Annotated in this window: 43 protein-coding genes and 9 pseudogenes (2 of these 52 running past the window's edge); 31 read left to right on the top strand and 21 right to left on the bottom strand. The window is 56.6% G+C overall.

All coding sequences use genetic code 11. The features are described 5' to 3' along the window. The 4 genes in view from IPK59_06335 to IPK59_06320 are tightly spaced (at most 24 nt apart) and all read left to right on the top strand, a layout consistent with a single transcriptional unit that may run on beyond the window. On the top strand, positions 1 to 692 hold the 3' portion of the coding sequence (locus tag IPK59_06335) for a sugar ABC transporter permease (GenBank protein MBK8158394.1). It extends 208 nt beyond the left edge of the window; 692 of the gene's 900 nt are visible here — the last part of the coding sequence; its start codon lies off the left edge, out of view; it ends in the stop codon at positions 690 to 692. 12 nt (positions 693 to 704) lie between these two features. Further along, positions 705 to 1,826, top strand: coding sequence for a sn-glycerol-3-phosphate ABC transporter ATP-binding protein UgpC (ugpC, locus tag IPK59_06330; GenBank protein ID MBK8158393.1), 1,122 nt, complete (start codon positions 705 to 707; stop codon positions 1,824 to 1,826). A 24-nt stretch (positions 1,827 to 1,850) separates the two neighbouring features. Further along, positions 1,851 to 2,648, top strand: coding sequence for a BtpA/SgcQ family protein (locus IPK59_06325; protein ID MBK8158392.1), 798 nt, complete (start codon positions 1,851 to 1,853; stop codon positions 2,646 to 2,648). Positions 2,649 to 2,661: 13 nt separating this feature from the next. After that, the gene (locus tag IPK59_06320) at positions 2,662 to 4,170 is read left to right on the top strand and encodes a carbohydrate kinase (GenBank protein MBK8158391.1); all 1,509 of its coding nucleotides are present in this window, start codon (positions 2,662 to 2,664) and stop codon (positions 4,168 to 4,170) included. A 438-nt stretch (positions 4,171 to 4,608) separates the two neighbouring features. Here the strand turns inward: IPK59_06320 and IPK59_06315 are convergent, their stop codons facing one another. Genes IPK59_06315 through IPK59_06300 form a run of 4 tightly spaced genes read right to left on the bottom strand, consistent with a single transcriptional unit; the run spans position 4,609 to position 10,205 of the window. Next, positions 4,609 to 6,510 carry a TniQ family protein gene (locus IPK59_06315; protein ID MBK8158390.1) on the bottom strand — a complete coding sequence of 634 codons (1,902 nt, stop codon included), beginning with the start codon at positions 6,508 to 6,510 and terminating at the stop codon, positions 4,609 to 4,611. Next, the gene (locus tag IPK59_06310; GenBank protein ID MBK8158389.1) at positions 6,507 to 7,442 is read right to left on the bottom strand and encodes a TniB family NTP-binding protein; all 936 of its coding nucleotides are present in this window, start codon (positions 7,440 to 7,442) and stop codon (positions 6,507 to 6,509) included. Before IPK59_06310 ends, IPK59_06315 begins: the two co-directional genes overlap by 4 nt. Before the next feature lie 19 nt (positions 7,443 to 7,461). Further along, entirely contained in the window at positions 7,462 to 9,489 is a 2,028-nt protein-coding gene (locus IPK59_06305) for a transposase family protein (GenBank protein MBK8158388.1), read from the bottom strand. Positions 9,490 to 9,497: 8 nt separating this feature from the next. Next, positions 9,498 to 10,205 carry a hypothetical protein gene (locus IPK59_06300; protein ID MBK8158387.1) on the bottom strand — a complete coding sequence of 236 codons (708 nt, stop codon included), beginning with the start codon at positions 10,203 to 10,205 and terminating at the stop codon, positions 9,498 to 9,500. Positions 10,206 to 11,048: 843 nt separating this feature from the next. Between IPK59_06300 and IPK59_06295 the strand changes: the two are divergent. Continuing rightward, positions 11,049 to 11,725 (top strand): annotated as a pseudogene (locus IPK59_06295) (transposase family protein). Between the two features lie 132 nt (positions 11,726 to 11,857). Here the strand turns inward: IPK59_06295 and IPK59_06290 are convergent. Continuing rightward, entirely contained in the window at positions 11,858 to 12,613 is a 756-nt protein-coding gene (locus tag IPK59_06290; GenBank protein MBK8158386.1) for an SDR family oxidoreductase, read from the bottom strand. Positions 12,614 to 12,959: 346 nt separating this feature from the next. Further along, a complete protein-coding gene (locus IPK59_06285; GenBank protein ID MBK8158385.1) occupies positions 12,960 to 13,556 on the bottom strand; it encodes a helix-turn-helix domain-containing protein in 597 nt (198 codons plus the stop codon). Between the two features lie 276 nt (positions 13,557 to 13,832). Here IPK59_06285 and IPK59_06280 point away from each other — a divergent pair, with 276 nt between their 5' ends. Continuing rightward, positions 13,833 to 14,390, top strand: a complete 558-nt coding sequence (locus tag IPK59_06280) for a MarR family transcriptional regulator (GenBank protein MBK8158384.1) — start codon at positions 13,833 to 13,835, stop codon at positions 14,388 to 14,390. Here IPK59_06280 and IPK59_06275 read toward each other — a convergent pair. From IPK59_06275 to IPK59_06245, 7 genes and pseudogenes are all read right to left on the bottom strand, one after another. After that, positions 14,331 to 14,732: a response regulator gene (locus IPK59_06275; protein ID MBK8158383.1), complete on the bottom strand. Its 402-nt coding sequence runs from the start codon at positions 14,730 to 14,732 to the stop codon at positions 14,331 to 14,333. The genes IPK59_06280 and IPK59_06275 overlap by 60 nt on opposite strands. 120 nt (positions 14,733 to 14,852) lie before the next feature. After that, a pseudogene (locus tag IPK59_06270) lies at positions 14,853 to 16,041 on the bottom strand (IS3 family transposase). A gap of 110 nt (positions 16,042 to 16,151) precedes the next feature. Continuing rightward, positions 16,152 to 18,059, bottom strand: a complete 1,908-nt coding sequence (locus IPK59_06265) for a hypothetical protein (protein ID MBK8158382.1) — start codon at positions 18,057 to 18,059, stop codon at positions 16,152 to 16,154. Positions 18,060 to 18,061: 2 nt separating this feature from the next. Beyond that, positions 18,062 to 19,396, bottom strand: a complete 1,335-nt coding sequence (locus IPK59_06260) for an extracellular solute-binding protein (GenBank protein ID MBK8158381.1) — start codon at positions 19,394 to 19,396, stop codon at positions 18,062 to 18,064. 240 nt (positions 19,397 to 19,636) lie between these two features. Further along, positions 19,637 to 20,826: pseudogene (locus IPK59_06255) on the bottom strand (IS3 family transposase). 170 nt (positions 20,827 to 20,996) lie between these two features. Beyond that, positions 20,997 to 21,380 carry an XRE family transcriptional regulator gene (locus IPK59_06250; protein ID MBK8158380.1) on the bottom strand — a complete coding sequence of 128 codons (384 nt, stop codon included), beginning with the start codon at positions 21,378 to 21,380 and terminating at the stop codon, positions 20,997 to 20,999. A gap of 15 nt (positions 21,381 to 21,395) precedes the next feature. Further along, positions 21,396 to 21,821 (bottom strand): type II toxin-antitoxin system RelE/ParE family toxin, encoded by a 426-nt coding sequence (locus tag IPK59_06245; protein ID MBK8158379.1) that lies wholly within the window; start codon positions 21,819 to 21,821, stop codon positions 21,396 to 21,398. A gap of 216 nt (positions 21,822 to 22,037) precedes the next feature. Between IPK59_06245 and IPK59_06240 the strand changes: the two genes are divergently transcribed. From IPK59_06240 to IPK59_06230, 3 genes are all read left to right on the top strand, one after another. After that, entirely contained in the window at positions 22,038 to 23,051 is a 1,014-nt protein-coding gene (locus IPK59_06240; protein MBK8158378.1) for a DUF4143 domain-containing protein, read from the top strand. A gap of 450 nt (positions 23,052 to 23,501) precedes the next feature. Beyond that, positions 23,502 to 23,882, top strand: a complete 381-nt coding sequence (locus IPK59_06235) for a type II toxin-antitoxin system RelE/ParE family toxin (protein ID MBK8158377.1) — start codon at positions 23,502 to 23,504, stop codon at positions 23,880 to 23,882. Continuing rightward, positions 23,875 to 24,186 carry a DNA-binding transcriptional regulator gene (locus IPK59_06230; GenBank protein MBK8158376.1) on the top strand — a complete coding sequence of 104 codons (312 nt, stop codon included), beginning with the start codon at positions 23,875 to 23,877 and terminating at the stop codon, positions 24,184 to 24,186. Before IPK59_06235 ends, IPK59_06230 begins: the two co-directional genes overlap by 8 nt. Before the next feature lie 18 nt (positions 24,187 to 24,204). Here IPK59_06230 and IPK59_06225 read toward each other — a convergent pair whose 3' ends face one another. From IPK59_06225 to IPK59_06210, 4 genes are all read right to left on the bottom strand, one after another. After that, complete coding sequence (locus IPK59_06225) at positions 24,205 to 25,002, bottom strand: transposase (protein MBK8158375.1); 798 nt, start codon at positions 25,000 to 25,002, stop codon at positions 24,205 to 24,207. 8 nt (positions 25,003 to 25,010) lie between these two features. Beyond that, entirely contained in the window at positions 25,011 to 25,256 is a 246-nt protein-coding gene (locus tag IPK59_06220; GenBank protein MBK8158374.1) for a hypothetical protein, read from the bottom strand. A 238-nt stretch (positions 25,257 to 25,494) separates the two neighbouring features. After that, positions 25,495 to 26,073, bottom strand: coding sequence for a DMT family transporter (locus IPK59_06215; GenBank protein MBK8158373.1), 579 nt, complete (start codon positions 26,071 to 26,073; stop codon positions 25,495 to 25,497). A gap of 200 nt (positions 26,074 to 26,273) precedes the next feature. Then, positions 26,274 to 27,275, bottom strand: coding sequence for a LacI family DNA-binding transcriptional regulator (locus tag IPK59_06210; protein ID MBK8158372.1), 1,002 nt, complete (start codon positions 27,273 to 27,275; stop codon positions 26,274 to 26,276). Positions 27,276 to 27,340: 65 nt separating this feature from the next. On the opposite strand from IPK59_06210, the gene IPK59_06205 reads away from it, so the two are divergent. Genes IPK59_06205 through IPK59_06155 form a run of 11 tightly spaced genes read left to right on the top strand, consistent with a single transcriptional unit; the run spans position 27,341 to position 36,611 of the window. Next, positions 27,341 to 28,540 carry an ABC transporter substrate-binding protein gene (locus IPK59_06205; GenBank protein MBK8158371.1) on the top strand — a complete coding sequence of 400 codons (1,200 nt, stop codon included), beginning with the start codon at positions 27,341 to 27,343 and terminating at the stop codon, positions 28,538 to 28,540. 55 nt (positions 28,541 to 28,595) lie between these two features. Next, on the top strand, positions 28,596 to 30,122 hold the full coding sequence (locus tag IPK59_06200; protein ID MBK8158370.1) for a sugar ABC transporter ATP-binding protein: 1,527 nt from the start codon (positions 28,596 to 28,598) through the stop codon (positions 30,120 to 30,122). Beyond that, complete coding sequence (locus IPK59_06195) at positions 30,119 to 30,802, top strand: hypothetical protein (protein MBK8158369.1); 684 nt, start codon at positions 30,119 to 30,121, stop codon at positions 30,800 to 30,802. Before IPK59_06200 ends, IPK59_06195 begins: the two co-directional genes overlap by 4 nt. Further along, entirely contained in the window at positions 30,757 to 30,909 is a 153-nt protein-coding gene (locus IPK59_06190) for a hypothetical protein (protein ID MBK8158368.1), read from the top strand. Before IPK59_06195 ends, IPK59_06190 begins: the two co-directional genes overlap by 46 nt. Further along, positions 30,897 to 31,073 (top strand): hypothetical protein, encoded by a 177-nt coding sequence (locus tag IPK59_06185; GenBank protein ID MBK8158367.1) that lies wholly within the window; start codon positions 30,897 to 30,899, stop codon positions 31,071 to 31,073. Before IPK59_06190 ends, IPK59_06185 begins: the two co-directional genes overlap by 13 nt. Then, positions 31,070 to 32,041, top strand: a complete 972-nt coding sequence (locus tag IPK59_06180; GenBank protein MBK8158366.1) for an ABC transporter permease — start codon at positions 31,070 to 31,072, stop codon at positions 32,039 to 32,041. Before IPK59_06185 ends, IPK59_06180 begins: the two co-directional genes overlap by 4 nt. Before the next feature lie 40 nt (positions 32,042 to 32,081). Continuing rightward, the gene (locus IPK59_06175; GenBank protein MBK8158365.1) at positions 32,082 to 33,035 is read left to right on the top strand and encodes an SMP-30/gluconolactonase/LRE family protein; all 954 of its coding nucleotides are present in this window, start codon (positions 32,082 to 32,084) and stop codon (positions 33,033 to 33,035) included. Continuing rightward, positions 33,032 to 33,943 (top strand): NAD(P)-dependent oxidoreductase, encoded by a 912-nt coding sequence (locus IPK59_06170; protein MBK8158364.1) that lies wholly within the window; start codon positions 33,032 to 33,034, stop codon positions 33,941 to 33,943. The genes IPK59_06175 and IPK59_06170 overlap by 4 nt, the downstream gene beginning before the upstream one ends. A gap of 3 nt (positions 33,944 to 33,946) precedes the next feature. Beyond that, positions 33,947 to 35,209: a four-carbon acid sugar kinase family protein gene (locus IPK59_06165; GenBank protein MBK8158363.1), complete on the top strand. Its 1,263-nt coding sequence runs from the start codon at positions 33,947 to 33,949 to the stop codon at positions 35,207 to 35,209. After that, positions 35,206 to 35,856 (top strand): aldolase, encoded by a 651-nt coding sequence (locus IPK59_06160; protein MBK8158362.1) that lies wholly within the window; start codon positions 35,206 to 35,208, stop codon positions 35,854 to 35,856. The genes IPK59_06165 and IPK59_06160 overlap by 4 nt, the downstream gene beginning before the upstream one ends. Further along, complete coding sequence (locus tag IPK59_06155) at positions 35,853 to 36,611, top strand: TIM barrel protein (GenBank protein ID MBK8158361.1); 759 nt, start codon at positions 35,853 to 35,855, stop codon at positions 36,609 to 36,611. Before IPK59_06160 ends, IPK59_06155 begins: the two co-directional genes overlap by 4 nt. A 139-nt stretch (positions 36,612 to 36,750) precedes the next feature. On the opposite strand, the gene IPK59_06150 is transcribed toward IPK59_06155, so the two are convergent. The 4 genes and pseudogenes from IPK59_06150 to IPK59_06135 form a co-directional block, all read right to left on the bottom strand. Continuing rightward, on the bottom strand, positions 36,751 to 37,326 hold the full coding sequence (locus IPK59_06150) for a helix-turn-helix domain-containing protein (protein ID MBK8158360.1): 576 nt from the start codon (positions 37,324 to 37,326) through the stop codon (positions 36,751 to 36,753). Positions 37,327 to 37,339: 13 nt separating this feature from the next. Beyond that, positions 37,340 to 38,072 (bottom strand): annotated as a pseudogene (locus IPK59_06145) (hypothetical protein). 144 nt (positions 38,073 to 38,216) lie between these two features. Next, positions 38,217 to 38,426: pseudogene (locus IPK59_06140) on the bottom strand (transposase). Positions 38,427 to 38,496: 70 nt separating this feature from the next. Continuing rightward, positions 38,497 to 39,435, bottom strand: coding sequence for a LysR family transcriptional regulator (locus IPK59_06135; protein ID MBK8158359.1), 939 nt, complete (start codon positions 39,433 to 39,435; stop codon positions 38,497 to 38,499). 202 nt (positions 39,436 to 39,637) lie between these two features. Between IPK59_06135 and IPK59_06130 the strand changes: the two are divergent. The 11 genes and pseudogenes from IPK59_06130 to IPK59_06080 form a co-directional block, all read left to right on the top strand. Beyond that, positions 39,638 to 41,087 (top strand): annotated as a pseudogene (locus IPK59_06130) (trimethylamine methyltransferase family protein). 13 nt (positions 41,088 to 41,100) lie between these two features. Then, a complete protein-coding gene (locus IPK59_06125) occupies positions 41,101 to 43,515 on the top strand; it encodes a GcvT family protein (GenBank protein MBK8158358.1) in 2,415 nt (804 codons plus the stop codon). Between the two features lie 19 nt (positions 43,516 to 43,534). Beyond that, positions 43,535 to 44,701: a mandelate racemase/muconate lactonizing enzyme family protein gene (locus IPK59_06120; protein ID MBK8158357.1), complete on the top strand. Its 1,167-nt coding sequence runs from the start codon at positions 43,535 to 43,537 to the stop codon at positions 44,699 to 44,701. Positions 44,702 to 44,836: 135 nt separating this feature from the next. After that, a pseudogene (locus tag IPK59_06115) lies at positions 44,837 to 46,532 on the top strand (ABC transporter substrate-binding protein). A gap of 61 nt (positions 46,533 to 46,593) precedes the next feature. Continuing rightward, a complete protein-coding gene (locus tag IPK59_06110; protein ID MBK8158356.1) occupies positions 46,594 to 47,535 on the top strand; it encodes an ABC transporter permease in 942 nt (313 codons plus the stop codon). An 11-nt stretch (positions 47,536 to 47,546) separates the two neighbouring features. Further along, positions 47,547 to 48,392 (top strand): annotated as a pseudogene (locus IPK59_06105) (ABC transporter permease). A 21-nt stretch (positions 48,393 to 48,413) separates the two neighbouring features. Next, a pseudogene (locus tag IPK59_06100) lies at positions 48,414 to 50,501 on the top strand (ABC transporter ATP-binding protein). A 9-nt stretch (positions 50,502 to 50,510) separates the two neighbouring features. Further along, the gene (locus tag IPK59_06095) at positions 50,511 to 51,548 is read left to right on the top strand and encodes a helix-turn-helix domain-containing protein (GenBank protein MBK8158355.1); all 1,038 of its coding nucleotides are present in this window, start codon (positions 50,511 to 50,513) and stop codon (positions 51,546 to 51,548) included. 310 nt (positions 51,549 to 51,858) lie between these two features. Then, entirely contained in the window at positions 51,859 to 53,805 is a 1,947-nt protein-coding gene (locus IPK59_06090) for an MCP four helix bundle domain-containing protein (GenBank protein ID MBK8158354.1), read from the top strand. 41 nt (positions 53,806 to 53,846) lie between these two features. After that, a complete protein-coding gene (locus IPK59_06085; GenBank protein ID MBK8158353.1) occupies positions 53,847 to 54,134 on the top strand; it encodes a hypothetical protein in 288 nt (95 codons plus the stop codon). Between the two features lie 715 nt (positions 54,135 to 54,849). Then, positions 54,850 to 57,671 carry the 5' portion of a PAS domain S-box protein gene (locus IPK59_06080; GenBank protein MBK8158352.1) on the top strand. Its footprint extends 1,084 nt past the window's final position, so the window shows 2,822 of its 3,906 coding nt (coding positions 1–2,822); the start codon lies at positions 54,850 to 54,852; the stop codon falls past the right edge of the window.

Raw genomic sequence — 57,671 nt, 5'->3', positions numbered from 1 at the left:
TGGCGGATGCGGAATTCCGCCACTCGGCCTGGCTGACCCTGCGCTTCGTGACCGGCGTCGTGCTGCTTGAATTCCTGATCGGCTTTGCGGTCGCCTTGATGCTCAACAAGGTCGAGCGGTTCAAGCCGGTTTACTATGCGATCCTGCTCTGCCCGCTGTTGATGAACCCGGTCATTGTCGGCCTCATCTGGCGCATGTTCCTGCATCCCAATCTCGGCATCGTCAACTATCTGCTGGGGACAATCGGCATTGATCCGGTCAACTGGCTGGGTGACACCAAGATCGCCATCTGGACCGTGATCCTGGTCGACATCTGGCACCAGGTCTCGTTCATGATTGTGCTGCTCTTGGCGGGCTTGTCGTCCTTGCCAAAGGAACCCTATGAGGCGGCGCGGGTCGACGGCGCCAATGCGTTCCAATGCTTCATTCATATCACCCTGCCGATGATGCGCACGGTGATCGTGGTGACCTTGCTCATCCGCCTCATCTTCGCGGTCAAGACCTACGACCTCATCTACATCATGACGCGCGGCGGGCCGGGGACGGCTACCGATTTCGTCAGCTATTTCATCTACCGGACGGCGTTCGTCAGCCTCAATGTCGGCGAGGCATCGGCCATGTCGATCATCCTGCTGGCGGCGATCCTCGGCCTCACGGTCTATCTCTACCGCTACATGCGGTCGATCAATTGAAGGTAAAGCGGCATGGCCGGCATTGAGCTCAAGAACATCAGCAAGGTCTATGGCGGCTCTGTCGTGGCCGTCGACAATATCAGCCTGGAGATCAAGGACGGCGAGTTCATGATCTTCCTGGGACCGTCGGGCTGCGGCAAATCGACGACCTTGCGCATGATCGGCGGGTTGGAATCGATCTCCGAGGGCGATCTCTTTATCGGCGGCAAGCGGATGAACGATGTCGACCCGGCCGACCGCGACATCGCCATTGTGTTCCAGAACTACGCGCTCTATCCGCATATGACGGTGGCTGGCAATCTCGGTTTCGGGTTGAAGCTGCGCGGTGTCGGGCGGGCCGAGATCGAGCAGCGTGTGAAGTCGATCTCCGCCATGATGGGGATCGAGCCCTTGCTTGACCGCAAGCCCGCGCAATTGTCCGGCGGCCAGCGCCAGCGCGTGGCCCTGGGCCGTGCGCTCGTGCGCAATCCACAGGCCTTCCTGCTGGACGAGCCGCTGTCCAATCTCGACGCGAAATTGCGCGCCGCAATGCGGACGGAGCTCATCAAGCTGCATCACAAGGTTGGCACAACGATCATCCATGTGACTCATGACCAGATCGAGGCCATGACCATGGGCCAGCGCATCTGCATCATGAAGGATGGCCATATCATCCAAGTTGGTGCCCCGCTTGAGGTCTACCGCAACCCCGCCAATACCTTCGTCGCCGGCTTCCTTGCCAGCCCGCCGATGAACTTGGTGGCGGGCCGACTGGAAGGGGCGGGGCAGGGCGATCTCCATGCTGTCGTGGGTGCCGCACGTCTGCCGATCCCGAATGCGTTCAAGGCCGGTTATGCGAGCCATGCCGGCCAGCCTGTGACGGTCGGCCTGCGCCCGGAAGATTTCCACCAAGCGCCGGTTGGCGGCTCGTCCGTCGCAGTCACGGTCGTCACCGTCGCGGTCGAACTGCTCGGTCCCGAGGTGATCCTGGTGGCTGAGCTGGGTGGCGCCGGTGGGCCAGAGATCATGGCGCGCATGCCACGCGATTTCATGGCGCGGCCCGGCAGCGAACTCCATCTTCACTACGATCTCACCCAGATGCATGTCTTCGATGCGGCGTCGGGCAATGTGCTTGCCCGTCCCCAGATCGCCTGATCCTCCAACACAGAGAACCGACACATGATCAAAGAGACCTTTGGCAGCCACAAACCGATCATTGCGATGATCCATTTCCCGCCGCTTCCGGGCTCGCCGCTTTATGACAAGGCGGGCGGTGTCCAGAAGATCATCGATTCGGCCGCCGCCGATATCGCTGCCTTGCAGCAGGGCGGCGTCGATGCGGTCATGTTCGGCAATGAAGGGGATCGCCCCTATCTGCTGAAAGCGTCGCCGGAGACGCTGGCGACCATGGCTTTTGCCATCGGCGAGTTGAAGCGGTCGATCAAGGTTCCGTTCGGCGTCAACTATCTTTGGGACCCGGTGGCGAGCGTCGGCCTCGGCATCGCCAGTGGTGCCCGCTTTGTGCGCGAGATTTTCACCGGCGTCTATGATTCCGACATGGGCCTGTGGGCACCGGACGCGGCGAAGGCCCTGCGCCTGCGCGCCGATTGCGATCGCACCGATTTGAAACTGATGTTCAACATCAATGCCGAGTTTGCTTCACCCATCGGCGATCGTCCGATCGCCGCCCGCGCAAAGAGCGCCGTGTTCTCATCGCTGGCGGACATCGTCCTGGTGTCCGGGCCGATGACCGGTGAAGCGGTCGAGACCGGCAACCTCAAGCTGGTGAAGGACGTGCTGCCAAATACGCCGGTCTTCGCCAATACGGGCGTCAATATCGACAACGTGGCCGACATTCTGAAGATCGCCGACGGCGCCGTCATCGGCACGCATTTCAAGGTCGGTGGCGATACCTGGAAATCGGTCGATGGCGACCGGGTGAAGCGCTTCATGGACAAGGTCGGCAAAATCCGCTGAGATCATCGCCACCATGCCCTATCTGATCGGCCTCGACATCGGCACCACCTCGACCATCGGCATCCTCATCGATGCCGATGGCGGCACACTGGCGATCGAAAGCCGGCCGGTGACGCTCCACGCCGATCACGCGAACTGGTCCGAAGAGGATCCGGCGCAGTGGTGGGCGAATTGCGGGGAGATCTGCCTCGCGCTGCTTTCCAGGAGCGGCATCGCCGCCGGCGATATCGCTGGCGTTGGGGTCACTGGCATGCTGCCGACCGTCATCCTGCTGGATGAGACCGGCAAGCCGTTGCGGCGGAGCATCCAGCAGAATGATGCGCGGGCCACCGAGCAACTGGGCGTCTTTCGCCAGGGCATGAGCGAGGAACGGTTTCTCAAGCTGTCGGGCACTGGCTATAGCCAACAACTGGTGGGGCCGAAGCTGATGTGGCTCAGGGAGCATGAGCCAGCTGCCTTTGCGCGCGCCAGGCATGTGGTGGGTGCCTCGGATTTTATCACCAGCCAGCTCTGCGGATCGATCCAGGTGGAACACAATTGGGCGCTGGAATCGGGTTTCGTCGACGTCTCGACCGGTCGCTACCATCCGGAACTTGTCGCCCTGAGCGGGATTGCGCCGGACATGCTGGCGCCGATCGGTGATAGTCATGCGATCGTTGGCGCTGTCACGGAATCAGCGGCGCGTCATACCGGACTCAAGGCCGGTACGCCGGTCGTTGCCGGTTGTGCGGATCATGTTGCCTCCGCCTTCGTCTGCGGTGCAGCGCGGAACGGCGATCTGGTGCTGAAGTTCGGTGGTGCCGGGGACATCCTGCTCTCGTCCGACAAGCCGGTTGCCGATCGGCGACTGTTTCTCGACTATCACATCGTACCAGGCCTCTATTTTCCCAACGGCTGCATGGCGTCGAGTGGCAGTTTCCTCAACTGGGTGATCGCCAACTGGGCCGGTGGTGAAGTATCCAAGGCGCAAGTCGCGGGCGTCTCGATCCATCAATGGCTCGACCGGCGCACGGCCGATGTTGTTGTGGATAGCAGCGTGTTGTTCCTGCCCTATTTCCTCGGCGAGAAGACACCGCTCAACGACCCGTTCGCCCGCGGCACGCTCGTGGGGCTGGGGCTCAACCATGACATCCGCCATGTCTGGCGCGCAGCACTCGAAGGCGTCGTGTTCGGCTTTCGACATCATGTCGAGACGTTTGAAGAACTGGGCCTCAATATCGGCCGGGTGTTTGCGGCCGATGGTGGTGCGGCGAGCGATTTGTGGCTGCAGATCGCCGCGGATGCGCTGGGCCGCCAAGTCACCCGAATCGATCGGCATCCAGGCTCATCGCTCGGCGCCGCCTTTGTCGCCGGCATGGGCGTCGGTGCGGTGAAGGAGTGGTCGGCAATCGGCCAGTATGTGGCACCGGGCCGCACATTCGAGCCTAACGCTGTCAGCCAAGCGCAACTCGACCGGAAATACCGGCTGTGGCGCGAGCTCTATGAGCGGCTAAAGACGTTCTATCCCGCCTTAGCGGGTTGACCGGTAAGAGAATGTCACGTAGTGAAAATGCAGAATCGCGTATGTCAGCGTAGTGCTTGAAAAATAAGGACCTTGTTTGGTGAACTGCGGGAAATAAATGACTCGATTGGACGAATTCCTGAAATAACGCGACAGAAATAGAGGAAATACTGAATCCTTTTCACAAAGTGAGCGCGTTACATCGAAGCCGCACATAAGGGATTTCAGTTGCTGGGAACAAGAGCCGACTAGGGGATGAAATGACGCCGCCATGCAGTAGGTGGGACGATGGGAAATTATGAAGCGGAGCTCCATCCATGCGCCCGTAACAGACTATCCAGCAGCAAAGGCGGTGGCGTAGGATTTTAAGCCGACCAGAATTCGAAACTTCGTCCGAATTGTGATGAAGTGAATGGCCTCTTCTGAAGGATGGTGGCGAGGCAAGAAGACCAATCTGGCCTAATTCGTGGAGGTTGGACAATCTTTAGGCTTGGTCTTTGTCTTTAACTTGGTAAGTCCGATCTTCTTCACGTCGGCCCAGGAGAAGATGTCATTGCCGGTCACGCCTGTGCGTTTTGCTTGCACCGACTTCACACCCAATCTCTTCAATGTCATTGTAACTGACATCGTTGTGCTTCCGATCATATCGGCAACGATACGAGATGTCGTGAAATTCTGAAGAAACGTCACCATAGCCTGATCGGTCACATATCCTTTAGTAATTCCGAAGCCAGGCTGGCAGCCTGCGATCAGCTGATATTCAATAGCTTGCTGCATACGGCTATAGCCCAGTTTGTACTTCACCGATGCTTCGCGAATCGACAATGTGCGCTCGGCCGAACCTAGCCTTGCTGTCTTCGAGCCGCCAATTGATCGACTAATTGCTGCGGCGTCCACAAAGCTGAAGCGGACCTTTGGAAGCTCTGCCGGTATCGGCGAGTACACACGAATCTGACCCTTCAAGATTTCGGACACAACTCGAGCAAAACTCAGGTTCATCGATTCAGGCCTCTTTGTTAAAGCCATCCAAGACGTCGAGTCCATGGTGTCTGTGCCGTCGATAGCGAGGCACTTCAGTGCAACGATAAAGTCATCCAACTCCTGCCGCCGTAAGCGAGGCATCAATGGGCTGAGATTCTTCCGACTGGATGCTGCGACCCCAAAGACACCAAGCTGGTTCAACTCGCAGAGTGTCTCCTTTGTAATCCCAAGCCGGAGTGCGGTTGAAGTTGCGGTTAACAGCTTCTCATTCTGAGATATCCACGACATAACTTCAGAGCGCAAAAGCCAAGAAGGTGTTCCACTCAATATCTGCTGCGCGCCGACCCAATTCTCACGTCGAGCAACTTTGGCGACAGACTTCATATCCATTTTCAGTAAGTCGCGTGCAGCTGTGGCCGCAATAAACTTGTTACCGAAGCCAGTTGGCGTCCAGCCGAATGCTCCAGGAGGGAATGAAATTCTTCGCTCCTCGCCGTACTTCCACAGAATTCGCGAAATCGTATTGACGAAGGGAAACTCAGAGTAGTGACAGAGCCTATTGTGAAGCTTGGTACGCCAGGCTGATGAACCTGCTAACAAGAAGTTCGTCGACTGTCGAGCATTGAAGAGGCGATCCAACAGACTGGGAAGGCGGGAGCGAACGTCTTGCATGACCTCAAACCCGCGAGCCATGGCATCTTTATAGAGCGGATCAAGATAGCGTTCCTGGCTGTTCATCTTCCCAGCAGACTCCTTGTCGTACCCAATGCATCCCAGAATCTCCGCCACCGTGACGAGTTCCTGAAGCGATGGGCGATCGCCGGCCTCAGTTTCAACCGAAGTCATGAGGTCTAGTATTGCTCGATTAACCGGAATTGTGCTGGGATCACTCACAAGGCAAATTTGGGGTGCAAGTAGCGAGTGGCCGATAGGGCACTCTGTAAGAGTTGCTCTGTGCCAGTGAAGAGGGATGTTGGAATTTGGGCAGTGCCGAATAATTACTTCAGCATGGATCGGGCAATGCGTTAGAGGCAGGTAATCCCACGTCCAGAAGTGCTGCTGATTTGAGGCGAAGCATCGTAGACAGAGTCTCGAGTGCAATCTATCGATGCTGCCAAGAGGCACGTTGTGACCGTTAAGCGTCGTCACTCGCTTCGTTTTTGCTTCTTGCCGCCGTTCAAGGTCACGAGCAGAAATCCCCGAGAGCCCAGATAACTTTCGGACGCTGAAGCTGCTCAAAGCGGAAGTCATTTTGCGGCATCCGATGTCGTGCATCAACCAAGATATCTTCTCAAATCCGTTTCGCTTTGAAAGGCGATGCATAATGCTGCGCACGCTCTCGTTAGGGCCAGGTATGATGCGCAATGGGTAGGATGTCATCGTGCACCTGCCTTGGTGGTGCAACTCCTAACTCTGGGCGTCGTCGCGGAGGGGGATGACGGTAGCGGCCTCCATTGAAGAGGCAGCGCATCACGAAATGGATTTATCCGCGCACCAGCAATCGACCTTAACTGATAAATTGAATCACACGCTTGGGCGAGATCTGCAATCGTCAATTGGTCGCGTTCGTCGTCGTTAGCGCAGTCAACGGCATAGGTGAGCAGCGAGTCGACGAACCCGAGCGACCCCTCTGTGGCAAAGTTTATTGCCGCGGCGAGAGTGGGATCACTGATTGGACACTCGGCAAATACGGATGGCGCATCGTTCTGAATCCCCTCCAAGATCTGTTTGAATTCACTCCGATCTGACAACTTGAACCAATCGAATGCATTGAGAAGTTGCGGAGCATCACAACGTCGTGCCAACTGGTCATTCGCACGTGGCAACGAGAGCGCTGTTTCAAGGCCGACAAGTACAAGACGGGACCTCGACTGGTTCAGAATGGACTTAAGATAGTCTGCATAGGCGAATGCGTTCGTCAGAGTTAATTGATCGACCTCATCAATCACAATGACGCCTACCTTCTGCTCCAGCAGATTGTGGAACATGCGGGCCATTTTTGCCTGAACATTACCTCGCTGTGGATTCTTGTCGTTCAACTTTGCAAGAATGACCTCACTGAGTGCGCCGACGGTTCCACGGCTTGGAGCTTCGACAATGATTGCCGGTTGACGTAGACCCAGCGGGGTATCCACTGCCTCAAATTCAGGTGTTCTGAAGAAGTTGTTTATGAGCGTTGACTTGCCTGTGCCGGCCGGCCCAAGAAGAAGTAGGGCGCGCTGCGTCAATCGTCCCTCCCGAGAGTCGACAAATCGCCTTAATCCCTTGTTCGCTGCGCGATAGGCAGAGTGCATGTAGCAATTGGAGATCATGATCCGGCCTTTTCTACGGCTAGAATTGCCTATGGGGAGCTAGAGAGGTCTTCTCCATTGGAGCATGTTGCTCCAGTGAGGCTGCGAAAGGTAACGATGAGGAACTCAATGCCTCCAGCGATTCAGATGGAAGCGCGACGTGAACAGAGTCTTCAGCCAGGACAGCCTGAAGATCGAGGTCGTCTTGCGGCTCTAGTATGAGACTCGCCAAGAGAGAGAGGTCGTTTGAGGGCTGTTTGACCTTTTCATCGCCGAGTCCTCGGGAGTGCTTGGCGCGGTGGCGACCGGAAGAGCGCTCCATCATATCGGCCGAGGCCAAGAAGAACGCATTCCGGGCGGCAATCCTGTCGGGTTGATTCAGGAAGGCAGCGTTCCGCTTTCTGGCCAGAGCGCGAATTAGATTGTGCTGATGAAGCGTGAGGCCCTTCGCATATTCTTGATCTGTGCAGGGGACAGTGATTTGGAGATGTTCTGGAGCGTAAGTGACGATAGCTCGAGAGATATCAGCTGGATCAATTGTGACGTCGACTGTCTCGGCGCCAATGCGGCTGTACAGGCGCGAGAGTTCCGTCGAGTTAAAGAAGAGGTTGTGTGAACGGACACCAAGACGACTTAACTTTGCTCGCTTGGTTATTCCGAGGACGAAATCAAGATCCCGCGCGGAGGTCGGAAGTCGGAGTGGGTGACGCTTAACGTCTTCATTCCATCGGCGGGCTGGCACATCGAGAATGCCTTCATGTGTTCTGTTGCAGTACACTGCTACGATCCAGAAATGAACGTGGCTCCTGAATTGCGCCAGGGTGAGGCTGGCTCCTTTTTGTGGCTTGCGCTTTCCCCTAGCGGCCACGCTGCCAAAGGTTCGATTCGGCAGGATCATTGCCCCATCTTCCAAGCTCTTGTTGAATCGCTCGACGATTCCTTTGAATGCAGGCTTGTCTACCGGCTGCTGATGGATGTCGAAGCCCAAAGATGCGCCAACGTTTCTGAACCAATCGCTGCGGAATTCCATCGCGTTATCGACAATGACTGTGACCGGTAGGCCGTAGGCATCCCATGAGAGCATGAGTTCTGGGCAGAGTTCCTTTAAGTAGGATTTGGGCATGATTAGATTGCGAAGGCATTGGCCCACGGAATACGTGCTGGGCGGCTCGAAGCCGATGTAGAGCCCAACGACCATTCTTGTGAAGCGGTCGATTGCGATCGTTATCCAGGGTCGGCCAAGGTCAATGCCAGTGACGTCATCTTTAACCGATGCATTCGCTCGCGTGTGATCGATCTCAACCACTTCAAGACGGAATGTGGCGGCGACACCTTTACCGACTTTGCCATAATGCTCCTCGGCGTACTTTTGTCCCTGCTGTAAGCGGGCTCTGTCGTACGCGTCGACACGCCGAAGGTGCTTGTATAGCCAGTCGATCGAAGGGCAGTCCCATAGGACAGTATCCGCACGTACGGCCTTGATCTCGGCGTATTTGGCTGTGATGATCCCATGGATAGTAACGACAGTCGGTGCCAGTTCGGCCGTCATGCATTGAGTGATGAGATTGTTTAGGAAGTCCGTCTCGCCGTCACTCCTGTAGTGGGCCTTTCGACCACGACCGCTAAAAGCAGGAATTAGGCATCGTGCATCTCCGCAATTGTCTTCATAGCGCCTGACCCAGCGCCGTACTGTCGTCCAAGTTGGCGCATGGACGCCTTGAATGGCCGCCACACCCTGGATGATAGAGGGCCAGGTGAGCCGCATGTTCTTCGGTTTGCCCGCGAACAGGATGGCTTTGACGAACGCAAGGCGCTGGTCGACGATCTTGCGGTAGTCTGCATGGAGCTTTGAGATGTCAATCGTCTTGATGTTCGCATCGTCAGTCGATACTCGTAGAGTAAGCTCACCTCTCGAGAACCGTGCAAGCGCTTCATCGAGCGGAATTGTCTTTACGGCCGCGGTTGCGCGGTTCTTAAAGCATAGGTCACCGGCGAGCGTGCGATGTTGAAAGTGGAGCTCTTCGCCATCGATGTTGATCACATCGTTAACTTCAATCGAGAGTGACATGCCGGAGCCTATGAATGATGGGTGTGGCGCACAACAGAGTGATCCCCAAGTGGCATTAGAAGGTTTGTGACGAGGTGCCGCCGCAGCAACAGGGCGTAGACGCTTTCGCGTCCAGCAGCCAAATCATTTGTAAGCGCGGCGAGAGTACCTATTGTTGCAGTCGCTGATTGCGCGAGAAGAGTGTCTACGCGATACGCGTGCTCGAGATCAGGCTCAACCGACCGATAGAGTTGCAGTTGGCGGATGTTCGATTGCCGCGGCTCAGTAGCGAGATACGCATCTGTGACGATTCTGAGCGGTGTGTTCCGCGATGCAAGTTCTTCGGCGACGGCAGCCAACTTTCGTGCGACTTCCGGATCGTGAAGATGGGCGAGTGCTTTGACCTCGATGTAGTAGGAGGCGCCAACATATCGGTGGACTAGGGCGTCGGCTGTGTAGGACGCTGCAACACCACTGATACTGTACTGAATTGATTTCGGTTGAATTTGGTAGCTCTTGACGCCCTCAGAAATGTCCAGCTGCAGCATCAGTTTCCGCTCAAGGCTTGAGAAGAAGGGAAACGACGCTGCATTCAGACTACTCTGATACCAGCCCTGAATGCGTACCGAGCGGTTCGCGCGGACAGCGTGCTCGAAATTGTCCAGGATTGGGGGGCGACGCAGGCGGCTGTCGGGCCGATAGAAGCGTGGCTGCGGACCTGTCGCTAAAATGTTCATACTTTCACTCCTGAGGTCGTTCAGGACGAACGTTTGCGCGATGAACTAGTTAGCGACTAAAGATCGATCCGAAGACGTATGATAGCGTTCTTACTATTTGAAAAAGATAAATAAAATGGAATTGTGGAAGGTGCAAGCGCAGATCTCGGTGACAATCATAGTAGTCGTTGTATCATTAACTGGAGCGTAAAGTAGACACAATGATCGGATTGTGGCAAGCAGATTGTTGAACCTGACCACAACGCTGGGTCACGGCTCTGAGCCCCACGGGTCATTTGTGACGCTGCTCAGACAGCGTGACACTCAGCAGGATACCAGAGCGATTATTGCTAGGCGTTTACGTTAGTGTGGAAGCTGGTATAGAGGTGCCTCCTCTTAGGCGGAAATCCGCTATTCTTGGAGGCCTCCCATGCAGAAGGAATCTCCGGGAGGCGGCGCCCTCGTTCCGATGGGTTCCACCAACCATCTCCCTATGCCTAATTGGGACCAAAGGACCTTCGGGTTCCGGTACCTTGCGACGGAATTCACGTCAATACGTGCCGCAATGCCGGTTGCCCAAATTTTGGCGTCCCACCGCGCGTTGAGGCTGGTTTCAGCCGCCGACGAGCGCAGGAAAAGACAGACGGCTATTTGCTGATTGCGCAGCTTAGGCTATGCCGCGCATATGGCGCGCGAGAGGCCTTCCTGTGTTCTTCGCCGGGTTGGGTTGCGCGTTTGACTAAGGCCGCAGTACTGAACGCAGCCGCTTCCTAGATTCCTCGATCTCGGAGCCCAGCCCTCGCTTTTAGATATTCTCCGATACGCTAACGTCTTCATCGCGAGTGCCGCCAAGGCCTGACCTGCATCTACCGCGAGGAAGGTCTGACCGTGGGCAAGCGCCGTGCTCGGTGGCTTGCCATCGTCGTCCGGGCGCCGATCCTGGTCGAGGTGAAGGTCAACGCCAGCTGGTCGCTGGATTTTGTCCATGACCAGATGGCGAACGGCCGTCGCTTCCGCATCCTCAACGTGGTCGATGACGTAACCCGGGAATGACTGGCGGCCATCCCCGACACGTCGATCTCGGGGCGGCGCGTGACACGGGAACTGACAGCGCTCATCACCCAACGTGGCAAGCCCGGCATGATCGTATCGGACAATGGCACCGAGCTGACCTCGAACGCCATCTTCGCCTGGGCCAAAGACCATGGCATTGAGTGGCACTACATCACCTCCGGCAAGCCCATACAGAACGGATTTGTTGAGAGCTTCAACGGCCGGATGCTCGACGAACTGCTTAACCAGACCCTGTTCCGCAGCCTCATTCACACTGGTTCGATCATCGCCAGATGGGCTGAAGACTACAACACGGCGCGGCCACATTCCGCGCTCGACTATACCGAACCCCGGCGGCCTACGCCGCCATCCTGAAAGCGGCAAGGGGCCCTGACGCTGCGCGCACGGATAGCTCCGCGCCAGAGCCCCTTGCTACCACCGCGCCAGACGGCGAAACAAAACAGGAGGCTCCAATCGTAACTGGATGAAAGTTCAGTGCCAGGTCAGCATGTCGATGCCGGTGCGTGGCCGTCCATCCCATCAGGTCAGATCTGGAAGGAATTTTCAGCAGCAGGTCAATTGAAAGCCAAATTGCCAGCTCTAGTGTGCCATGGGTTGACTTATGGCCACCCTCCGGCAAAATCAACAACTTGTCCGGTCACGAAAGGCGAACGGCCTGACGCAAAAAATGCAATGAGCTCGCCCACCTCATCGGGGGTTCCAAGACGGCCAAAGGGCACTAGTGCGGCAATCATTGCACGACCGGACGGATCGTCAACGAAACGTGCGCGAGGATAGTATAATTCACTAGCAAGATAGTTTGGAGCGACCACGTTAACTTGGACTTGAAACTGCGCTAGCTCCTTTGCAAGAGTCTTTGCAAACGCGGTAGTGGCTGCTCTCACCATGGTAGGCACCGAGTAGCCTGCTTCTGGCCGTCTCTCCCTGGCCGAAGTGACGAACACCAATGAGCCTCTGTGGCGGGACTTCATTCTTGGTATAACGCACTGCGCCAATCGGAATGGAAAGACCGCAACCGCCTCGAAAGTGGCACGTAAGTCCATTAAGTCTACATCTTCAACAGGCCGCACGGTTAACGGGTAGACATCATTAAACACAACAGCGTCGAGTTCCCCCAGTTGATCGATTGCTTCATCCGCTACCCCATCTGCCACGGCGACTCTTAGCGGATGCGTAGTTGGCCATTTGTGTTGGAATCTTTGACGAGCCTCTTCATCTACAAACGCAGGATCATGACACGCCACAGAGCAGCCGCTGCTTACTAGCGCTTCCAAAGCGCCTGGACCTGTGTAGCTAAGTACATTGGTCAGAAGTACGTTCCGGACCCCGGGTGAACTCTCATCTTGACGTATCACAGACAGCTCCTTTCCTCATTTAGAGCTGACTCTGTCACTGCGATACGCCCACTGGATTCCTTCCTATCAACTATCCGCTTGGCCATAGCACCCCTCACTCATTTTGACTTACCAGTCCCTCCTAAGCGATCGCATACGAGCATCCTTTCGATCGTACGAGGGCATTGAACTGCCCCGAATAATTCTTGGCCACGAATACCTGGAAAACTGCTGTTGTGACGGTTGGGGCTGATGAGGAGTAACAAATGAAGGCACCAAAGCACAGTGAATCCCAGATCAAGTATGTTCTGCGCTAGGCCGAATAAAAGACGTCGATGCAATTACGGGGAGCGTTATTCTCTCTAAGTCAGTTGAACGAAAACTCAATCAGCGGTAATTTAGATCTTAGCTTTGCATATTCTTCCATACTAAGAGCCACAGATTGAACAAGCATAACTATGCCATGCGCCTTCATGACAAGGGGCGTCCAGGTCGCCTGTCCATACCTTACCTCCCGCTGTTCATTCATCATCCTGGCGGTAACCACCGCTCGCTTTATGCGGCCTTCAAAGAACCCATTCTGCAATGCCGCATTAAACGCTTCAGTAAGCTCAATGGTCATCATATTCCTGCAGGACTTTCCTTCCAAGGCGCTCTGCGACGTAGCATTTTTTTGTGCGAACAATTCGCTTGTAAGCACAATTTCTAGGTTCCGCGATATGACGAAGACCGTATGCGGACTTGTATTGACAAAAGCACGAATTGAGCTGTCTGACGGATCTTCGACCGAAAGTGAACGCAATCGCTTCTGCACTGTAGGGCTTGGTTTGATATCACCTCGCTCAAGACGTGAGATCGTTGCTTGATTGACGCCCAATATCTCGGCAAATTCAGTCTGGGTTAAACTACGCGCATCCCGTAGCGTCTTAACTATTTCAGACCAAGGCTTAAACTGTCTTCGCACAACAAACTCTTGATTGTTTCGGTCTCAGCCACGTTCTTCCTAGTAACCGGACCGTTTGCCGCTTCCTCTTCAAGGTACGAAGTGAACCATTAAAATGGCTCCCTCGAAACATCTTGGGTCTAAGAGTTCTTAGGCCAGGAAAATTCGTTTAGTGACTTCTCCATTTAATTTTCCAATAGCCTTTTGTCCATCAATTTTCAACTTCGCATGTCAGTTTGACTGCCTTTCAAGGCAGATATACACTTATTGAGAACGATCATTAGATGAAAGAGTTCGATGCCTACTTCTCTTAGGTCAACAAGATTGCGGGCTAGTGATGTCAATGAAAGGTTGGCAGCCAGCAACTCACAGTCGGCAAATAGCTGCGGCCACAACGCTTCAGGGTATGCAATCGTTCTCGCCGAACTGGTCGAGCAGTTGGCGCGACGATTGCACGTCCTAAGCCACCACGCCGACCTGAAGCCTGCACAATGGAGTTTCCTAAGGTATTTATTGAGCGCCAATGAGTCTTCGCGAACAGTGACGTTTTTTGCACAATATAATGGACTATCGCTCTCATCTGCCTCGCAGACTCTAAGGTCCCTTGAGGAAAAGAGATTGGTAGTGTCTCACGTATCCAAGGAGGACCGTAGAATTCGCTACCTGAAGCTTACAACTAAGGCACACAAAGTCCTCAACACAGATCCCTTAAGGCAAGTTGCAACTGCGATACACAATCTTGAAACGCCAGCGCAAAAACACCTCTCTCTGGCGCTAGAGGCTATCGTCCTAGATTTATACTCCTATCAGAAGAGCGACGATTCTAGATTCTGCGATGCAATTTTTAAGTTTTAGAGCCAGCTCGTCACGCGAAAATGGCTTGTAGAGAACTTCGCTTGCACCAAAAAGCTTCGATAGTGAAAGTCCGATCTGGTTAGGAAGCGTACTTTTTGATCCAGATATTGCGATGATCGGGATATTGCATTCTGCAGCTCGTATCATCTTGATGAGGGTAATCCCATCAATCTTGGGCATCATGACATCTGTTACGATTGCGTCGTAGTGATCCAGTGACGGCATCTCCAATACTGAATGCGAATCGCATGCTTCCTCCACTGAGTATCCCAATTGATCTAGCAGGACCTTAAGTAGTTCACGGAAATCCGCGTCGTCATCAACCACGAGAACTCTAGGCATTGTGACCTCTTCGATTTGGAATGGAATGCTGCGAGAATTGCGGTGCCTTATAGCTTAGTGGCAACAAGAGTAGGGTGATTTAGATCAAGTTACCCATAAACATGACCTGCCACTGAAGCGTCATCCAGTCGCTTTTAGAGTCTCGCTGTTTGATACGCCGTGTGGCGCGGTGGTAGCAAGGGGCTCTGGCGCGGAGCTTTCAGTGCGCGCAGCGTCAGGGCCCTTGCGGCTTTCAGGATGGCGGCGTAGGCCACCGGAGTTCGGTAGTTGAGCGCGGAATGTGGTCGCGCTGTGTTGTAATCTTCAGCCCACCTGGCAATGACCGACCTGGCGTGATCGAGGCCGCGGAACAGGGTCTCGTTCAGCAGCTCGTCGCGCATCCGGCCGTTGAAGCTCTCGACAAAGCCGTTCTGCATCGGCTTTCCTGGTGTGATGTAGTGCCATTCGACAGCGTGATCCTTGGCCCAGGCGAAGATGGCATTCGAGGTCAGCTCGGTGCCATTGTCCGATACGATCATGCCGGGCTTGCCACGTCGGGTGATGAGCGCTGTCAGTTCCCGCGCCACGCGCTGTCCTGAGATCGACGTGTCGGGGATGGCAGCCAGGCACTCCCGGGTCACATCATCAACCACGTTGAGGATGCGGAAGCGGCGGCCGTTCGCCATCTGGTCATGAACGAAATCCAGCGACCAGCGGGCGTTGACTCTGGCCTCGACCAGGATCGGCGCCCGAATGCCGACAGCGCGCCGCCGGGCACGGCGCTTGCGCACGGTCAGACCCTCCTCGCGATAGAGGCGGTAGATCCGGTTGATGCCGGATGCCTCGCCCTCCTGGCGCAGCAGGATGAACAGGCGCCGATAGCCGAAGCGGCGACGTTCATTGGCCAAATCCCGCAACCTGGCCCGAAGGGCTGGTTCTGGCGGTCGCCTGGAGCAATAGCGGATCATCTTGCGATCGGCGGCTATGACGGAACAGGCCCGGCGCTCGCTTATCTGAAACCGACCCTTCAGAAAAGCGACAGCCTCACGCTTGGCGGCGGGCCTTACCATTTTTTGCCAGAAGCTCCCGCAGCGCCGACGCGTCCAGCATGCTATCGGCCAGCAGTCGCTTCAGCTTGCCGTTCTCGTCCTCCAGGGCCCGCAGCCGCTTGGCCTCAGAAACATCCAGCCCGCCAAACTTGGCCTTCCAGTTGTAGAGCGTCGCCTCCGATACCCCGTGCTTGCGGGCCAGATCCGCCGTCTTCGCCCCCGGCCTCATGTTCCCGCAGCACCGCGATAATTTGCTCTTCCGTAAACCGCCTCTTCTTCATCGTCTGTCTCCATTGCTGGGCCAGACTCTAATCCGTTTTGGAGGAATTCTTCAGTGGCAGGTCAGTCTCCGGCTGGTTGCGATTCGTTGCCGGCAACTCCGAAGCAATCTTTAAACCACTCTCCGCTCCGCAGCAGGAAAAAACATAATCACACGGGCACCTCGCCAAGGCAGATTTTCGAGGGAAAGACTGCCACCAACGGCTTCACAATACTGATCCGCGATGTAAAGACCCAGTCCGGAGCCGCTGTCTTTTGTCGTGAAGAACGGTTCAGTTGATCGCGTGATCGTCGAAGTTACAAATCCCGGTCCGTCGTCTACGAATCCAAGAAAGTACTCAGAAGTTCCAAATAGCAAAGTGTCGTTATTACTGCCTGGCAACTGTGAAACTCTATTTAGTTCAATCGACAGACTACCTTCATCGCTCATTGCCTGCCTTGCGTTTATCACGAGATTAATAAGTATGTCTGTAAGAAGGCCCGCGTCCCCAACAACACTTGCGTTCTCAACTTCTATTTTGATTGACAACTCTATACCTCGGCCAGCCGCTGCTCGTAGTAAGGATTCGTTTTCCTTCACCAGTTGGTTCAAACACACGATTCCGAATTGCACTTGTTTGGGGCGCGAGACTTCAGTCATTCGTCCGACCAAGCCAACTCCACGCTTTGCCACAGAGTTTAGGACGGCTGTCGACCGCTCCAAATTCTGCTTTGTCGTCGCCGGGTCTGACATAGTTTCCGCGACGCCGTATATTACTCCCATCATATTGTTCAGCTCATGAGAAAGGATTGTGGCTAACTTAGCGGTAGTTTCATACCTTGTGCTCAACCGGGCGGCTTCGTCAGCGATGACTTGGGGGCTCACATCCATGATAACGCCATTCACTATGAAGCTGGACGTGTCCATAGAACGTTGTCCAAGAAACTGTAGGTGCTGAGGCAAGCGACCTCTTGAATATGTCCTTATAATACAGGCTATAGGCTCGTCATTAGTCATCGTCCGACGGAAGACATCAAGTATCTTCTTTCTATCGGCCGGTTCAATTGCCCGCAGTATACCTCTCCAGCTTGCTTCGTCACTCTGTATCCGCAACAATCCTTGACTTCGTTTGTCGAGAATAACTTTTCGACCATTGGCTACAATTGCAAATGAGCCAAGACCCGCCGCTTTCATGCTTAGTTCAATTTTCTGATGAGTGGATTTGGCTCTACTCTCGGCGATAGTCAGTTCAGCGAGAGCCGATTGCCTCTCCTTGTCATGTTCTGCAAGAGCGTTTATGGCTTCAAATGTCTCCGACATTGCGTCACTTGAACTATCTGTCGACAATCTAGGAGCTTCTTCTCCGCGGCGAATTCGATCGATTGCTGTCAGTACTAGCGTCAAAGGTTTCCGAACAAGTCTCTCAGTGCCAATACCGACGAGAAGTGATATCGCGAGAGCGACAAAGCCGAGGAAAAAGGATGCAATAGTCAAATCTGACAAGACAGATTCGGCCGCTCTGCGAGCGACCCTCTCTGACGCCTCGGCACTTCCTGCGATCGATTGAAAGTGCTCTGCCAGAGTTCCGATTGCTCGATCTACATTGTTCATCTTCTGGCGCGCGGCCGGCGCATCTCGCCGGATCAAAGCATCTGCCGCAGACAACACACGATCGGGCAAATCAGCTAATTGCAATAGTCGAACATCTTGCGCAAAGGGTTTGGCTACAGCGCCAATCTCGCTTCGTAAGCTAGATAAAACAGATTGTGCAGTTTGCAGCTCTTCCAAATCACCACGGGCGCCCGCCGCAAACAACTCATGTAGACGTGCCCGGTATCGCTCTATGGAAAGCGCAGAAAGTCGCGCGATCTCCAGGCGTTGACGCATTAGATCTGCTTCCATGGTTGACACTGTCACAATTGATAGGGCGACAGTGAGGGAAATCGAAGACATCAAGGCAATCAATGCTGGCAGCAAAGCGAGAATGACAATCCGACTTTGCAATGTAGATCGCCAGAAGCGATTTTTCCAGAAAGCCATTGCTAAGGTACTTCTCCTTGATCATTGACTCTTCCGTTTATTCTAGCCAAAGCAGTTGACACAGGCACACCATCAAATAGAGCAGCATGGGCCTCTACACCAATTATCTCTGATAGACCTTGAAATCCTTGCACGGCAGGCCTCATCCAGGTTGCCAGTTCACCCGAATGATCCAACTCGTCAACCAACTTCAAAATTGAATAGCTACGACTCGCCCCCAACGTTTGACTGCGTCGCGGCGAAGCACTGACACCTAATTCAAGAAGCAATCGGGCTCCATCAGCGCTGGTCAGGCGAAGTAGGGCATCTAAGGCTGCTGGTATTCTGTCAGGCGCAAGATTTGCAGGTATTGCAAGCAACCAAGACCCCAGTGGCGTTACCGGTGAGTAACCAGGAGCATGAGGCGCTGCGGCATATCCGATGTCGCCAGCGATAGTGCTACCAACTTCCTCTAATCCAGCAATTGCCGCGCCCCACGCGTATGTCATAGCGCAACTTCCCATACCGAAATGCGCCATGCGCACGTCCCACGCCATCTCACTGATTTGAGGTGGTGAAAGGGTAGCCAATGTTTTGGCGTACTCAAACGCCTTTACCCACCCCGGATCACTTACCGTAAAGCTGCCATCGGGACGAAGCACTGGAGCGCCGAAAGCCGCTGCAAAGTGAAGCATCTGCTGGCCAAGCGCTGCTCCAGATGCGGCGTTCCAACATATCCCGTGCATGTTCGGGATCTCTTCCTCGACACGGCGTGCGATTTCGATGACATCATCGGTTGTTTTGGGAGGTTTAAGATTTAGTCTTCTCAGGACGCTGAGCCGATAAATCAGCACTTCGGGATGTGGCTGAATTGGTAACGCAAACTGCTTGCCATCGAACTGACCGCCTTCCCATGCCAGGTCAATGAAATCACTGCCGTCAACACGGTGGTCACTCACCAGAAGTTGGAGGGGTAGTAGTGCTCCATGGCTCGCATAATCGCTTACCCAGACTATGTCGACGGCAACCAAATCATAATCTGATTGTTTGCGCAGAGAATTTACGGCAAGCGCTCGATTGACACTTTCGTAATCCAGGAGCTCAACGTTCAAGTTTACGCCTAGAGTGTCGTGAACTTTCTCCCGATTTTGACTGTAAGCCCGGGCAAATGGATCTTTCATACTTAAAAGCAGGATAGGCTTATCTTCCGCGCGCAATGGCAAAGCAGTCGCAACCGTTGCTATCGCAAGAATACCGATGACGAGCATTCTCGTTAACATGTGCCTGTAGAGGTGTTGACGCTGCTCATGCCCCCGCCATTCTGAAGGATCGGCAACATCTATTGGTGTGGTCACCATTTCGTTTCCCGCCTAACAATATCGCAACTTTGCATAATCACTAAACCATGTTATCGCCGCATAGCACTGTCAGAAAGAGCCTATTTGTGATTGCATCTAACCAGATGGACCTTCGCTGGGCCAGAGACTAAGAAATGAAATTGTCCAACTCGGAGCTCTCCAAGTTTTAAGGGCGAAGTTCATCTACGCCATTACACACCAAACAAAGTTGCTGAGAGAAAATGACCTGCCACTGAAGCGTCATCCAGTCGCTTTTAGAGTCTCGCTGTTTGATACGCCGTCTGGCGCGGTGGTAGCAAGGGGCTCTGGCGCGGAGCTATCAGTGCGCGCAGCGTCAGGGCCCCTTGCGGCTTTCAGTATGGCGGCGTAGGCCGCCGGGGTTCGGTAGTTGAGCGCGGAATGTGGTCGCGCTGTGTTGTAATCTTCAGCCAACCTGGCAATGACCGATCTGCCGTGACCGAGGCCGCGGAACAGGGTCTCGTTCAGCAGCTCGTCGAGCATCCGGCCGTTGAAGCTCTCAACAAATCCGTTCTGTATGGGCTTGCCGGAGGTGATGTAGTGCCACTCAATGCCATGGTCTTTGGCCCAGGCGAAGATGGCGTTCGAGGTCAGCTCGGTGCCATTGTCCGATACGATCATGCCGGGCTTGCCACGTTGGGTGATGAGCGCTGTCAGTTCCCGTGTCACGCGCCGCCCCGAGATCGACGTGTCGGGGATGGCCGCCAGTCATTCCCGGGTTACGTCATCGACCACGTTGAGGATGCGGAAGCGACGGCCGTTCGCCATCTGGTCATGGACAAAATCCAGCGACCAGCTGGCGTTGACCTTCACCTCGACCAGGATCGGCGCCCGAATGCCGACAGCGCGCCGCCGGGCACGGCGCTTGCGCACGGTCAGACCTTCCTCGCGATAGAGGCGGTAGATCCGGTTGATGCCCGATGCCTCGCCCTCCCGGCGCAGCAGGATGAACAGGCGCCGATAGCCGAAGCGGCGGCGCTCATTGGCCAAATCCCGCAACCGGGCCCGAAGGGCTGGCTCCGGTGGTCGCCTGGAGCAATAGCGGATCATCTTGCGATCAGCGGCTATGACGCTACAGGCCCGGCGCTCGCTCATCTGAAACGTGGTCTTCAGAAAAGCGACAGCCTCACGCTTGGCGGCGGGCCTTACCATTTTTTTGCTAGAAGCTCCCGGAGCGCCGACGCGTCCAGCATGCTATCGGCCAGCAGTCGCTTCAGCTTGCCGTTCTCGTCCTCCAGGGCACGCAACCGCTTGGCCTCGCTGACATCCAGCCCGCCGAACTTGGCTTTCCAGTTATACAGCGTCGCCTCGGATACCCCGTGCTTGCGGGCCAGATCCGCCGTCTTCGCCCCTGCCTCGTGTTCACGCAGCACCGCAATAATCTGCTCTTCCGTAAACCGCCTCTTCTTCATCGTCTGTCTCCATTGCTGGGCCAGACTCTAATCCGATTTGGAGGAAATCTTCAGTGGCAGGTCAATGTCAAAAATGCTCCGACCCTGTATCGGCCGACAGATCCGGCGAACGCCGAATTATGGCTTCAAGGTTCTTTCGAACCACTTAGCTTCGCCACTTTGAACTGAGATTAGGCGACTGCCAGATCTCGCTCACTCACTCTGATATGCCCGTGTCCTTCGACCGGATTAATGACGATTGATACGTCATTCCCCAGGGCCGCAAGAATTATCATAAGGCGCGATTCCGAGTAACCTTTCACGTTTCCACGGAGAATACGGGAAACGTCAGGCTGAGTAAGCGTCGGATTGCGTTCAAATTCATTGACCCTGGCGACGACATCAATCTGCCGCAGTTGCTTCAATTCAACAACGTTTCGAATCATGCAGACCAGATCAAATTTGATCTTGGTCTGTGTCGGGTCAGGATATCCGCGGTCTCTCAGAAATGAGCCACTTCCCCAAACTGGAGGCGTATTCTCAAGGGGATCGTCTTTCCAATTCTCGTTGCTCATCTCGAACTCCTACTTCTATGCATTCCGACGTGCTTCGCGCTTCAGAAAGTCCCGCTCAAGCAAGTGACTGTTGTCTTTGACATAGGCACGAGCCTTCTTGAGGCGCGCCTCTAATCGCTCAACCTGATCTTTCGGAATATTGTTGCCGGACGTTGATTTTTTCATCTCGGCCCCAACAACTATAATCACCCATTTCCACTCCTGCATGACGTAGACACGATACGTGTCGGTATCATAAGGGATACGAATTTCATCAATTCCGGACAGCCCGCCGCCAAGCTTGGTGAACATTTTGGGCGGCAATTGACGACCATTTTGAAGGGCATCAATTGCCTGATCGGCAGTTTCGCAAACGTCTTCCGGTAAATCGAAATAGTCCTTGCGGCAGCGCTCGTTGATGAAGATGACCTCGCGCAAGTCTATGCTGTCTGGAGAGGTCATCGTTCACTACCCTAGATATGCTAGTTTATACATATATTGTCAAGGTCGCTCGAAATGCGCAAGGCAGTCCTGGTCCTGTTAAGGATGTTGGATCGTTCTATAAAATCGTTACCTATCAGTAAACTATACAGCTTTTAGTAACATCAACATATTGTATGTCGCTTAGCGCGACTTTGTTTGGTGTGTAATGGCGTTCATCTATGGAGTATCGGTAAAGTGAAAATCAAAGATCTCCGCGCTACGCCAGTCAACATCCCATTCACGGCACCATACCGTTTTAGTTACGGCTCTATGGCTTCAGTGACCAAGACCGTTGTCGAAGTTATCACCGAGGATGGAGTCGTCGGTCTAGGCGAAGTGGCAGACGGCGACCGCTCTTCAGATGTTCTGAAGCAACGAGACCAGATCATAGGCCTCGATGTGCGCGATATTCACACGGCGGAGCGCCGACTCGTTCCGGCGATGCGTTATACACCTTGGGGTAACGTTCTACATAGTCGCCGCGTCTTTGGCGGTATCGAGATGGCGATGTGGGATGCGAGGGGAAAGAGCGAAAATGTGCCGCTGACTCTGCTGCTTGGCGGTGCCGTGCGAAATCAGATTCCGCTCACGGAGTATTTTTCCTATCGCCTTTCTGGGAAAGACGAACTGGGAAGCTATTCTTCTGGTGAATCCACCCCCGTCGAGATCGCGCGCTATTGCGCGACCATGATCGAGCAATTTGGGTCCGATATGTTTGAAGGAAAGCTTGCCACTGTGGCACTGGATGAAGAAGTTGCCATGGTGCGCGAAGTGCGTGCGGCCAAACAGTCAAAGCTTCATATGCTCGACACTGGCATCGTCGCAACGCTCCGTAATTTCACGCCTGGAACATTCGCGGCCGACGTCAATGCTACCGCGCTCGGTCCGTTGGTCGAGACGTTTGTCTACAATGAATTGCTCAAGAACTTGCCTTACCAGAGAGAACGATGGACGCTCTACCATTGGCGAGGCAAGCACCATGAAGTTGATTTCGTCGCGGAATCCGGCAGAACCCTGATCGCGATCGAAATTAAGGCGGCGGTTAGTCTCAACGACGATGACCTAAAGAACCTGCGTTGGTTCAAGAGCCAAGGACCGGGCAAGACTTGGAATGTAGTCGGGATTGTCATCTACCTGGGCAACGACGTGTTCAGTTTCGGTCAGGGGATCTTTGGAATTCCACTATCAGCATTTTGGGCATTCTCCTGATCGCCCTCGCCCCGGAACCAGCTCGTGAGATCGCCGATCGAAACGGCTTTACGTGCGCCTATCTTTTCGAGCTCTCGGATAGCAGCTCGAGACAACCTACTCCCTGTAAACATGCCAATAACTAGGTGAGATTGTAAACCCTGGGCGGGGGTGTCTCGTCCGGCCCTAACTCCTGGCAAAGCCAATAAACCACATCTAGTGGTTCACCAGAGCCGACTTTGTTTGGTGTGTAATGGCGTTATTTTTTTACGCCATTACACACCAAACAAAGTGATTTCAGGGGACCCACAAACTATGGTGGTCGGACCGGCCATTTTCTGACGGTTCTGACTGCTATTTTGGGCATCTTATTTGCCAGCGAACCAATATTGATTGTATAGACTCCCCTTCGGGCGGCGCCGGTTTTGGGGTTGCTCGGGCTTGACATCTATACGACTGGGTAGTATATAAATGTCCATCAGGGTGCTTAAGAATCGAACGTTTGCGCGCTGGGCTAAGGATGAGCAGGTAACAGATGCCGATCTTTGCCAGGCGGCCCATGAAATTGAAAATGGGTTGGTAGAAGCCAGGTTGGGTGGGTTTTTACTGAAGAAGCGGGTCGCCAGAGCAAACGGCGGAAAGAGCGGTGGGTTTCGAACAATTGTCGCCCATCGTCAAGGGAGTAGACTGTTCTTCATTTTCGGATTTGCTAAAAGCGATCAGGCGAACATCACGAAAGATGAAAAGAAGGGCCTTATAAAGATTGGCGATGAGTATATGGCCTTAAACGACAAGAAACTGGCTGACCTCATCAAAGACAAGAAGATACTGGAGGTAAATTGCAATGGCTAAGAAGAGTCGCATTCTCAGCGAGGTCCTTGAGGCCGCCAAGGACTTGCACGAAGCTGGCGCGATCAGCGTCGAAACGATGCGAGAATTTGACGCTCTGTGTCTGCCGCAGGTGCCCCACTATACCGCAGCCGATATCAAGAAGATCCGCAAAGTTAACAAGGCTAGTCAGGGTGTCTTTGCTGTCTATCTGAATGTCAGCAAAGCAACCGTCACCGCTTGGGAGCAGGACCTCAAAACGCCGTCAAGCATGGGTCTAAAGCTCTTGAATATCGTTGACCGGAAGGGTCTTAAGGCCCTCGCCTAGAACAGCCATGTCGTCCCACTAGAATGGTGACGCCAGAGTATTTGGTAACACCTTGAAGCTATAATTCTCCGTCCGTCGAATCTGCCGGCCGATACATGGCCGGAGCATTTTAGACAGCATGTCTGGCAAGGGAATGGTCGTAATGGCCCGGCGCTTGCGGCCGCCCTTGCTGGTGACCTCTCGCTTGATCCGGCAGTTCCTGCGGAAGCTGATTTCGTCCAGGTAGCGCTGTAGATGCGGCCGGCTCATCCGATGCCAGACACCCATCCGGGCGCGCTCCAGCAGGGCTCCAACACCGTCCGCGGTGTTGCTGTGGACGTTGCCGCGAACATATTCCCCAGCGGAATGCACCACCGTCTGATGGTCAGATTCGAGTGATTTGACGGCAGTAAAAAAGCCCCGCTCGCGGTCGCTCATGACCGTGTGTATTTCAGCACCGAACTGGGACCCCTTCCATTTTTCAACCATCCATATGATTTCTCTTATAAATCTGGATTCGAGAGGGGTCCCGATCGGCGCCGATCGGGACCCCATATTGCGAATTGTTTTGCTCGCACAATCAATACGATAAGGATCCTTTGGGTGGGGCCCAGTTCGGTACTCAAACACACTTTCGGGGGCATCGAGGCCGAACAAGCGGATTTTGGATTTGCCGACTCGGATAGTGTCGCCGTCCGTGATTCCGGGAATGCCAATGATGTGGACCTGGGCAGCCAGGGCGGGGCAGGCGAGGGCGAGAAGGAAGAGGAGGGCGAGCGCCGACAGCTCTTTAGCGAAGCTAGGAGCAGATAGCTTCGCATTGCTGGTACTGGTCACTCAGGCACCTAATTTTTGGGGTCGAAGCCGCCTTCGCCGTCGTCATCCGCTTTTGCCGGGTCATCAGGGGCCATCCATTTCACATCGCCACGGAGCTGAGCAACCCACTCGCCAGCTTCGAGATCAGATTCTGGCCCGATGAAAAGCATGTTGAGCTTGTAGCCCTTGGCGCGGACTTTCCCTTGGTGCTTGTCTTGCCCGTCTTTGGTTTTGCCCCGGTACGAAACCCCTGGAGGCAACTTTCGCTTGGCCATTCCTCGATTCTTTTTGTCCCAAATTGTCCCGAGAATCGGCCTGCGGCCCTAAGGACAAATGATTTACAAAGTATGAGGAAAGCGGCTGTTTAAAGCGGTTCGATGGCGGAGCGAAGGGAACTGGATTTCGACGTTCTCTGGGACTGAAAGCGGTTCCAACCTCGTGCATCAATCGAACTGACAATACCTCAGTCCAGTGGTCAATCATCGTAGCCGATCACGATGAGTAACGCCGTGATCAGGGCCTCCCTTGCTTGATTGTGCGGGGCGCCAAGACGACCTCGGTCACTCCTGCCGTGAGAATGAGCAGGCAGCCAGCGACCTCATGCCAGCCAAAAGGCTCGTTGGCCCAGATCGCAGCGCTGACCGTCCCGAATATGAGCTCCGCCAGGATGAGAATGCTGAACAGGCCAGCGCCAAGATGTTTGGGAGACCAGGTGATGATCGCGTTCGTAGGCAGAAGGAAACCGAGACACCGAAGCACGATCCAAGGCGCAAGGTTCATCCAGGTTCCCAACATGGGCGGAGGCCCAACTTCCGCGCTCAGCAAGAGCATCTGGACGGCTCCAAAGATCCCGCCATAGAGGGAGTAGGAGAACATCATGGGGAATACGCCTTCAACACGCGAGACCTGTATCCTCGCGGCACCGGCAACGAACATCACGCCGGCCAGGAGCGCCAGCCAGTCGCCCATGTTCTGGGGAATCGGCAGGCCCGCATCCTTGCCAATGACAAGCCAGACACCAATCAGCGACAGGGGGAGGCTGGCCCAAGTCGCGTTGGGAGCTTGGATCGGGGCGGGCGATGGAAGAGGCACGACCGGGGTCGTTCGTGCAAGATGGCGCGATCATTGACGGCGAGGGCAGGCACCGGAAACTCGGTTCCTTCAGGAAGTAAGCCGATCTTGGCCGATGCCGTGTTGCCATGGAGGGCGACGGGAAAGGCGCCGATGTTCGGCGCGCCCTCGCAGACGCGGGAGTGCGATCTGATCCGTCCGGCAACTTCGTTCTGATGGCGTCAGGCAGTCTTGCCGGCAATGATTTCAAAGCCGGTGTCGATAGTTTGCGTCTCTCCTGGTTGCTTAGCTGACGACAAGAGAACTTCCACCGCCTGCTTTCCGATCAGAAACCGGTTTGACCGCAGGGTCGATAGCGGAGCCGGCATGCATTGTCCGATTTCCAGCCCGTTAAAGCCAAACAGTGCCAGGTCGCGCTTCACTTCGATCCCCGTTGCAAGGCAGTGAAAATAGCCCCCGACTGCCATGTCGTCGTTCGAGAACACCACCACATCCGGTGCGGCTCCTTTGGCAAGCAAGGTCGCGAGCGCCGTCTTGCCCGCTTCTGTCGAGCTAGCTCCAGGACTTAACGTTTCGGCCACGATTGACAGGTCCCGCTCTGCAAGCCCTTCAACCAGCCCTTCGTAGCGTAGGCGCGCGCGCCGGTCGGCCGTCCAATCATGCCCGACATAACCAAAGCGGCGGTAGCCGAGGTCCGAAAGGTGGCGCGCGGTGACCTGGCCTGCACTGCGGTGCGACAGCCCGACTGCCAGGTCTATCGGCTGCGAATCAATGTCCATCAGTTCTGCTACCCGGACCCTGCCACTGGACAGAATCCGGCGTGTGGTTTCGGTATGTTCAAATCCTGTGGTGATGACAGCCACAGGCCGCCAGGACATGAAGGAGGTCAGCAGGGCTTCTTCCTGCTTGGGATCGTAGTCGGTCACGCCGATAAGCGGCTGATGGCCGGTCCCCCGAAGGCCCTCCGTGATGCCGCGCATCACCTCAGGGAACACGATGTTGGACAGCGAGGGCAGCAGGACTGCGACCAGGTTCGACCCGGCCGAAGCCAGCATTCCCGCAGCTCTGTTCGGGACATAGTCCAGTTCAGAGATCGCCGAGATAACCTTCTGACGTGTGCGTTCGGATATCGGACCCAGGTTCCGGACCACTCGTGACACCGTGATAATGCTGACCCCGGCAAGACTTGCCACGTCGGCCAAGGTCGCATTTCCGTTCACCATCCCGTTCCTCCCGAACGCTGCCCCAAGGCTTCCAACTTCACTATGACAACGCTACCACAAACTGCTTGTCTTTAGATAGGTCCTGTGCAAATCATGCTTATGGTAGCGTTAGCATTAACGCCAGCGCACCATTCTGGGAGGAGAAATCAATGCTTTTATCCGCTGCCAGCCGCGCGCTGGCCGTAAGTTTTCTTGCACTCTCGACGCTGGCAGGTCCGGCTCTTGCGAAGGACACCTACCGTCCGGAGTGCTTTTCGGCGGCGCCTGACGTTTCGAAAGTAATCCATTATGAAAAGCGGGAAGGACCGTTCCGCGTGGCCTTCGTGAACGGCTTTGCCGGCAATGACTGGCGCGTGACCGCGATCCAGGGTGCCAAGGCCTGGGCGGCACGGCCTGAGAACGCCGGCAAATTGGGAGAATTCACGGTGGTGTCTGTCGGCAACGACAGCGCGGCCCAGATCGCGGCGATCGACAACTATATCGCGGCCGGTTACGACGCCATCGTCATCATCGCCGTCAACCCCACTGCGTTCAATTCAGTCATCAAGCGCGCCGAAGATGCCGGCACGGTACTGGTGCCGTTTGACAACGTTCTGGACACCGATGCGATCGTGCAGGTCAACGAGAACCAGTTCGAACTTGGCCGCCTGAAGGCGCAGGCCGTTGTCGATGCGATCATCGCCGCAAAGGGCGCTGCAACAGGCAAGGTGCTGGAAGTATCTGGCCTGCCCGGCAATGCCACCGATCGCGACAACCATCTGGGAATGCGGTCGGTCCTCGATGCAAATCCAGGGCTGGAGGTCGTACAGGTCGTGGGCAACTGGGATGCCGGCACCGTCCAGAAGGTCGTCGCGGATGCCATTGCGACGCATGGCAACTTTGATGGTGTCATGGTGCAGGAAGGCACGATCGGCGCTCTGAATGCGATGAAGAACGCCGGTCATCCGGTGGTTCCGGTGGGCGGCGACGCGGGTAACGGAGCGCGCAAGATGATTGCCGAAGGCGGATATCCGGGGGTCACCGCTGCGCAGGCGCCTGTGATGTCGGCCGTGGCACTTGAGGCCGCTGTTGCACTTCTGGAAGGGAATGCCCTGCCGCAAATGGTCTATCTGCCGATCCCGCAGAAGGCCAACGCGGAACTGGTCGAAGGGACCGATTACTTCCCCGAGCTGCCCGATACGTTCTATACCACCACGGGCTATCCGAACTGCTTCCCGGTCTTTACGCCCGAAGAGCTGCTTGGCCAGTCGCCGGACAACCTCTGATCCCTTCAATCTTGCGGGGTGGCCTTCGGGTCACCCCGCAATCGGGAAGAATGCCATGCAGAGCCTGCCCATCGTCGAATTGCGCGACGCATCGAAATCCTATGGGCCGGTTCAAGCCCTTCGCGCGGTGACGCTGGCCTGCAATCCAGGCGAGATCCACGCCATCCTCGGTGAAAATGGTGCCGGGAAATCGACCATGATGAAACTTCTGACCGGAGTCATCAGACCCACAAGCGGCGCGATGGCGGTGGACGGGCAGACCGTAGCACTACAGGGCCCGCGTGATGCATCGCAGCGCGGAATTGTCTGCATCTTTCAGGAACTTTCATTGATGCCAGCGCTCAGCGTGGGCGACAACATCGTGCTGGCCCGGCCACAGACCCGAATGGGCGTGATGCAACGCAGCGCCTATGACGAGGCCCGCGCATGTCTGCACAGGATCGGGGCAGACCACATCGCGCTTGACCGGACCGTGTCAGAACTGACCCTGGCTGAACGCCAACTGGTCGAGATTGCCAAGGCTCTGTATCAAAAGCCGCGCCTTCTTATCCTTGACGAGGCTACGTCTGCCCTTGGTGCCGACGCGGTCGAGCGGGTCTTTGCCGTCATCCGTGAGCTGCGCGAGGAAGGCTGCGGTATCTTGTTCATATCACACCGTTTCCACGAGGTTCATGCGCTTGCCGACGTCATTTCGGTCTTTCGAAACGGCGCACATATCCGGACCTTTCCAGCGGGTACGATTGATCATGGGGACATCGTGTCGCTGATGATCGGGCAGTCGCTAGAGCGTCTTTTCCCGCCGCCCCCGCCTTTGCCCGCGTCTGACACGCCGCCGCTTCTGAGCCTGTCGCAGGTTGGCTGGGAAAATGAACTGCACGACGTCAGCTTCGATGTCCTGCCCGGCGAGATCTTTGGTCTGGGCGGGCTTGATGGGCAGGGGCAACAACGTGTGCTTGAGGCCATCTTCGGCCTGTTGTCGCGCGTGTCCGGTGAGGTGCAGATCGACGGAAAGATCTATTCCGGTCGAAATCCCGCACGATCGAAGTCCCGCGAGATCTGCCTTGCCTTCATCCCGGAGGATCGCAAAACCGAAGGCCTGATCCCGGGGCTGTCAATCTCAGATAACCTGCGCCTCGCTGCCCTCGGCAGCAGGCTGGGCCCCGAACTCGATCCGGGCGACCAGGCGCGGATCGCGGCCATCCTTGACCGACTGGAACTGGCCTATGGCAAGATGGACGACGCGGTTGCAACCCTGTCGGGCGGCAACCAGCAAAAGGTACTGCTCGCGAAATGGCTGGTCCTGTCGCCGCGCTGCTTGTTGCTTCTGGACCCTACGCGTGGGATCGACGTCAAGACCAAGGCACAGATCTACACTCTGCTGGCCGAGCTTGCAGCCGAGGGCATGGCCATCGTGTTGCAATCGACCGATTACGAAGAACTTGTCCATCTGTGCCACCGTGTGGCGGTGTTCTACCAAGGTCGGATTGCCCGTCAGCTTTCCGGCGAGAGCCTGACGCCCGAGATGCTGATTTCTGCCGCCATGGGGCTTGCTTCGGATCACACCACAGGAGAAGTCGCATGAAGCGGATTGATCTTCGGGTGCTGATCCCGGCGGTGGCGCTGGCCATCCTGCTGGTGGTCTATTTCTCCAGCCATCCGCGGGGCTTTTCTACTCGTGTGCTGACGATCTGGTCGAACCAGAGCGTGCTTCTGGTCTTTGCCGCTTTCGCGCAGTTCTTTGTCGTGATGGTCCGCGGGATCGATCTGTCGGTCGGGGCAATGGTGGCACTCAGCAACGTCATCGCCTCTTATGTCCTGGCCGGTGAGGGGGTTTCGCTGGTGTTCGGCACGTTTGCAGTTCTGGCAACTGGGCTTGCCTGCGGACTGATCAACGGTCTGGTCGTTACCTTGGGGCGAATACCGCCGATCATCGCCACCTTGGCCACGGGCGCCGTCTTCTCCGGCGTGGCACTTGCTCTGCGTCCTACGCCCGGCGGTGCGGTGAACGAGGGGCTGTCGGATGCCTTCAGCTATGCCGTCGGTCTGGTTCCGACCTCGCTGATCCTGATACTTTTGGCCGGAGTGGCGTTCAGCCTGATCATGCGCCGCACCGCCTTCGGGCTCGAGGCGCAGGGCGTGGGTTCGTCGGAACACTCGGCGGCACTGACGGGCATTTCCCTGATCCGGTGCGCATCATCGCACATGGACTGGGCGGGTTGTGTGCGGCGCTTTGCGGCTATTACCTCGCGATGGTCACCCTGACGGGCGATGCGGGGGTAGGCCCGAACTATACGCTGAACTCGATCGCCGCGATTGTTCTTGGTGGAGTGTCGCTGGCCGGAGGCGTCGGCAAAGCATGGGGGTCGTGATCGGAGCCCTGCTGTTGAAGACCGTGGCCGCCGTCATGTTCTTCAGTGGCCTGCCACCCTTGGCCCAGCCGTTTATCGAAGGCTTCGTGCTGGCAGCGGCGGTGGTGCTGGGGTCGCTTGGCCTTCTGCGGGTGCGCAACCGGCTGAAGCTCTTTTCGCAATGAGGGCCAACATGATCCGTTCTCTGACGCAGCGCTGGAATGTGGACACCGCCATTGTCCTTGTCGCACTGGGGTGCGTGGCCTTGCTGGCCATGGGCAGCAGTGTGTCGTCGAACTTTCTGACTGCCGACTACCTGCTGCAACAGTTGCAGATCGCCGCCTATCTGGGCGTGATCGCGGCCGGTGCGACGCTGGTGATCTTTCTTGGTCACATCGACCTGTCCGTCCCGGCCGCATTAACGGCGGTGGGTGTGGTGGCTACGACAGTGGCTGGGGTCGAAAACCCGGATGTCGCAGCCCTTGGCATCGCTGCCGGTCTGGCGGCTGGGGCGCTGATCGGCCTGATCAACGGGATCGGAGTCGCCATCTTTCGATTGCCGTCGATGGTCTGGACGCTGGCCGTGAACTCGATGCTGGTCGGCGCTGTCGTCTTTTTTACCGGTGGTTTCAAGCCTCGCGGCGTTGCGCCCGAGCTGTCCATCGATCTGGCGCTGGGGCGCAGCCTGGGCGTGCCCAATGCCTTCTGGTTCTGGTGCGTGGTGATTGTGCTGATGCATGTCTTGCTGCGGCGCACAGTGTATGGCCAATACATCATGGCGGCAGGCAATTCGGAAAAGGCGGTTTACCTGTCGGGCATCCGGGTGCGGCTTCTGACGATGCTGACCTTCGTGCTTGCCGGGCTTTTCACCGCCGTCGGTTCCCTGCTGCTGGTCGGCTATGCCAACCAAGCCTATCAGGGCATGGGAGACCCCTATCTGATGCCCGTCCTGTCGGCGGTCGTGCTTGGGGGAACCTCAATCCTTGGCGGCCAGGGCAGCTATTCCGGTACCGTGGTCGGCGCGCTGTTCATCACGCTTCTGACCTCCATCCTTTCCGTCCTTCAGATGCCCGAGGCCGTGCGGCAGATCACCTTTGGCCTGATCATCCTTGGCATGTTGCTTCTGCGTCGGGGCAAGGCAAAAGGCCAGTGACCGCTTCGAGCCGGATTTGAGAATGAGCAAGGGTCGACCGATGACATTCCCATCCTACGAGGTCAATGAACCCGCGTTCCGCGACCTCATTGACACCACGACCGTGCCAGAGGCCATAGCCAGAGGGTTCACCTGGGCCGAAGGCCCGGTTTGGTGGCACGGGGCTTTGTATTTCAACGACATCCCTGCAAAGCGGATGTGTAAGTGGGAGTCTGACGCGGAGCTTTCGGCAACGCTGGAGAACAGCGAGTTTGCCAATGGCAACACGCTGGACTGCGCAGGCCGGATGGTCTCATGCGATCATGGCGGCAGGCGGGTGATCCGCCGCCCTGACCCCGAAAACCCTGCGACGGTCGAGATCATTGCCGACCGTTACCAGGGCAAGCGGCTGAATTCACCGAATGATGTCGTCGTACGCTCGGATGGGTCGATCTGGTTCACCGACCCGCCCTATGGCATCAATTCTGACGGCGAAGGTTATCTGGCCGAAGGCGAGATCGGCGGCTGTTACGTCTATTGTGCGTTGCCGGACGGCACCTTGATCGCGGTCACCACCGATTTCGACAAACCCAACGGGCTGGCCTTTTCGCCGGATGAGCGCAGACTTTACGTTGCAGATTCAGGCGCCATTCGCGGCTCGAGTTTCCCCGGCATTGACTACGACCTCCCTCAACATATCCGCGTCTTCGAAGTGGACGGCACCACCCTGCGCGGCGGCGAGGTTTTCGCGGTGATCGAGCCGGGGGTGCCCGATGGGCTGCGCGTCGATCACGACGGCAATGTCTGGACCAGTGCCATGCACGGCATCCGCTGTCTGTCGCCCGAGGGTCGCTGCCTTGGCAAGATCCTGTTGCCCGCGCCCACATCTAACCTGTGCTTTGGCGGCCCGGACAGAACGGACATGTTCATCACCGCCTCCGATACGGTCTGGCGTGTGCGCACCACCCGACGCGATGCCGCCACGTGGCTGCGCAACCAAGGACCCCGGACATGACAATGGAATTCAAGACGGCGGTGATCGGACTCGGCTCGATGGGCTATGGCATGGCCCTGTCCTGCCTTCGGGCCGGGCAGCAAGTTTGGGGCGCTGACCTCAACCTCGACGCTGTCAACAGGTTCGCGGTCGCGGGCGGTCAATTCGGTGCCCTTCCAACTGATCTGAACGCCGTGGTCGTCGTCGTCCTGAACGCGGCTCAGACCGAGGCCGTGCTGTTCGGGGCGGACGGTGTGGTGCCGACGCTTACGCCCGGCACGGTGGTCATCGCCTGCGCCACGGTGCCTCCAGCCTTTGCCCGCGAGATGGAGGCGCGCTGTGCGGCAGCGGGCGTTCATTACCTTGATGCCCCAATCTCGGGCGGCGCTGCAAGGGCGGCTCAAGGCGCGCTCTCGATCATGGCTGCCGGTCGGCCAGAGGCCTTCAAGGCCGCACGTCCGGTGCTGGACGCCTGTGCACAAACGGTGTTCGATCTGGGCTTCGAGGCGGGTCCTGGGTCGGCAATGAAAGCTGTCAACCAACTTCTTGCCGGGGTTCACATCGCCGCGATGGCAGAGGCACTGACCTTCGGGATGACACAAGGGATTCAGCCCGCGACCTTCGTCGAGGTGATCAGCAAATGCGCGGGTACCAGCTGGATGCTTGAAAACCGCGCGCCCCATATAGTGGAAGGGGACTATTCGCCGCGCAGCCAGATCAACATCTGGCCCAAGGACCTTGGTATCGTGATGGACGTCGCGAAATCTGCCGGATTTTCGGCCCCAATCACTGCCGCAACGCTGCAGCAATACATGGTAGCGGTGGGCATGGGCTTGGGGGCCGAGGATGACGCTGCGATCGCCAAGGTCTACGCCCGCAATGTCGGCCTGACGCTCCCGAGCGCTGGCGACCCGGCGGCGGAGAGCTGAACCATGCCAGCCTTCTTCGGGTGCATTGCTGACGACTTTACCGGGGCGACCGATCTTGCCGGGCTTCTGGCGCGGTCAGGGGTCGAGGTCTCGTTGCGGATCGGTATTCCCAAGGCGCCACCCACCGATGCTGCCGCCTTCGAGGTCATCGCCCTGAAATGCCGCACAGCGCCGGTCGATATCGCCGTCGCCGAATGTCGGGCGGCGCTGGACTGGCTGCGCCGCGCCGGGGCTGAACGGTTTTTCTGGAAATACTGCTCGACTTTCGATTCCACTCCGACAGGCAATATCGGCCCGGTGGCCGAGGCGTTGATGGCCGATTTGGATTGCGCGCAGACCATCTATTGCCCGGCTTTTCCCGAGAATGGCCGCACGATCTTCATGGGCAACCTCTTCGTCGGCCGCCACCCGCTGGCGGAAAGCCCGATGAAGAACCACCCGCTGACGCCGATGCGCGACAGCAACCTGATGCGCCTTCTTCAGCCGCAGGTGAAAGGAACCGTCGGATTGGCTGATCGGCTGACCGTGGCCCAAGGGGCCAAGGCTCTGCGCGCGGAGCTTGCGCGGCTTGCAAAGGAAGGAACGGCGCATGTGATCGTTGATGCCGTTGCGAATGCCGATCTTGATGTGATTGCCGAGGCCTGCCGCGACATGCCGCTCATGACCGGGGGGAGCGCCGTGGCTATGCCGTTGCCCGCCATCTACCTTGCAGTGGGCCGGCTTGCCGGCACTAAGGACGGACCGACTGTCCCCAACCTGCCGCGTGCGGCTATCGTCCTGTCGGGAAGTTGCTCGGCCATGACGAACGCGCAGGTCGCCCATTACACCGCCACCGGCGCACCCTCTCTGCGCCTTGACCCAGTGGATCTGGCCCAATCCGGCTCCGAGCCGGCGCTGGAATGGTTGGCCAGGCAGGACATGGACCGCGCGCCCCTCATCTACGCCACAGCTGAGCCGGAAGATGTGCGCACGGCACAGGAGCGGTTGGGACGTGTCCGCGCGGGTGAGATCGTCGAAGAGGCGTTGGCAACCTGTGCGGTAGCAGCCCGAGATGCCGGCGCGCGCCGGATCGTCGTTGCAGGCGGCGAAACATCCGGGGCGGTCACCACGGCCTTGGGGGTTGACCGTCTGCACATCGGGCGGGAAATCGCTCCCGGAGTGCCTTGGACCTATTGCGAAAGCAACCGCCACCCCATGGCTCTTGCCCTGAAATCCGGCAACTTTGGTGCGCCCTCGTTCTTTTCTGATGCAATGGGGGCGGCATGAGTGCGGAAACCGCGCTGCGCGAGCAGATCTGCCTATTGGCAAGTTCGCTTTTTGACCGGGGGCTTACGCATGGCAGCACCGGCAACATCTCGGCCCGGACTGCGGATGGCGGGCTTCTGGTTTCGCCGACAGGCAGCAGTTTCGGGCAGCTGGACCCAGCACGGCTATCACGATTCGATGCTACGGGCCGCCTGATCGACGGTGATCCCCCGACCAAGGAAATGCCCTTGCACGCTGCCTTTTATGACACGCGCAGCACGGCGGGGGCGGTGGTCCACCTGCACTCCTCCCATTCAGTCGCCCTGTCGATGTTGCCCGATGCAGATGAAGACAACTTCCTGCCCCCGCTCACGCCCTATGCCATCATGCAGCTGGGCAAGGTAAAGCTCCTGCCGTTCTTCCTGCCCGGAGACCCCGCCATGGGCGATGCCGTGCGCGGACTTGCTGGCAAACGCAGCGCCGTGATGCTGGCCAATCATGGTCCGGTTGTTGCAGGCAAGGATGTGCATGCCGCTTGCAATGCGATCGAGGAACTGGAGGCCACGGCTCGCCTTTCCCTTCTGTTGCGCGGAACTGGAGCGCGCGGGCTGACGGCCAGCCAGGTGCAGGCGTTGGTCACCAGATTCGACGTGGAGTGGGACGGATGACGCAGTTTTCCGCCAATCTGGGTTTTCTGTGGGCGGACATTCCCCTGCCTGCAGCTATCTCTGCTGCCAAGGCCGCCGGCTTTGACGCGGTTGAATGTCACTGGCCTTATGAAACTCCGGCAGAAGAAACCGCCCGTGCCCTGAGCGAAACCGGGCTGCGGATGCTGGGAATCAACACAGTTCGCGGAAAGCCCGGCGAGAATGGACTCGCCGCCTTGCCCGGACGCGAGATTGAAGCCCGCGCTGCCATTGATCAGGCCCTGGCCTACGCCGCAAAAGTCGGAGCGGTGATGGTTCACGTCATGGCAGGATTCGCCAGTGGCGCGGACGCATGGGCTGTCTTTGTCGCGAACCTGTCCTATGCCGCGAAGCGGGCAGCGGACCTTGGGATCACAATCCTGATCGAACCGCTTAATCGCCACGATGCGCCGGGATACTTCCTTCAAACCACGGACCAGGCGCGCGACATCATCACAGCGGTCGGGGAAAGAAATCTCAAGCTTATGTTCGACTGCTATCACATCGGCCGGACCGAGGGCGATATCTCGACGCGTTTCAATGAGCTGCTGCCGATCATCGGTCATGTCCAGTTCGCAAGCGTGCCTGACCGAGGGCCACCAGATCACGGCGAATTGGACTACTGCACTATCTTCGCGTCAGTCGCCGCTTCTGGTTGGAATGCGCCGTTGGGGGCAGAGTATAAGTCCAATGGCCCGACCTCAGAGAGCTTGGGCTGGATGGAAAGGTGGCGATGAAAAGCGCCAAGAGGCCGAGGCGAAACGGCTAACGGGCAGAGGTGTTCCTGTTCGGGCACAATTGCACTGTCAGGTTTCGTGCGAAGAACCAACTTGAACCGACCGAGTGATAGCTTCCCTCTTCGCAGGAGCTAAGATTTTAGGCCGTCCTACTGCGCCAAGAGCGGCCATTCGAGCAGAACGCTCCGAACGTCTCCTTCCCGCCCTTTGCAACGCACAAGAAATGGCCTCCAGTCGATCCGCCGTCTTTCAGTTTCTGAGGGGAAAGCCTTCCCCTGCGGCCAGGCCTGACGTCTCGTCCGACCCCTTCTGCGGGGAAACGGGGATCAACGACCGGCGAGAATTTCGAGAAGATATCGACCACCTTCAGAATCCGTATCTTCTTCCCCATGGCCAATTGGTCGTGAACAAAGTCCATGGCCCAGGTTTCGTTCGGCCCGGACGCTGGCGCACGATCATTCCGAAGCTTGGCCTTGACCCGGCGCTTAGGCGTCTTGTTGTGCAATTGCAGGCCTAACGTGACATAGATGCGCCTGGTTCGCTTGATGTTGAGCACACTCAAGGAGCGCGAGAACACCTCCGCTCCTGAGAAGCCGCAGGAGAGCGCCACGTTCTGGATCGGCACGTCGCTGCAGAACAGCAGGTTGCGCGCCGCTTGCAGGCGGATCTTCAGGTAGTAGCGTTGCGGCGAATCCTGCAGCTTGCGGCGGAACATGCGGCCGACGCGTTCAGGAATCCGTCTCGTCATTGATGATCGCCTGGACGATGCCCAAAAGCTCGCGAAGCTTATCGCGCGCATCCACGAGGCGGAGCGCTGCCGCATACTCGCGCGCCGCTTCGGCAGACACCGACCCCATCACCGGTAATGCGCAGAGTGTATTCACGAGCTGCATTTGCTCGACCGTCTCGCACTTAGCTTCCCGCAGACGGGGACTCCTGAACACGACAGCCAATCCCTTGGCACGGGACACCGCGACGTTGATGCGATTGAGCGAGAACAGGAACTCCATTCCCATCGGCATTTCCTCCGCTGACGATGCGGTCATCGAGACGAGGCAGACGGGCGCCTCCTGACCCTGGAACTTGTCGACGGTGCCGACCCGGATTGTCGCTGACAGGGCTTCCTGCAGCGCGTTGACCTGGGCGTTGTATGGCGCCACCACGATGATATGGCTTTCACGCATAGGACGTGTCGTGCCGTCTTTCTCGGTCCACGTTCCGCGCATAAGCTCATCGATGGTCGCGCGAATCGCAGAGACTTGCTCGGGTGAAATCTGCGAGCTTCCCTCATGGGACAGGCACCCATAACGCTCCCGCCTCGGGCATCGACGTGTCTCCCACTCGCTGCCTTGCCGTGTCGGGATGGCTGGTCAGACGTCCCTCGTAGACCTGGTCCGAAATGAACCGGCACACTTCGGTGTATTTCAGCACCGAACTGGGACCCCTTCCATTTTCAACCATCCATATGATTTCTCTTATAAATCTGGATTCGAGAGGGGTCCCGATCGGCGCCGATCGGGACCCCCATATCGCGAATTGTTTTGCTCGCACAATCAATACGATAGGGATCCTTTGGGTGGGGGTCCTAGTTCGGTACTCAAACACAAGCAGTCGCTTCAGCTTGCCGTTCTCGTCCTCCAGGGCCCGCAGTCGCTTGGCTTCGCTTACATCCAGCCCGCCGAACTTGGCTTTCCAGATATACAGCGTCGCCTCAGATACCCCGTGCTTGCGGACCAGATCCGCCGTCTTCGCTCCGGCCTCGTGCTCCCGCAGGACCGCGATAATCTGCTCTTCCGAAAACCGCCTCTCCTTCATCGTCTGTCTCCATTGCTGGGCCAGACTCTAACCAAAATTGGAGGAAATCTTCAGTGGCAAGTCAACGTTACTATTGTTTGGTCTCAATCTTGAACCTCCGGGGCAGAGTGGCTGCTTCTGCCAATATCCATTCCATTACCAGTTTTGTGTCTAGTGACATGTCTACAGCCTTGGGCCTTACCAAATAGAAATGGTGTCCAGTACTCCAACTCCAATCGCATATTCGATGTAGAAGTTTCTGTTGAATTGGGTGGTCAACGATATGGGCCCAGCCAAGTGCGACGCCCTGGGATCCGATAGCAGCCTGAACTACAAGTCCATAGTCGTTCAAGCGCAGGCCATTGCCGTCATCCTTGTAGCTGAGGTTCATTTCTGCAAACCAATCAGTCCAGGTTGGCCGAGGTCTATGGGGCTCTTCCAAATGAATGAGCTTACATCTAGCTAGATCCTCGATCTCGCTCACGCGACCAGCTTGGTCCAAGTACCCTGAGCTGCAAACTGGAAAGAGAATCTCATCCGCAAAATGCTCTGCTTGATAGCTTTCCCACTGCCCGTTGCCGCGACGGATTCCGAGAGCTAGTTCATCCCTCTCAAGATCGAGATCTCGGTCCGACGTCTGAATCCGAAGATCAATTTCCGGGTAGAGTAATCGAAAGCCTGGCAGCCGCGGAATTATCCAATGGCTAGCAAACGCCGTCGACGTCGAGAGTGTGACATGTCGGCGGAATGATGGGCGCCGGATAACCTCTATAGATCGCGCAATATACCCAAACCCTACTGCTACGTCTGAACTAAGTATTTTGCCAGCTTCTGTTAGACGAACTCGTTGATGATCTCTTACGAATAAGCGAACCGCCAAGTTGCCTTCCAAGGTCCTTATCGCGGCGCTTACAGCAGCTTGGGAAACTCCAAGTTCCTCAGCGGCCTTTGTAAAACTGAGAAGCCGTGCGGCCGCCTCAAAAGATAGGAGGGCGCTTGGATTAGCAATTAACTGCCTGAGCTTACTCATAAGAAAAATCTATTCATCGGACAAATATAATTCGGGTTTACCTAAACTCTGCGACGTTTGATCATGGACCACATAAAAAATATAGATGTGAAGTTGTCCGCATGGCAAGCGATGCTGTTACTGAGCCCACCACCAGCCCGCAAACAGCCGCAAGGACGCGCAACCGCAGCCGCGTGCGGCCGGCGGTGGCAGCACCCTTTCCCTGCGGCGGCAGATCCCCACCTACACCTTCCTGCAGCCCGATGGTCTTGACCGGCTGCACGCACAGGCCGAGCAGATCCTGGCCGAGATCGGCGTCGAGTTCCGCGGTGATGATGAGGCGCTGGAACTGTGGCGCAAGGCCGGCGCCAAGGTCGAGGGCGTGCGTGTCAAGTTCGAGCCGGGGCATGTGGTCGAGATCATCAAGAAGACCACGCCCAGGACCTTCATCCAGCATGGGCGCGACGGAAACCATGCGGTCGAGATCGGCGGCGATGCGGTGGTGTTCGCGCCGGCCTGGCTCGCCCTTCGTCTATGACCAGGAGAAGGGCCGCCGCTATGGCTCGCTCGAGGATTTCAAGAACTTCGTCAAGATGACCTGGATGTCGCCCTGGCTGCATCATTCGGGCGGCACCATCTGCGAGCCGGTCGACGTGCCGGTCAACAAGCGCCATCTCGACATGGTCTATGCCCATATCAAGCATTCGGCGAAACCCTTCATGGGGTCGGTCACCGCACCCGAGCGCGCGGAGGATTCGATCGAGATGTGCCGCATCCTGTTCGGCGCCGATTTCGTCGACAAGAACTGCGTCATCCTCGGCAACATCAACACCAACTCGCCGCTGATCTTCGACGGTGTCATGTCGATGGCACTCCGCGCCTATGCCCGCGCCAACCAGGCGGCGGTGGTGGTGCCGTTCATCCTGGGCGGTGCCATGGGACCGGTGACGACGGCAGGCGCCATCGCCCAGGCCCATGCCGAAGCCATGGTCGGTGTCGCACTCACGCAATTGGAACGGCCGGGCGCACCGGTCATCTACGGTAACTTCCTCTCCTCCATGTCGCTACGCTCGGGTGCGCCGACCTTCGGCATGCCGGAACCGGCCATGGCCTATCTCGCGATCGGGCAGCTGGCGCAACGTCTGGGCGTGCCCTTGCGCTGCGGCGGCTCGCTCACGGCGTCCAAGGTCGCCGATTCACAGGCGGCTCAGGAGAGTGCCGATTCCCTGTGGCCGGCCTTGCTGGGTGGCGCCAATTTCATCCTCCATGCTGCGGGCTGGCTTGAGGGTGGGCTGGTCATGGGCTATGAAAAATTCATCCTCGATTGCGACCATCTCGGCATGATGCACAAACTGCTGGCCGGATTGCCGATGGATGAGAATGCCTTGGCCATGGATGCCTTCCGCGAGGTCGAGCCGGGCAAGCATTTCCTGGGCTGTGCGCATACGATGGCGAACTACACGACCGCCTTCTATGACGCGGATCTCGCCGACAATGACTCGTTCGAGCAATGGCGCGATGCGGGGTCACGGCCGGCGGATGTGCGTGCCGACAAGAAATGGCGCGCGTTGCTGGCCAGCCACACCGATCCCGCAATCGATCCGGGCGTGGACGAAGCGCTCAATGACTTCATGAACCGCCGAAAACAATCCATGGCGGATGCCTGGTACTAAGGACACGACAATTATGGAAACGCATGCGAAGGTCGTCATCATCGGTGGTGGCGTGGTGGGATGCTCGATCCTGTTCCACCTCGCCAAGTTCGGCTGGAAGGATGTCATCCTGCTGGAGCGGAGCGAGCTCACCTCCGGCTCGTCCTGGCACGCGGCGGGGCAGATCCACACCATATCGTCCGACCCCAACATCTCGCGGCTGCAGGGCTATACGATCAACCTCTACAAGGAGATCGAGGCGACCTCCGGCCATTCGGTCGGCATGCATTCCACGGGCGGCTTCTATCTCGCCTCCAACCAGATCTGGTATGACTATCTGAAGCGCGAACGTTCGAAGGCGCGCTATATGGGGCTGGATCAGGAATTCATCAGCGTCGAGGAAGCGGCACGCCGCCATCCGCTGATTGATCCATCGCGTTACATCGCGGCATTGTGGGATCCATTGGATGGCGACATCGATCCCTCCGGCGTCTGCTATGCCTATGCCAAGGCCGCCAAGGTGCATGGCGGCAGGTACTACACGCACACGCCGGTGATCGAGACGAAGCAGCGCCCCGACGGCAGCTGGGATGTCGTGACGCCGAACGGCACGATCAATGCCGAGATGATCGTCAATGCCGGCGGCTTGTGGGCACGCGAAGTCGGGCATCTGGCCGGCATCCATCTCCCCGTGCAGCCGATGGAGCACCATTACCTCATCACCGAGGCGATCCCGGAGATCGTCGAGCGCGGCGAGGAACGGCTGCCGGCCGGCATCGACTATGAAGGCAACATGTATTTCCGGCAGGAACGCCAAGGCATGCTGCTCGGCACCTATGAGCCGCGGGCGACACCCTGGTCGGTCAAGGGCACGCCGCAGGATTTCGGCCATGAGCTGCTGGAACCCAAGCTCGACAACATCGCCGAACGGCTGGAGCTGGGCTTCCAGCGCATTCCGGCCTTGGGCCGCGCCGGCATCAAGAATGTGATCAACGGGCCCTTCACCTTCGGCCCCGACGGCAACCCGATGATCGGCCCGGTGCCGGGGATGCGCAATTACTGGGTCGCGGTCGGCGTCATGGCGGGCTTCTGCCAGGGCGGTGGCGTCGGCCTCTGCATGGCGGAATGGATGATGGACGGGGAACCCTCGATCGACGTCTGGGCGATGGACGTGGCGCGCTTCGGCAATTTCGCGACACCTGACTGGGGCACCATCAAATCCTCCGAGAATTACGAACGCCGCTTCGTGATGACCTTTCCCAACGAGACCCTGCCCAAGGGGCGCCGGCAGAAGACGACGGCACTTTATGATCGCCTCACCGCCAAGGGCGCGGTCTGGGGCCAGGGCTTTGGCCTGGAGCATGCGCTGTGGTTCGCCGATGGGCCGGCGGATGCCCATGAGGCACCCACCTTCAACCGGCCCCGCGCCCATGACTATGTGGCGCGCGAGGTGAAGGCGGTGCGCGAGGCCGTGGGGGCGATCGAGATCGCGAACTTTGCGAAGCACGAATTCAAGGGGCCGGGGGCGCGTGCCTTCCTCGATCATGTGCTGGCCGGGCGAATGCCGAAACAGGGCCGGATGTCACTCACGCCGATGCTGACGCCCAAGGGCAAGCTTTATGGTGATTTGACGGTGGCGTGCCTGGGTGATGAGCATTTCATGCTGTTCGGCTCTGGCGCGATGCAGGAGGCGCATCGCCGCTGGTTCGAGAAGCATCTACCCGAGACCGGTGTTGCCTATCGAAACATGTCGGACGAGCTTCACGGCATCGCTCTCTCCGGCCCTCGCTCGCGCGAGTTGCTGGCGCGGCTGGTGCGCGACGATGTCTCGAATGCGGCGCTGAAGTTCCTCGACATCCGCCGCACGTTCGTCGCCGGTGTGCCGGCGATCCTGGCGCGCGTCTCGTTCTCCGGCGAGCTGGGCTATGAGATCTATGTGGCGCCGCCCTATCAGCTGCGCCTCGCCGAAGCGATCGAGGAGGCCGGCAAGGATCTGGGCCTCCGCTGGTATGGTGCCCGCGCGCTCATGAGCCTGCGGCTGGAGAAGAACTGGGGTGTGTGGACCCTCGACTACCGCCCGGATTTCACGGCGGCCGAAAGCGGGCTCGACGCCTTCATCAACTGGGGCAAGGATTTCATCGGCAAGGAGGCGGCACTGGCGCAGAAGGCCAAGGGACCGACCAAGAAGCTCGTCACCATGGTGGTTGCCACGAAGGATATCGACGTCACCAATGACGAGGCGGTGATGGTTGGCGACAAGGCCGTCGGCTATGTCTCGTCGGGCGGCTATGCGCATTCCGTGGGCAAGTCGGTGGCGTTCGGCTATGTGCCGACAGAGCTAGCCAAGGCCGGCACCAAGGTCGAGATCGAGATCAGCGGCCAGCGCTTCCCGGCTGAAATCCTGGGAGCACCCCTCTACGATCCCAATGGCGGCAAGATGCGCAACTAAAGAACCAATAGGCTCAACAATGAAGATTAGATCGATACGCGCCACTCCGGTCAACATCCCGCTAGAGGCTCCGATGTGGTGGACAGGCGGCCTCTACCCGGGCACATCAAAGACGATCGTCGAAGTAGAAACTGACTCCGGTTTGATTGGTCTTGGTGAAGCGCCAAGTACCGATGTAGTCGACCTTATCCACGGTATGGGCGAAGTACTGAGAGGCGCAGATCCACTTGATATGGCTGGCTGTGAAAAAACTTGCGTTCCACCCTGGCAAATCGTGCAGAACACTGACGATTCTAGGGTAGTTAAGGCATTTGGCGCTATTGAAATTGCACTTTGGGATATTCGAGGGAAGGTGTGGGACGCACCTCTCTACGCTTTGCTCGGCGGAAAGGTCCGTGATGATATTTCCTTTACTGAGTACTTTGGCTTCCGGCCAGATCGAGAAATGACAGCTGAGGCCATCGTTGACTACTGCCTGCGCATGCGAGATCAGCACGGAAGCACTGCATTCGCAGGAAAGCTCATCCTCGGCGATCCGAATCTTGAGATTCGGACTGTGAGAATGCTGCGTGAGGCTCTCGGTGAGAAGGCAGTTCTTCGCTTGGACTCCAATATGCAGTGGTCACTAACAACAGCGAGGCGTGTGCTACGCGAGATCGAACCGTTTGACGTACGAAACTACGAGGATCCTGTCGCTACCTTCGAAGAAATGAAAGCACTGCGCCAGCATTCGGCCATTCCCTTTTCGTCACATGTGCCGGATATTCGACGAGCAGTTGCCCTAGGAGTACCAGACTATTTTGTAACTAACTTCGCCGTTCTCGGAGGAATTTCTCGCGCGTTACGGTTTATAGCTGCTTGTGAAGCAATGGGTATTGGCTTTTGGTGCTATTCGGGTGACGCAGGGATTTGTACTGCAGCATATCTTCATGTTTCAGCTGCTACGCAGTGGATATCTGAACCTAGTCAATCACTGTTCCGTTGGCAAACAGGAGACGTCATCGCAGGAGGTCCCTTTCGACAGAGTAATAACGTGGTGTCTGTGCCAACTGGACCAGGCTTGGGCGTGTCACTAGACCACAATGCGCTAAAGTACTGGCACGCACATTTCGTTGATCACGGTCCCTTAGATCATTTCTTTGATCCGATGGCTCCAGGAAAACTGCGACGCCTACCTTTGCGTTGAGATTGCTAGCGTTCGTTAGATGAGCACCGTTGGTATAGTACCACGATTGAACAGAAACGCACCTTAAGTGGTTTAAGTAAGCATAAGGATTGTAATGGTGACGTATCTTTAACCAACAAAAGTGGGAGGTTTATAATGACTTTTCGATCTGGCAAAGGCGACGGCAATCATCCGGACATTCCCCGGTTGGTCGAAGCGCTGGAGCAGCGACATATTGGTCGCCGCGATTTCTTGCGCACCGCGACACTGCTCGGCATGTCAGCGGGCGTTGCCTATGGCATCGCCGGCAAGGTGCTCGGCGGTGACATGATCGGTGCTGCCCAGGCGCAGACCCCGAAAAAGGGCGGTGTCCTGCGCATTGGTGCGCGCGTTCCGGCCGTCGACAATCCCGCGACGTTCTCGTGGGTCTATGATTCCAACATCGTGCGTCAGTCCAATGACTACCTGACCCGCACCTTGGGCGATGGCATCACCGTTCCCATCCTGTTGGAAAGCTGGGAACCGAGTGCGGACCTCAAGTCCTGGACGCTGCGCGTCCGCAAGGACGTGAAGTGGTCGAACGGCGACATGCTCAACGCCGACCATATCATCTGGAACATCAAGCGCTGGCTCGATCCCAATGTGGGCTCGTCGGTGCTGGGCCTGTTCCAGGGCTTCATGCTGAAGGAAGTCGATACCGGCCAGAAGGATGAAGCCGGCAACCCGAAGATGACCACCGAGCTGTGGGATGCAAACGCGATCGAAAAGATCGACGATCACACCATCAAGCTCAACGGCCAGGTCTCGACATTGGCTGTGCCGGAAAACCTGTTCCACTACCCGGCCCTAATTCTGCATCCGAAGGACGAAGGCAAGTGGGGCGTCGGCGCCATCGGTACGGGCGCGTTCGAACCAGCCGAAATCGAAGTCGGCAAGAAGGTCGTCCTGAAGGCGCGCGCGGACTATTGGGGCGAAGGTCCCTATCTCGATGAAGTGCACTTCATCGACCTTGGCGACGATCCGGCGACCAAGCTCGCGGCCTTGGCCTCGAAGCAGGTCGACGGTCTCTATGACGCCGACATCAAGGTCTATCCCAGCATCCAGAAGCTGGAGCATGTCGAACTGCACAAGATCAACACGGCGCAGACGGCGGTTGCCCGTATGCACTGCGATGAGAAGCCGTTCGATGATCCCCGCGTGCGCAAGGCCATGCGTCTTGCCATCGACTGCGCCGCCGTTGCCAAGATCGCCTATGGCGAACTCGGCACCCCGGCCCAGCATCACCATGTCTCGCCGGTCCATCCGGAATTCGTCGACATGCCGATGCCGCGCGACCTCGACGCCGCCAAGAAGCTGCTGGCCGACGCCGGCTATCCGGACGGTATCGATGTCGAACTCCACGCCAAGAAGGATCCCGATTGGGAGCCGACGGCCTGCCAGGCGATGGTCCAGCAATGGGCTGAAGCCGGCATCCGCGTGAAGCTCACCGTTCTGCCCTCGGCCCAGTTCTGGGACGTCTGGACCAAGGTGCCGTTCGGCTTCACCGTGTGGACCCATCGTCCGCTCGGTATCAGCGGTGCTGGGTCTCGCCTACCGGACCGGCGTGCCATGGAACGAGAGCAACTTCAAGAACGCGAAGTTCGACGAGCTGCTGACCAAGGCCGAAGGCCTGGTCGATCTCGCCGCGCGCAAGGAAGTGATCAAGGAGATCGAGCACCTGATGCAGGAAGAAGGCCCGATCGTCCAGCCGTTGTGGCGTCAGAGCTACCAGCCCTTCGACAAGCAGCTGAAGGGCTATCTGGCGCACCCGACCGAGTATTACTTCTGCGAAGCTATGTGGTGGGATAAGTAAGACTGAATCGACGCGGGAGATGGAATTTACATCTCCCGTTTCTTTCCCCGAGCGGTGGACAATGCTGGCATTTCTGTCCAAGCGTATAGCTTTGCTTGCCTTCACGATGTTGGTGGTCTCGGCGCTGGTCTTCGCAGCGTTCGAATTCACGCCGGGTCAGGTCGCACGTAAGGTCCTCGGGCCTTTTGCGACCCAGAACCAGGTCGACATCCTGACCGAAGAGATGGGCCTCAACCGGCCCGTCATCGTCCGCTATGGCGAATGGCTGGGTAATACGCTCACCGGCGATCTCGGCTATTCGACGCTGTACAAGACCGAGGTCAACGCCATCATCTGGGACCGCCTCGGCAACACCCTGCTGCTGGCCGGCACCGCCTTTGCCGTGATCGTGCCGCTCTCCATCATTCTGGGCATCGCTGCCGGCATGCGTGAAGGATCCGCGCTCGACCGGACCATCTCAGTGGCCAGCATCGTGACCACCTCGGTGCCCGAATTTGCCTCCGGCGTGTTCCTGGCCTCTATCTTCGTGATCTGGCTGGCCTGGTTGCCCGGCACCTCTCCCCTCGAAACCGGGACCGGATGGTCGCTCTGGCAGCAGCTCATCCTGCCGGTGGCGGTGATGGTGCTCTATGACCTCGGCTATGTCGTGCGCATGGTCCGCGCCTCGATGGTCGAGGTGATGACAAGGCCCTATATCCGCACCGCCGTCCTCAAGGGCTTGAACTTCCGCGCCGTCATCCTGAAGCACGCCTTGCGCAATGCCATGATCGCGCCCTTCACCGTGATCCTGCTGCAGATCAATTACCTGGTCACCGGCGTCGTGGTGGTCGAGGCGGTGTTCGCCTATCCCGGATTCGGCCGCATGCTGCTGGAAGCGGCCCTTGCCCAGGACGTTGCCGTCGTCGAAGCCGCGGCCTTGTTTGCCGTGCTGATTTCGGTCAGCACGCAGATCGCCGGCGATCTCGGCTACATGATGCTCAACCCGCGCATTCGCTTCAGCTAAGGCAGGGCAAGATGTCTAACGACGGTATCATCGCCCTTACCTGGAACCGCATTCGACTGCTGAAGGAATCGCCGGTCGGCATGGTCGGCGCGTTCCTGGTCCTGTTCTGGGTCTTCGTCGCGATCTTCGCGCCGCTGATTTCGCCCTATGATCCCAATGCAAACGACATGGAAGCGCTGATGTCGCCGCCCACAGCCGCGCATTGGCTGGGTACGGACAATTCCGGCCGCGACATTCTCTCGCGGATCATCTGGGGTCACGCACGGTGTTCCAGGTGGCACCGATCGCGGTGCTCTGTGCCTATGCGATCGGCTGCATGATGGGCCTGATGGCCGGCTACTATCGCGGCTGGGTCGACGATCTCATCAACCGCATTTCAGACATCGTGCTCTCCTTCCCGGCGATCGTGCTTTACATCATCGTCATCATGAAGCTGGGTCCCTCGGCCATCAACATCGTCATCGCCGTCATCGTCATTTCATCGCCGCAGATCACCCGCATCGTGCGCGGCATGACCCTGGAACTGCGCGAACGCGAATATGTGGCGGCCGCCAAGATGCGCGGTGAATCGGCGCTCTACATCATGCTGGTGGAAATCCTGCCCAACGCCCGCGGGCCGCTCATCGTCGATGCGTGCCTCCGCATCGGCTACACCACCATCGCCATCGGCGTCCTCGGCTTTCTCGGCCTGGGGTTGCCGCCGCCCGATCCTGATTGGGGCGGCATGGTCAGAGACCTATGCGATGATGAGCATCTATCCGCACATGTCGCTGTTTCCCGCCGCCGCCATTTCATCGCTCGTGGTCGGCCGAAGCCTGCTGGCCGATGGCATGCGCGAGATCAGCATCCGCGACTAAGTGAATGAAGGACGCGCACCGATGAGCACCAGCGCCGCCGCGACGATCGAAGCCAGGACCGAGACGCGCAAACCGATCCTGGAATTGCGCAATGTCTCGATCTCCTACTTCGTCCGCGCCGGCGAGCCCAAAGTCGTGCCCAATATCAGCCTGACGCTCTATGAAGGCGAAGCCCTGGGTCTGGTGGGCGAATCCGGCTGCGGCAAGTCGACGGTGGCCTTTGCCATCATGAAGTATCTGGGTGGTGCCGGCCGCGTCACCGGCGGTCAGATCCTGTTCGAAGGCCAGGACATGACCAGGATGTCCGACGAGGAGTTGCGCAAGCTGCGCGGTGGCCGCATGGCCATGGTCTATCAGGACCCGATGAGCAGCCTCAACCCGGTCATCCCGATCGGCAAGCAGCTGATGGAAGTGCCCCTCATCCATTCCAATATCAGCGAGGATCAGGCGTATAAGCGCGCCTTGCAGATGCTGGAGGGAAGTCAATCTGCCGGACCCGGCGCGCATCATGACGCGCTATCCGCATCAATTGTCCGGCGGCCAGCAGCAGCGCGTGGTGATCGCCATGGCGCTGATGTCGGAGCCGTCGCTGCTGGTGATGGACGAGCCGACCACCGGTCTCGACGTGACGGTCGAAGCCGCTGTGCTCGACCTCGTCGCGCAGTTGCGCCGTACGCGCAACAGCTCGATCGTCTTCATCAGCCACAATCTCGGCACCGTCGTGCGCATCTGCGACCGCATCGGCGTCATGTATGCGGGCGAGCTGGTCGAAGAGGGTCCCATCGGCGAGGTGTTTCGCGATCCGCGCCATCCCTATACACGCGGTCTCCTCAATTGCATCCCGACGCTCAACGCCGACAAGCGCTCGCGGCCCTTGAGCGCCATTCCGGGCCAGGTCCCGCCGATCCTCAACCGGCCGCCGGGCTGCATCTTTGCCCCCCGTTGTCCGGATGCCGATGGTCCGCGTTGCACCGCGGGGGCCATTCCCACCTCGACCTACGGGGCCAGCGGCCAGCACCGGGTGAAATGCGTGCGGATGGCCGAATTGCCCAAGCATGCACGTCCGGGCGCCGGCACGGCCGATGCGGCCGCCAACGAGTTCACGTCGCAGCCGGCGATCCTCAGCCTCGACCACGTCAAGAAGACCTATCATCAGGCGATCGGCATGTTCGGCTCGACCGGGTATGATGTCCATGCCGTCGACGACATCACGTTGGCTGCCCGGAAATCGGAAACCCTGGCAATCGTCGGCGAATCCGGCTGCGGCAAGTCGACCCTCGCCAAGGTCCTCACCGGCATCGAACTCGCGACCGGCGGCAAGGTGATCCTCGCCGACAAGGACAGCAATACCGCGGTCGAGGACCGCGATAGCGATACCAAGCGCTCGATCCAGATGGTGTTCCAGAATCCGGAAAGCACGCTCAATCCCAGCCATACCATCGGCTATGTCATGGAACGGGCGATCTCAAGCTGAAGCGCATCAGCGGCAAGGAAGCGCGCGGCCAGGTCGACGAATTGTTGAAGACCGTCAACCTGCCGCTGGAATTCGCCAGCCGCAAGTCGCGCCAATTGTCCGGCGGCCAGAAACAGCGCGTCGCCATCGCCCGGGCGCTCGCCGGCGAGCCGGAATTGATCCTGGCGGACGAGCCGGTCTCGGCTCTCGACGTCTCCGTGCAGGCCGCCATCATCAACCTGCTGGTCGATATCCAGAAGAAGCGCGGCTCGACCTTGCTCTTCATCTCCCATGATCTCTCGGTCGTGCGCTATCTCGCCGACCATGTCGCGGTCATGTATCTCGGCAAGGTGATGGAATATGGCTCGGTCACGGATGTGTTCGCGCCGCCCTACCACCCCTATACGGAAGCGCTGATGTCGGCGGTGCCGATCGCGGATCCGGACGTCAAGCAACGCCGCATCATCCTCGAAGGCAATATCCCCAGCCCGCAGAACCGCCCCAAGGGCTGCCCCTTCGCGACGCGCTGCCCGCGCAAGGTGGGCTCCATCTGCGACGACACGCCACCCGCGGAACAAGTCTCCCCCGCCGGTCACCGCATCGCCTGCCACATCCCGATGGCGGAACTGGCAACGGCGACGCAGGTGGTGTTTTAGGAGTGGAGTATGACCAGGAAAGCAACTGCTTTGCGTCAGCAATCATCGTTGAACGAAGCGCAGAGTTCCAATCGTCTGCCTCGCATTCTTGCAAAGACATATAAGACGGAGGAAGGCACTGGGATTGGAATTCTGCTTATTGAGGGGTTTGATCTGTTTGATCTAGGGGTAATCACAGACACATTGTCCGTGGCGAATTCACTCCTAAAAGAACCAAGATTCAAAATTCATTTGACTTCCTATTCAGAGAAGGTAACGGCGTCTAACGGCATCTCAATTGAGACCGAAGGAAGGCGCGCGCTAGAAGATGTCTCGAACATTGTTGTGTTAGCAGGAGATGCAGTCCCAAGAGGTGAATGGTTTCTCCTGATTGCGGCACTCCGACAAAAGATAGCTACTGGAGCGCGAGTCATTGCAATTGGATCTGCGACAAGAATTGTCGCCGAAAGTGGGCTTGCTCGACAAGGCAAGATCAGTACGCATCTTCGGCACTATCATGCTTGGTGCGAACTCTTTGGTGTTCAGCGCGTTTCCGACCAACTTATTTCATTTGATGAGCATGTTGTCACCTGCATCGGAATGGAAGCGTCTATTGACCTTTCTCTGTTGATTGTTGCGCAAGAGTGCGGCCAAGACATTGCTCAATCAGTCGCCACAGTCTTCAACGTGGGGCATCCATACAGAATGCAGTCGAGCTATCGAAGATACCCAACTTCGTCATTATCAGTACGAAACGAAAAACTGAAGCATGCCATGCAGGCGTTCCGATACGCCGCGGACGAGAAAGTGACCACCAAAGAGATTGCACGTAGACTGAACATCGGAGCCCGACAACTGCAAAGACTATTCATGCAGCATCTTGGGACTACGCCTAACCTCTACTCTCTTCAGTGTCGGCTCATCAGAGCGCAACAACTTCTTCAGTACACAACGATTACAATTACGGAAACAGCCGTCGCCTGTGGCTTCGTTTCAGTATCTCACTTCGCTCAACGGTATAGACGCCAATTCGGCCATCGGCCAACAGACGAAAAAAGGCCAATCTGACAACTGCGCTTTCTTTCGTGGCAGAAAGGTCAGTAGTTGCAGTGCGGCTCAAAGCCGGATTGATTCATCCGATCTGCCGGAAATTGGTGGCTGATCATTAGGAAAATGCTGCCAGGGCCGACCTCAGGGACCGGCTACCCCGGCACCCTATAAGACACCTATGCACAAATATGCGCAGCAAGTTCACACATTGATAACCATTTAGGACAAATATATGTAGACACGAAACAATAATGTAGGTGTCTGGTCTGTTTAGAGCAGCTCTACAACATATTCGTCTTTCATAGATCACAGACTTCACGAGGGCGCTATGAACATCAGTACCAAGTTGCTTTCAGTGTTGAGCGCATTGGGTCTTGTAGGTTGCACAATTGCCGGCACGGGCTTGTATAGGCTCAGCGCTGCCAACGACCAGATTGACCTTTTAGTGAATGAGTATGTCGAGGAAATCGTGACCTTAAAGACGATCTCCGATGATTATGCAGTCTATATTGTAGATGCAGCGCATAAGGCCAGGAATGGAAATCAGACGTGGGATGTGAGCCTTCTGCAGGTGCAGGAAGCGTTCAATCGTGTGACCTCTAGCTTAAATGAATACACGAGCGCAACCCATCCTCCGGAAGAGCAGGTTATTGTTGATCGCATTAGAGCAGCACGTTTATTAGCGGACAAAGCGACAGAAAAGCTCATTACTGTGCTGCAAGGGAAAGACCAGGCAAAGCTCGACGACTTCGTAAAGAATGAAGTTTACAACACGATTGATCCTATCACGGCAGAAGTGGTGAATCTTGCCAATGTGATCATCGAACACTCTCGTAGCGTGCACGCGGAAGCGGAATCAGAATACGCATTTGGCCGTAATTTTGCCATTGCAATGGTAGCGCTGGCGATAGCTCTAACAGCGACAAGTTGGCTTGTTGTGTTGCGGCAGGTGATTAAACCACTGAAGAGCCTGACGTTAAGAATGAACTCCATGATCCAGGGTGATCTCGACTCCCCAGTCATGGGTATGAACGCAAAGGACGAAACGGGAGTCATGTCTCGAAGTCTCGAAGGGCTTCGCGAAAAAGCGCGCGACGCATTCCGCCTTGGGCAGATCGTCAATGAGATGCCGATCAACATAATGACTGCAGACCCAAAGACCGCTGTAATTACCTACGCTAACAAGAAGTCCTTTGAAACCCTAACGCAGCTGCAATCGCATCTTCCTATGCGTGTAGAAGACCTTATCGGAACGAACATCGACATTTTCCATAAGAACCCTTCTCACCAAAGATCGATTATTGGAGACCCCAAACGACTTCCGTGGAACGCAAAAATAAAGTTGGGGCCAGAGACTATCGACCTGCGGATCTCGGCGATCAGAGATGCATCAGGTAACTACATGGGGCCGCTACTTAGTTGGGCCATTATCACCCAGCAAGTCAGATTGGCGGATAACTTTGAGGAGAACGTCAAGGCGGTCGTAGAAATCGTCGCATCAAGCGCAACCGAGATGCAATCGAGTGCTCAAACACTCACCGCCACGGCCGATCAAAGTCAACAACTTGCTATTACCGTCGCAGCGGCTGCGGAGCAGGCCAGTGCCAATGTACAGACTGTCGCCAGTGCGGCGGAAGAGCTGACAGCATCTGTTCAAGAGATCTCTCGGCAGGTCACCGAAAGTGCCCAAATCGCCAGAGCGGCGGCGGATCAGGCGCGGGTGACAAACGAGCGCATTGATCAACTTGCAGGTGCTGCAAACAAGATTGGCGATGTCGTCACCATGATCTCTGATATCGCAAATCAGACAAATCTATTGGCTCTTAACGCGACAATCGAGGCGGCCCGTGCCGGTGAAGCTGGCAAAGGATTTGCTGTCGTGGCCGGCGAAGTGAAGAGCCTCGCTACACAGACGCAAAGAGCAACAGGGGAAATAGGTGCTCAGATTGTCTCAATGCAACAGATTACGCAGACGGTTATTGGTGCCATTCGAGAGATTAGCGGGACGATTGACCGAGTAAATGAGATAAGCGCTGCCATTGCATCGGCTGTACAAGAGCAGGGGGCAGCAACAAATGAAATTGCCCGCAACGTTCAAGAAGCGGCAACAGGAACTACTGAAGTTAGTAGTTCCATTGGCGCGGTGCAGCAGGCAGCGCAAGAGACCGGTGGGTCGGCAGAGCAGCTTTTGAGCGCGTCTTCAGAACTGGCTAACCAATCTGAACGGCTAAAAAACCAAGTAGACGAATTTCTTGCAGCTATACGTCGGGCGTAGAGGGCGGCGGAAACAGCCTAGTCACATTCCGAAGGCGAACAATGTCCAACGACAACGTTGAGTTTCTATCACTCCATTTTGCAAGGGCAACTGGAAGAAAGGTGCGGGAGCTTACCAACACCTTTGAAACACTGATTGAAAAGCAGAGACAGCCAGATGAAGTCCGTAAGGTCGTCAACGAGCCAAATGCAAAGGTAATCGACCTGCATCAGATGCTCATTGCCCGTGACAGGTTGCAGGACGTAGTACTGTCCATTCGCGCCGAGATCGGTAACGTAGTCGACAATTGCCAGCGTGAGCAACCTGTGCGAGGCGGTTCAAGTTCTTGAGGAATGGCGAACTGCATTGACCGACTGACGCTGGTGATTGAATCCGCAAATGCAGAAAGCCAGCGTTGGCATGACGAGGCACGACAGAAGATTGACAGCCACTTTCCAATAGATGCTCCGGATCAATAGTGCAAATTTCAACCAAGGATGTAGATAGATGTCAGGGTGAACCTGGGACCATTTGTCTCATGGATCATCTACGAGTATATACGCGTGGTACTCACGATGAGCTTCACACTCATCTAGTCTTCAAGTGGATGTTCTCCGGCAAAGCAACGGCAAGACACTACGCGACGACCCTCGTTGGATTCTATCTTGCACTGCGTGAGGTCTCCAGAGTGTCGATGGTCTCCTCTAACATTGAAGGGCGCATCAACAGCATTAAGAACGACCTAGAACAGCTTGGCTTTAGGTCGCTAGGGTTGTCTCTGAGTGGGGATGTCGCTGGTTTGCATGGCGGTCCAGAGGCGATAGCCTTGGGTATTGACTACGTCGTGGTTGGGTCAAGTCGAGGTGGGCGTGCAATAGCGCGATGCGCGTCCAAGTATAAGTGGCCAACAGCTTTTCTAATGGGAGAAAACATTAACTTGGAGCGCGAGTGGAACCAGGTAGTACAGAAATCCCTTGAAGTGCCGCATGTCTATCACGGCGATGTTCTCAGAGCTGCTGACTGGGCATTCTCAGTGTATAAGAAATGCTTTGATCGTGCAGTGTTATGAGCCGTTCTAGCAAAATACTCGACGAATGCGCTAGAGAACCAATCCGCATTCCCGGAGCCATTCAGCCACTTGGTGCACTTGTGGCATTTGATCGGCGTAGTTTTGAAATTTGCCATGTGAGCATGAACATAGAGAACTACCTTGGAGTGTCATATCGCGAAATGGTTGGGAAGCGATTTGACCAGATTAGTGAAACGCGATGGATATGGGATGTTGTGTCGAATAGTGAAGATTGTTCTGCTGGATGGCGCGAGGGAGATCGTTACCATCGGATCGCCCCGCCCCCTCAATTGAGTACGCGGCCCGCTGATGCATACTCATTGCACATCTTTTCTAATGCTGGCCTGGTGGTCATTGAGATCGAGCCGCTACATGCGGAATCTCAAGACCTCTTGCGACCTGTGTCGCAGTTGATTGTCGGGTTGGGCGAGTTACGTAAGCATAGATCTTTAGATGAGGTTGCTCGCGTCGTTGCTGAGACAGTGAGGCAAATTGTTGGGTACGATCGAGTAATGGTTTACAAGTTTGACAAGGAGTTTAATGGAAGGATCATCGGCGAAAGTGCGGCTGGCCACTTAACGGAGAGGTTTCTCAATCAGAATTTCCCAGCTTCGGACATACCAGCACAGGCCAGGGCACTCTATCGCAGTAAGAAAGTGCGCATCATATCTGACATTGATGACTGTCCTGTCAGAATATGGCCCGATTGCGATGCGCACAGTTCGTCTCCTTTAGATCTTTCCAATGCTGACTTTCGTTGCATTTCGCCGGTCCACATCGCTTATTTACGGAACATGGGTGTAAGAGCAACACTGGTTATGTCACTGGTGAAAGATGGTGAACTCTGGGGAATGCTGGCGTGTCATCACTATTCGAGGCGTATTCTTGGAGCGGAGCAGCGTGAGATATGTGAACTAATTGCAATTGCAGCAGGGAATGCAATTGCCGAGTATGAAGATGTAGAAGCTGCTGCTTTCAGAGTGCACATCACAAAAGAACTGACAGCCTTACAGTCAAGGTTGGTGAATTGCGTCGACATTGCGCAAGTGCTGCCGGAAGCGGCATCGGTGCTGCAGGAATTAGTGGACTGTGATGCGATAGGCCTAACTTTCGAGAACCGTTTTTTCACATCAACGCCGTCTTTGACAGAGCTAAATGCGCGACAAGTTATGTCATCGATGTCGCCAGTAGGGCAGCGCAACATTGTAATTACGGATAACTTGTCTGAGACGATTGAAGAGCTTGATGCGCAGATTGGAATTGAGACCGACACCTGGTGTGGTGCGGCATATATGCCAATTGATGGCGGTGGCGCCTTGCTAGTTCTCAGGTATCGTTCGCCGTATGTGGATATATGGGCTGGCAAGCCAGAGAAGGTTGAAAATGGTTCCGAGGAGACGCAGCGCCTGCGGCCGCGCAAGTCTTTTGAAGCCTGGGTGGATTTAACCGCGAATAAATCATTGCCATGGACTGATATAGATCAAGATATCATACAACAAGTGGCAACAATTGCCTCAGAAAGAATCAGTGAAATTGGTAAGCGCTTGGCACGTGCGTCGGAGCGCCGTCTACTTCGGATTATTGATCAGACAATTAATGGCGTACTTGTTACGGATACCGACGGCAGAGTGACATGGTCAAATCAGGCGTGTTCGCAGATCACCGGGTTTTCAGCGGATTGCCTTTTAGGTAAGAAGCCAGGAGATGTGCTTCAGGGAGCTGATACCGATAAGGAGGTGATTGCCAGAATGTCAGCTGGCTTGAAAAGCCTACGCGGATTTCATGAAACCCTACTCAACTACAGGCCCGACGGTTCAAGCTACTGGGTCGAAGTGAGATGCAGCCCAATCTTTGATGAAGATGGTGATCACGAAGGGTTTGTGGCTATCGAACTCGACGTCACGGAAAGGAGACAGTTAGAGAAGCAAGCGGTTGACTCTCTTGCACGAGCCCAAGGGTCTCTGAATAAACTCCAAAGTTATCAGCGTGCACTCGACGTTCATTTAGTTGTATCTACGACTGATAGAGAAGGCCATATCACCTTCGCAAACACGAGAATGCATAACCTGCTTGGGTTCAATGAAGGTGAACTGGATGGCAAACGTTATCTCATTGGCACACTAGACCCAAGAATTGAAGAGTTCGTTAGGGAAGTGAATCTGGCGGTAGTGGAGGGCTCAACGTGGAACGGAGAGGTAAGGTATACGAACAAATTAGGTAGGTTTGTGTGGGTCGACACTACCATATTCCCGAATATTGAGAGCGGTGGTGAACATCTTGGTTTTGTATGCATAGGTTATGATGTTACCGATCGCAAGTTGGTGGAGGAAGAGCTCCTTCGCACGATGCAGGTGTTGAGCAACGTGCTTCGAAGTGCGACACAAGTTGCGATCATTGCAACCAACACAGATGGCACCATTCAGATCTTTAACGCCGGTGCTGAACGGATGCTTGGATACCACGCGAGCGATGTAGTAGGTCGTCACAAAGCGACTTTATTTAATCTGGATGGTGAATTGAGCATGCGTGCGGCGGAGCTGTCTAAGCTGCGCGGTGCTGAAGTTAATGAATTCAGAGCGCTTTCAGATGTTGCTGACAGAAATGGAGTTGAACGTAGAGAGTGGACTTACCGGCATCGATCTGGAAGTGAGTTCCCAGTTGAGTTGATAGTGAGTCCAATGCGGGACGTGAGTGATGGCATCGTTGGATATGTGCTGATTGCGCAGGATATTACTGAGCAGAAGCAGCTTTTCGACATCCTAGTAGAAAGAGACAAGTTCTTTAGCGATGTGTCACGCATAGCAGAAATTGGAGGCTG

This window comes from Rhodospirillaceae bacterium, assembly GCA_016712715.1.
Lineage (GTDB): Bacteria > Pseudomonadota > Alphaproteobacteria > Dongiales > Dongiaceae > Dongia.
The sequence above is the reverse complement of the archived record's forward strand: the minus strand, read 5'-3'. Positions and strand labels throughout refer to the sequence as shown.

Coding starts and splice junctions, on each gene's coding strand:
- ugpC (MBK8158393.1), top strand. CDS start 705: ATGGCCGGCATTGAGCTCAAGAACATCAGCAAGGTCTATGGCGGCTCT.
- IPK59_06325 (MBK8158392.1), top strand. CDS start 1,851: ATGATCAAAGAGACCTTTGGCAGCCACAAACCGATCATTGCGATGATC.
- IPK59_06320 (MBK8158391.1), top strand. CDS start 2,662: ATGCCCTATCTGATCGGCCTCGACATCGGCACCACCTCGACCATCGGC.
- IPK59_06315 (MBK8158390.1), bottom strand. CDS start 6,510: ATGACATCCTACCCATTGCGCATCATACCTGGCCCTAACGAGAGCGTG.
- IPK59_06310 (MBK8158389.1), bottom strand. CDS start 7,442: ATGATCTCCAATTGCTACATGCACTCTGCCTATCGCGCAGCGAACAAG.
- IPK59_06305 (MBK8158388.1), bottom strand. CDS start 9,489: ATGTCACTCTCGATTGAAGTTAACGATGTGATCAACATCGATGGCGAA.
- IPK59_06300 (MBK8158387.1), bottom strand. CDS start 10,205: ATGAACATTTTAGCGACAGGTCCGCAGCCACGCTTCTATCGGCCCGAC.
- IPK59_06280 (MBK8158384.1), top strand. CDS start 13,833: ATGCCTACTTCTCTTAGGTCAACAAGATTGCGGGCTAGTGATGTCAAT.
- IPK59_06275 (MBK8158383.1), bottom strand. CDS start 14,732: ATGCCTAGAGTTCTCGTGGTTGATGACGACGCGGATTTCCGTGAACTA.
- IPK59_06265 (MBK8158382.1), bottom strand. CDS start 18,059: ATGGCTTTCTGGAAAAATCGCTTCTGGCGATCTACATTGCAAAGTCGG.
- IPK59_06260 (MBK8158381.1), bottom strand. CDS start 19,396: ATGGTGACCACACCAATAGATGTTGCCGATCCTTCAGAATGGCGGGGG.
- IPK59_06250 (MBK8158380.1), bottom strand. CDS start 21,380: ATGAGCAACGAGAATTGGAAAGACGATCCCCTTGAGAATACGCCTCCA.
- IPK59_06245 (MBK8158379.1), bottom strand. CDS start 21,821: ATGACCTCTCCAGACAGCATAGACTTGCGCGAGGTCATCTTCATCAAC.
- IPK59_06235 (MBK8158377.1), top strand. CDS start 23,502: ATGTCCATCAGGGTGCTTAAGAATCGAACGTTTGCGCGCTGGGCTAAG.
- IPK59_06230 (MBK8158376.1), top strand. CDS start 23,875: ATGGCTAAGAAGAGTCGCATTCTCAGCGAGGTCCTTGAGGCCGCCAAG.
- IPK59_06220 (MBK8158374.1), bottom strand. CDS start 25,256: ATGGCCAAGCGAAAGTTGCCTCCAGGGGTTTCGTACCGGGGCAAAACC.
- IPK59_06210 (MBK8158372.1), bottom strand. CDS start 27,275: ATGGTGAACGGAAATGCGACCTTGGCCGACGTGGCAAGTCTTGCCGGG.
- IPK59_06200 (MBK8158370.1), top strand. CDS start 28,596: ATGCAGAGCCTGCCCATCGTCGAATTGCGCGACGCATCGAAATCCTAT.
- IPK59_06195 (MBK8158369.1), top strand. CDS start 30,119: ATGAAGCGGATTGATCTTCGGGTGCTGATCCCGGCGGTGGCGCTGGCC.
- IPK59_06185 (MBK8158367.1), top strand. CDS start 30,897: ATGGGGGTCGTGATCGGAGCCCTGCTGTTGAAGACCGTGGCCGCCGTC.
- IPK59_06180 (MBK8158366.1), top strand. CDS start 31,070: ATGAGGGCCAACATGATCCGTTCTCTGACGCAGCGCTGGAATGTGGAC.
- IPK59_06175 (MBK8158365.1), top strand. CDS start 32,082: ATGACATTCCCATCCTACGAGGTCAATGAACCCGCGTTCCGCGACCTC.
- IPK59_06170 (MBK8158364.1), top strand. CDS start 33,032: ATGACAATGGAATTCAAGACGGCGGTGATCGGACTCGGCTCGATGGGC.
- IPK59_06165 (MBK8158363.1), top strand. CDS start 33,947: ATGCCAGCCTTCTTCGGGTGCATTGCTGACGACTTTACCGGGGCGACC.
- IPK59_06160 (MBK8158362.1), top strand. CDS start 35,206: ATGAGTGCGGAAACCGCGCTGCGCGAGCAGATCTGCCTATTGGCAAGT.
- IPK59_06155 (MBK8158361.1), top strand. CDS start 35,853: ATGACGCAGTTTTCCGCCAATCTGGGTTTTCTGTGGGCGGACATTCCC.
- IPK59_06150 (MBK8158360.1), bottom strand. CDS start 37,326: ATGTTCCGCCGCAAGCTGCAGGATTCGCCGCAACGCTACTACCTGAAG.
- IPK59_06135 (MBK8158359.1), bottom strand. CDS start 39,435: ATGAGTAAGCTCAGGCAGTTAATTGCTAATCCAAGCGCCCTCCTATCT.
- IPK59_06125 (MBK8158358.1), top strand. CDS start 41,101: ATGGAAACGCATGCGAAGGTCGTCATCATCGGTGGTGGCGTGGTGGGA.
- IPK59_06120 (MBK8158357.1), top strand. CDS start 43,535: ATGAAGATTAGATCGATACGCGCCACTCCGGTCAACATCCCGCTAGAG.
- IPK59_06110 (MBK8158356.1), top strand. CDS start 46,594: ATGCTGGCATTTCTGTCCAAGCGTATAGCTTTGCTTGCCTTCACGATG.
- IPK59_06095 (MBK8158355.1), top strand. CDS start 50,511: ATGACCAGGAAAGCAACTGCTTTGCGTCAGCAATCATCGTTGAACGAA.
- IPK59_06090 (MBK8158354.1), top strand. CDS start 51,859: ATGAACATCAGTACCAAGTTGCTTTCAGTGTTGAGCGCATTGGGTCTT.
- IPK59_06085 (MBK8158353.1), top strand. CDS start 53,847: ATGTCCAACGACAACGTTGAGTTTCTATCACTCCATTTTGCAAGGGCA.